Below are 46,044 nucleotides of genomic sequence, written 5' to 3' on the forward strand. Positions count from 1 at the left end.
ACCTATTTCAGGACTAGACAGTGAAAATCAGTGCTTGCTGTCTTGGGCGGACATCGCCAGCAGCTGTTTTTCCTGGTTCCAGTCGAACGGTTCGTCGTTCTGTTCGGCTTCGTAGCGGCGTTCTTCCAGCGCCTGATACATGTCGATTTCTTCGTCGGACAGGTAGTGCAGGCAGTCGCCGGCGAAGAACCACAGCAGATCCCGCGGGATCAGGTGGGCAATTTGCGGGTAACGGGTAATCACTTGAGTCAGGATGTCCTGGCCCAGGTATTGGCTTTCGATCGGCTCGATCGGCAGGGATGCCAGCAGTTCGTCGAAACGCTCCAGGAACAGGGCATGGCTTTCTTCGGGAACCTGATCGGCCTCACCTACGGCGACCAGGATACTGCGCAGGTGGTCGAGCAAAACCAGATGATCGGCAACGACGTTGGACACGAGATAAGTCCTCAAGAGCAAAACGGGCGCGGGAGTATAAAGCCCCTGCGCCCGTTTTTCACTGATTGAAGGGATCAGCGGATTTTGCCGTCCGCCGGTTTCAGTTGCTCCTTGTCGAAATCATCGACATCGATCACCTTGCGCCGCGCCGCTTCGGCATCACGCAGGGTCTGGGCTTCCACGGCCTGCAGCACTCCGGCCTCCAGCGCCGCATCGATGGCGTGTTCGCCGGCGACCGGTTTGACCTGACCGCTCTTGAGCGAGGTGTGCAGTTTCTTGTGCAGCGGTTGCGCAGCGTTCAACTGATCGCAGGCGTGCTGCAGCGCACCGACCGCATCGTCGGCCGATTGCGGGCGATAGCAGCCGGCAAGCAGTTCTTCCAGCGCCGGATCGCCCTTGGCCCGGCCGATGACTGCGGCCACTTCGGCGCCGAGCCTGTCCGACGGGCCTTTATGACGGCGACCGAACGGGAACACGATCACTCGCAGCAGGCAGCCGAAGACCCGGTTCGGGAAGTTGGTCAGCAGTTCATCCAGCGCTTTTTCCGACTGGCCGAGGCTTTCTTCCATGGCCCATCGGAACAGCGGTTCCATGTACGCCGGGGAATCGAGGTCGTGATAACGCTTGAGCGCCGCCGAGGCCAGATACAGGTTGCTCAGCACATCACCCAGACGCGCCGACAGACGCTCGCGGCGTTTCAGTTCGCCGCCCAGCAGCATCATGCTCAGGTCGGCGAGCATGGCAAACGCGGCAGCCTGACGGTTGAGCGCACGGAAATAACCCTGGCTGAGTTTGTCTCCCGGCGCATGTTCGAAATGGCCGAAACCGAGGTTCAGCACCAGCGTGCTGGCGGCGTTGCTCACGGCAAATCCGATGTGCTTGAGCAGCAGGCCGTCGAATTCCTTGAGCGCCTGATCCTTGTCCTCGCGTCCGGCGAGGGCCATTTCCTTGAGCACGAACGGATGGCAGCGGATCGCGCCCTGGCCGAAGATCATCAGGTTGCGCGAAAGAATGTTTGCGCCTTCCACGGTGATGAAGATCGGCGCACCGTTCCAGCTGCGGCCCAGGTAGTTGTTCGGGCCCATGATGATCGCTTTGCCGCCGTGCACATCCATCGCGTGGCTGATGCACTCGCGACCGCGTTCGGTGAGGTGGTACTTGAGGATCGCCGACAGCACCGAAGGTTTCTCGCCCAGATCCACCGCGTTGGCGGTCAGCATCCGCGCGGCGTCCATCATCCAGGCGTTGCCGCCGATGCGCGCCATGGCTTCCTGAATGCCTTCGAATGCTGACAGCGGCACGTTGAACTGTTCACGGATCTGCGCGTATTGCCCGGTCACCAGACTGGTGAACTTGGCCGCGCCAGTGCCCACTGCCGGCAAGGAAATCGAACGCCCGACCGACAGGCAGTTCATCAGCATCATCCAGCCCTTGCCGAGCATGTCCTGGCCGCCGATGAGGAAGTCCAGCGGGATGAACACGTCCTTGCCGGAGTTGGGGCCGTTCATGAACGCAGCGCCCAGCGGCAGGTGGCGTCGACCGATTTCCACGCCGGGAGTATCGGTCGGGATCAGCGCCAGGCTGATGCCCAGGTCTTCCTTGTCGCCGAGCAGGTGATCCGGGTCATAGGCCTTGAAGGCCAGGCCGAGCAAGGTCGCGACCGGGCCGAGGGTGATGTAGCGTTTTTCCCAGTTCAGGCGCAGGCCGAGGGTTTCCTGACCTTCCCATTCGCCTTTGCAGATGATCCCGGTGTCGGGCATGGCGCCGGCGTCTGAACCAGCGAGCGGACCGGTCAGCGCAAAGCAGGGAATGTCGTCGCCCCGGGCCAGCCGTGGCAGGTAATGATTGCGTTGTTCGTCGGTGCCGTAATGCAGCAGCAGTTCGGCCGGGCCGAGGGAGTTGGGCACCATCACGGTGGAGGCGAGGTCGCCGCTGCGGGTCGCCAGTTTCATCGCCACCTGGGAGTGGGCGTAGGCGGAGAAGCCCTTGCCGCCGAATTCCTTGGGAATGATCAGGGCGAAGAAACCGTGTTCCTTGATGTGAGTCCAGGCTTCGGGCGGCAGATCCATCGACTGGCCGATCTGCCAGTCGGTGACCATCGCGCAGAGTTCTTCGGTCGGGCCGTCGATGAACGCTTGTTCCTCGTCAGTCAGTTGCACCTTGGGATAGGACAGCAGCTTGTCCCAGTCCGGACGGCCGCTGAACAGTTCGCCGTCCCACCACACCGTGCCGGCATCGATCGCGTCGCGTTCGGTCTGCGACATCGGTGGCAGGGTTTTCTGGAACCAGCTGAACAGCGGCGCGGTGAAGTGTTTGCGGCGCAGGTCAGGCAACAGCAGCGGGGCGGCCACCAGGGCCAGCACGACCCAGAAAATCAGCAGCAACCAGCCCGGTGCGTGGCTGAAAACTCCCATCGCCAACAGGTAAGCGGCAACGATGCCCAGTGCCGGCAGCGGGGCGATGCGCCGGTGGGCCAGATACGCCACGCCGACGATCAGAACCAGTATCCACAACAACAGCATATTTAATCCTCCGTGAACCAGGGCGAACCGACCCACCAGAGCTTAGACGGCATCTGCAAAACGGGGCGGTCAGAGCAAGGTGATTGAAATCGTGGGAAACCCCGGATGTCTTTTGTAGGTTCGGTGGGCAACACGCGTGGGAAATCGTTCGCCGCTTCCGCGTCTTTGCGTGCATGTTTGGCCGAAACGTCGTTATCTCTGTGCTGAACCACTCGCTAGACTCGGGGCTCAATCAGGAGAATGTCGTCATGCACGAGTATCTGAGCCCCGGCCGCTTCATCGATAGTGACCACCCCTCGGTGGTGGAGTTCGCCGAGCAGCACCGTGGTGCCAGCCGCGATCCGCTCGCGCAGGCGATCAGTCTTTATTACGCCGTGCGCGAGGCGGTGCGTTACAACATGTACACCTTCAGCCGCGACCCGCAGACCTTGCGCGGCAGCTACGCGCTGGCGGCGGGTGAGAGTTATTGCGTGCCCAAGGCCACGTTGCTCGCCGGTTGTGCGCGCCATTGCGGGATCCCCGCACGCATCGGTCTGGCGGATGTGAAAAATCATCTGTCGACGCCGCGTCTGCTTGAATTGCTGAGAAGCGAAGTGTTCGCCATGCATGGTTATACCGAGCTGTTTCTCAATGATCGCTGGGTGAAAGCCACCCCCGCGTTCAACCAGAAGCTCTGCGAAATGTTCAACGTTGCGCCGCTGGAATTCGATGGCGTGAACGACAGCGTTTTCCACCCGTACAACAGCGATGGCGCGCTGCTGATGGAGTACCTGGTCGATCACGGCCAGTTCGCCGATGTACCGGAATCTTTTTTCTTCGAACATCTGCAGAAATGTTATCCGCACCTGTTCAACGATCAGCAGACGCCACTGTCCGGTGACATGCGCGGTGATGTCGGCAGCCTCTGATCCGGCGTATGCTGCCTGCCCATTTACTGGAAAAGAGGCGGTCATGCTGAAGATCTGGGGTCGCAAGAATTCGTCGAATGTCAGAAAGCCGTTGTGGGCTGCCGAAGAGCTCGGGCTAGCCTACGAGGCCATCGATGCCGGTGGCGCGTTTGGTGTGGTCGACACGCCGGAGTACCGGGCAATGAACCCGAACGGGCGGGTGCCGGTGATTCAGGACGACGGTTTTGTGTTGTGGGAATCGAATGCCATCGTGCGTTACCTGCTGGCAAAACATGCGGCCGATACCTCGTGGTATCCGGCGGATCCGCAGACCCGCGCCACCGCTGACAAGTGGATGGACTGGACGACTTCCAGTTTTGCCGGACCGTTTCGCACGGTGTTCTGGGGCGTCCTGCGTACCCCGGCAGACAAGCAGGACTGGCCGGCAATCCACGCGGCGATCAAAGAATGTGACGGCTTGCTGGCGATGGCCGATCAGGCGCTGAAGCACCAGCCGTATCTGTCCGGCAATGAAATCGGCATGGGCGATATCCCGCTCGGCAGTTTCATTTATGCCTGGTTAGAGATGCCGATCGAGCGCGCGCCACAGCCGAATCTGGAGGCCTGGTACGCGCGGTTGAAGCAGCGTCCGGCGTATCAGAAAGCAGTCATGACCGCGTTGACTTAATACCTACTATCGACACACTTGACTGTACTTGTGCGGCGACGGCAAGCACCATTGCGCTCGAGCGCTGCGGTTGTCTTCCTCGCCGCCGGCCTTTTATCAGTCCTTTTTTCTTCACTGGGTGCGTAAATCCGATATGAGTTCCGCTCTGTCCATCCGGCAGCTAACCAAAACCTACGGCAACGGGTTCCAGGCCTTGAGTGGTATCGATCTGGACGTCGCCGAAGGTGACTTCTTCGCCTTGCTCGGCCCCAACGGCGCCGGCAAATCCACGACCATCGGCATTCTCTCGACCCTGGTCAACAAGACCAGCGGCACCGTGAATATCTTTGGCCACGACCTGGACAAGAACCCGGCGGCGCTCAAGCGCTCCATCGGCGTGGTACCCCAGGAATTCAACTTCAACCAGTTCGAAAAGACCTTCGACATCGTCGTGACCCAGGCCGGTTACTACGGCATTCCGGCGAAGATCGCCAAGGAACGCGCCGAGCAGTACCTGACCCAGCTCGGCCTATGGGACAAGCGCGATGTGCCGTCGCGTTCGCTGTCCGGTGGCATGAAGCGTCGCTTGATGATCGCGCGGGCGCTGGTGCATGAACCGCGTCTGCTGATCCTCGATGAACCGACCGCCGGCGTCGACATCGAACTGCGTCGCTCAATGTGGACGTTCCTCACCGAACTGAACCAGAAAGGCATCACCATCATCCTCACCACCCACTACCTGGAAGAGGCTGAGCAGTTGTGCCGCAACATCGGCATCATCGACCACGGCACCATTGTCGAGAACACCAGCATGCGTCAGTTGCTCGGCCAGCTGCATGTGGAAACCTTCCTGCTGGATCTGAAAAACGGCCTGAGTGCTGCGCCGCAACTGGCGGGTTATCCGGCGCGTCTGCTGGACGGCCATACCCTGGAAGTCCAGGTCGACAAGTCCATGGGCATCACCGCGCTTTTCGGCCAACTGGCCCTGCAGAACATCGAAGTGCTGAGCCTGCGCAATAAAACCAATCGCCTCGAGGAGCTGTTCGTGTCCCTGGTGGAGAAAAATCTGTCGAAGGTGGCGGTATGAGTTCCGAGCTGCGCCCCAACCTCGTTGCCCTCAACACCATCGTTTACCGCGAAGTCAGGCGCTTCACCCGGATCTGGCCGCAGACCCTGCTGCCGCCGGCGATCACCATGGTCCTGTACTTCGTGATCTTCGGTAACCTGATCGGCCGGCAGATCGGTGACATGGGTGGTTTCACCTACATGGAGTACATCGTGCCGGGGCTGATCATGATGTCGGTGATCACCAACTCCTATGGCAACGTGGTGTCGAGTTTCTTCGGCAGCAAGTTCCAGCGCTCCATCGAAGAACTGATGGTGTCGCCAGTGTCGCCGCACACGATCCTGATCGGTTACACGATCGGTGGCGTCCTGCGAGGCCTGATGGTGGGTGTGATCGTGACGATCCTGTCGCTGTTCTTCACCCATTTGCAGGTACACCATCTCGGCGTGACGGTGCTGGTGGTGGTGCTGACGGCGACGATCTTCTCGCTGCTGGGCTTCATCAACGCCGTGTTCGCACGTAACTTCGATGACATCTCGATCATCCCGACCTTCGTGCTGACCCCGCTGACTTACCTCGGTGGCGTGTTCTATTCGATCACCTTGCTGCCGCCGTTCTGGCAGACCGTGTCGCTGGCCAACCCGGTGCTGCACATGGTCAACGCCTTCCGTTACGGCATCCTCGGTGTGTCGGATATCCGTATCGGCATCGCGATCACCTTCATGCTGGTGGCGACCGTGGTGTTGTATATCGGTTGTTCGCGGTTGCTGGTGAGCGGGCGCGGCATGCGCACCTGATCCCTTCAATGCTGCAATGAAAAACGGCCTCCCACAGTGGAGGCCGTTTTGCATTCACGCCTGACGTCTTTTCTTGCGCCGCGCCCATTGCCGGGCCACCCACCAGCGCCAGTACATCATCACCAGACAATAGGCGAGGGCGCCCAGTGCCAGCCCGACCACCACCGAACCGAGCAGGAACGGTTGCCACAACGTCGAGAGCTCGCCGCTGATCCATTCCCAGGTCAATTCATCGGGGAGCGTGCGTGCGGGCACATCCATCAGCCAGGCCCCGGCCTGATACGTGCAGAAGAACACCGCCGGCATGGTGATCGGATTGGTCAGCCAGACCAGACTGACGGCAATCGGCATGTTGCCGCGCACCATGATCGCGAGGACAGCGGCCACCAGCATTTGCGCGGGAATCGGCAGGAACGCGGCGAACAGGCCAACGGCCATGGCGCGGGCTACCGAGTGTCGGTTGAGGTGCCAGAGGTTCGGGTCATGCAGCAACGTGCCGAGAAAGCGTAAGGATTTGTGTTCCCTGATGCTCGTCGGGTCGGGCATGTAACGTTTGAATAAGCGCCGGGGCATAAGGCTTCTCGGTCGGTTAAGGCGGCAAGTATGTCTGGATTCTACGAACCGCCCATTCAGACTTTGTGACAATTGATAACGACGGTTGTGCCTCGCAACCGCTATGCCTGAAGGTGGGACTCTCAAGGACGGGCTTATGCGCACAGGGATGATGGCGCTGGCGGTCGGTCTGCTGGCTCCGGTTTTTTTGCCGGCCTTGCCGCCGGTCGGGTTATTGCTGGTGTTGCCGTGGGTGGCGCTGATGCTGCTGCCGTTTCGCAGCTATCCACTGGCGTTTTTACTGCTTGGATTCGCATGGGCGGGTTTCAGCGCGCAGATGGCGCTGAATGATCGACTGCCTTCCCGGCTGGATGGCGAAACGCGCTGGGTGGAAGGGCGGGTCGTCGGCTTGCCGCAGAATGCGGAGGGCGTCGTGCGCTTCGAACTGGCCGATGCGCGCTCGCGTCACGAGAAACTGCCGTCGCTGATGCGTCTTGCCTGGTACGCCGGGCCTGAGGTCAGCAGTGGCGAACGCTGGCGACTGGCGGTCAAGCTCAAGCGCCCCGGCGGGCTGCTCAATCCGGATGCGTTCGATTACGAAGCCTGGCTGCTGGCGCAGCGCATCGGCGCTAACGGGACGGTGAAGGATGGCGAGCGCCTGGCGCCGGCTCATTGGGCTTGGCGCGACAGCATCCGTCAGCGCCTGCTGGCGGTGGATGCTCATGGACGCAACGGAGCCCTGGCCGCGTTGGTGCTCGGCGATGGCTCGGGACTCAGTCGCGAAGACTGGCAGACCTTGCAGGACACCGGCACCGTGCACCTGCTGGTGATTTCCGGCCAGCACATCGGGCTGTTGGCGGCGTTGATGTATGCGCTGGTCGCCGGACTGGCAAGGGTCGGAATCTGGCCATTGCGCTGGCCCTGGCTGCCTTGGGCGTGCGGCCTGGCATTCACGGCGGCGCTGGGTTACGGCCTGCTGGCCGGATTCGACGTGCCGGTTCGGCGGGCCTGCGTGATGGTTGCGCTGGTGTTGTTGTGGCGTTTGCGCTTTCGCCATCTCGGTGCCTGGTGGCCGTTGCTGCTGGCCTTTAATGGTGTGTTGTTGATGGATCCGCTGGCCAGTCTGCGTCCGGGGTTGTGGCTGTCCTTTATCGCGGTCGCCGTGTTGATCTTCACCTTCGGCGGCCGTCTGGGGCCGTGGCGCTGGTGGCAGACCTGGACGCGCGCGCAGTGGCTGATTGCAATCGGCTTGTGCCCGGTGCTGGTGGCGTTGAGTCTGCCGATCAGTCTCAGCGGGCCACTGGCCAATCTGCTGGCGGTGCCGTGGGTCAGTTTCGCGGTGCTGCCACCGGCATTGCTGGGCACATTGCTGCTGCCGATTCCTTATGTCGGGGAAGGGCTGCTGTGGCTGGCCGGCGGACTGATCGACGGATTGTTCCGTGCATTGGCCCTGATTGCCGGTCGTTGGCCAGCGTGGGTGCCGACGACGATGGAGTGGTGGGTCTGGGCGCTGGGAGGTCTTGGTGCCCTGTTGTTATTACTGCCCCGAGGCGTTCCCTTGCGTACTTTGGGCTGGCCGTTGCTGCTGGTGCTGGCATTTCCGCCCCGGGAACGCCTGGCCGAAGGCGTGGCCGATGTCTGGCAACTGGATGTCGGCCAAGGTCTGGCGATACTGATCCGCACCCGGAATCACACCTTGCTGTACGACAGCGGCCCGCGTTTCGGCGACTTCGACCTCGGTGAGCGAGTGGTGCTGCCGGCATTGCGCAAACTGGGCGTGGAACACCTCGACCTGATGCTGCTCAGCCATGCCGATGCCGATCATGCGGGTGGCGCACTCGCCGTAGCGAAAGGACTGCCGGTCCGCCGGGTCATCAGTGGCGATCCGCCGGGTCTGCCCAAAGCACTGAACGCCGAAGCCTGTGAAAGTGGTCGGCAATGGCAGTGGGACGGCGTTGCCTTTCATCTATGGCAATGGGCCGACGCCCACGACAGTAACCAGCGTTCCTGCGTGTTGCAGATCGAAGCCAACGGCGAACGGTTGCTGTTGACCGGCGATATCGACAGCGCCGCCGAGCGGGATCTGCTCAACAGCGCGCTGGCAGTTCAAACCCAGTGGCTGCAAGCCCCGCACCATGGCAGCCGCAGTTCCTCATCGATGGCCTTGCTCAAGGCTTTGCAGCCACAGGCCGTGCTGATTTCCCGAGGGCAGGGCAATTCGTTCGGCCATCCGCACCCGACGGTCATTGCCCGCTACCGCAAACAGGGCATACACATCCATGACAGCGCCGATCAGGGCGCCATTCATCTGCAACTGGGGCGGTTTCAGCCGGCCCGGTCGATGCGTCAACAACGCCGCTTCTGGCGTGACCCGCCGTTGCCGGGGGCGGAGTACCGTTGAGCACGGTCGTCGGGGCGACGGGTCTTTATCGCGAACCGGTATGGTAAAGTGGCGCACTTTTTCGAGGGGGCTGTCACTGTGTGGGAATTGGTCAAATCCGGCGGCTGGATGATGTTGCCGATCATTCTGAGTTCCATCGCCGCCATGGCGATCGTCGCCGAGCGCCTGTGGACCCTGCGCGCCAGTCGCGTCACCCCTGAGCATCTGCTGGGTCAGGTCTGGGTCTGGATCAAGGACAAGCAGCTCAACAAGGAAAAACTGAAGGAACTGCGCGCCAACTCGCCGCTGGGTGAAATCCTCGCCGCGGGCCTGGCCAACTCCAAACATGGTCGCGAGATCATGAAAGAGTGCATTGAAGAAGCGGCCGCCCGGGTCATCCACGAGCTGGAACGCTACGTCAACGCGCTGGGCACCATCGCTGCCATGTCGCCGCTGCTCGGTCTGCTGGGTACGGTGCTGGGCATGATCGACATTTTCAGCGCCTTCACCGGTTCCGGCATGACCACCAACGCTTCGGTGCTGGCCGGCGGTATTTCCAAGGCCCTGATCACCACCGCTGCGGGCCTGATGGTCGGTATTCCGGCGGTGTTCTTCCACCGTTTCCTGCAACGCCGCATCGATGAACTGGTGGTGGGCATGGAACAGGAAGCGATCAAACTGGTGGAAGTGGTGCAGGGCGACCGTGACGTCGATCTGGCCGGGGAAAAAGCGTGAAGTTCCGCCGCAAGCCCCGGGAAACCATCGACATCAACCTCGCGTCGCTGATCGACGTGGTGTTCATTCTATTGCTGTTTTTCGTCGTGACCACCACCTTCACCCGCGAAACCCAGCTGCGCGTCGACCTGCCGGAAGCGGTCAGCGGCTCGCCGGCCGAGGATCAGCAGGTCAAGCAACTGGACGTGGCCATCAGCGCCGAAGGCGTGTTCTCGGTGAACAACAAGATTCTGCCGAAAAACGATCTGGCGACCCTGATGGAAGCCATGCAGAAAGAAGCCAACGGCGACACCAACATGCCGTTGTCGATCAGTGCTGACGGCAAGACTCAGCACCAATCCGTGATCACCGCCATGGACGCGGCCGGCAAGCTCGGTTTCAGCCATCTGCGCATGACCACGGTCGAGGCGGCGCCCAAATCCTGATGGCCATGTCCGATCGTCTGCTCGCCGCGTGGTATCAGGGGCATCCGGCCCTGACGCTGTTGCGGCCGCTGGAGTGGCTGTACCGCCGCGTCGTGGCCGGCAAGCGTCAGCGTTTTCTCGACGGCGAGGGTGAGATCTATCAGTCGCCGGTGCCGGTGATCGTGGTTGGCAATATCACCGTTGGCGGCACCGGCAAGACGCCGATGATCCTGTGGCTGATCGAGCATTGCCGACGTCACGGGTTGCGGGTCGCCGTGGTCAGCCGTGGTTACGGCGCCAAGCCGGCGCAACTGCCGTGGCGGGTCGAAGCTGACCAGACTGCCGACATCGCCGGCGACGAACCCTTGCTGATCGTGCAGCGCACCGGCGTACCGCTGATGATCGATCCTGATCGCAGCGCCGCCGTCAGAGCCCTGCTGGACAGCGAGCCGCTGGACCTGATCCTGTCCGATGACGGCATGCAGCATTACCGCCTCGCGCGGGATCTGGAACTGGTGCTGATCGACGCCGCCCGTGGCCTTGGCAACCAGCGCTGCCTGCCCGCCGGCCCCCTGCGCGAACCGGCCGAGCGTCTGCAAAGCGTTGACGGCGTGCTGTTCAACGGCGCCCTCGAGGATCGCGACGGCGGATTCGCTTTCCGCCTCAAACCGTCGGCGCTGGTCAATCTGCGCAGCGGCGAACGCCGGTCGCTCGATCATTTCCCGCCCGGTCAGGCCGTGCACGCGGTCGCCGGAATCGGCAACCCGCAACGTTTCTTCAATACCCTCGAAGCGCTAGACTGGCGGCCAGTGCCCCACGCGTTTGCCGACCACGCCGAATACAGCGTGCAGGCCTTGAGTTTCACGCCGTCATTGCCAGTGGTGATGACTGAAAAGGACGCGGTGAAGTGCCGTGCCTTTGCCGCCGATGACTGGTGGTACCTAGCGGTCGATGCGGTGCCGTCGCCGGCCTTCGTGGCCTGGTTCGACACGCAGTTGATGCGCCTGTTGCCGGATCGTCTTTTGCCTTAATCTGTTTTTATCCAGGGAATGTTCATGGACACCAAATTGCTCGACATCCTCGCCTGCCCGATCTGCAAAGGCCCGCTCAAGCTCAGCGCCGACAAGACCGAACTGATCAGCAAGGGCGCCGGCCTGGCGTACCCGATCCGCGACGGCATCCCGGTCATGCTGGAAAGCGAAGCCCGCACCCTGACCACCGACGAGCGTCTGGATAAATGACCATTGCCTTCACCGTTGTCATCCCGTCGCGTTACGCCTCGACCCGCCTGCCGGGCAAGCCGTTGCTGGATATCGCCGGCAAGCCGATGATCCAGCACGTCTGGGAACAGGCGAGCAAAAGCAGCGCCAGCCGTGTGGTCGTGGCCACCGACGATGCGCGCATCGTCGAGGCCTGCAAGGCTTTCGGCGCCGAAGTGGTGCTGACCCGTGAAGATCACAACTCCGGCACTGACCGTCTGGCCGAAGTGGCCGCGAAGCTGGGTCTGGAGCCGGATGCCATCGTGGTCAACGTGCAGGGTGACGAACCGTTGATCCCGCCGAGCGTGATCGATCAGGTCGCCGCCAACCTCGCGGCCCACACCGAAGCGCGCATGGCCACCCTGGCCGAGCCGATCGAGGACGTCGAAACCCTGTTCAACCCGAACGTGGTCAAGGTTGTCAGCGACCTCAACGGTCTGGCGCTGACCTTCAGTCGCGCGACCCTGCCATGGGCCCGCGATGCGTTCGCCAAGAGCCGCGATGTTTTGCCGGAAGGCGTCCCTTATCGTCGCCACATTGGCATTTATGCCTACCGCGCAGGCTTCCTTCAGGATTTCGTGAGCTGGGGTCCGTGCTGGCTGGAAAACACCGAATCCCTCGAACAGCTGCGTGCCCTGTGGCACGGCGTGCGGATTCACGTGGCTGACGCGTTGATCGCGCCGCCGACCGGGGTCGACACCGCCGAAGACCTCGAGCGCGTCCGTTGCCTGCTGGAGGCCTGATGCGCGTTCTGTTCGTGTGCCTGGGCAACATCTGCCGTTCGCCCACCGCCGAAGGCGTGTTGCGCCACAAGTTGCGTGAAGCGGGGCTGGCGGATCAGGTCGAAGTGGCCTCCGCCGGCACTGGCGACTGGCACGTCGGCAATCCGCCGGACAAGCGCAGCCAGGCTGCGGCCAAACTGCGCGGTTATGACCTGTCGGCGCAACGCGCTCAACAGGTCAGCCGCGCCGATTTCGCCAGCTACGACCTGATCCTCGCCATGGACAACAGCAACCTGCGCAACCTCAAGGCCTTGCAACCGTCCACCGGCAAGGCTGAGCTGGATCTGTTCCTGCGCCGCTATGCAGGCGTGGTCGATGAGGTGCCGGATCCGTATTACGACGGCGATCAGGGTTTCGAGCAGGTGCTGGATCTGATCGAGCGTGCCTGCGATCAGCTGTTGATCGAAGTGAAGGGGCGGTTATGAGTTTGCAGGTGCAACCGCAGGTTTCCCTGAAACCCTTCAATACCTTCGGCGTCGACGTTCGCGCGCAGCTGTTTGCCGAAGCCCACAGTGACGCCGATGTGCGCGAAGCCCTGGCTTACGCGACTTCCCACGATGTGCCGTTGCTGGTGATTGGCGGCGGCAGCAACCTGTTGCTCACGGCGGACATCCCGGCGCTGGTGCTGCGCATGGCCACTCGTGGCATCCGCGTCATCAGCGACGACGGCAACCGCGTGGTGATCGAAGCCGAAGCTGGGGAGCCATGGCACCCGTTCGTGCAGCACACGTTGGCGCAGGGTTTTTCCGGGCTGGAGAATCTCAGTCTGATCCCCGGCACCGTCGGCGCTGCGCCGATGCAGAACATCGGTGCCTACGGTGTCGAGATCAAGGATGTGTTCGCCGGCCTGACGGCGCTGGATCGCCAGACCGGCGAGCTGCGCGACTTCAGCCTGGAAGAGTGCAACTTCGTCTACCGCGACAGCGTGTTCAAGCAGCAGCCGGGGCGTTGGCTGATCCTGCGGGTGCGCTTCGCACTGGATCGAGTCGCGCATCTGCACCTGGAATACGGCCCGGTGCGGCAGCGCCTGACCGAGCAGGGCATCGAGCAGCCGACGCCGACGGATGTCAGCCGCGCCATTTGCAGCATCCGCAGCGAGAAACTGCCGGATCCGGCGGTGCTCGGCAATGCCGGCAGCTTCTTCAAGAACCCGCTGGTGCCGGCGGCCGTGGTCGCACAGATCAAGGCGCAGCATCCGGATCTGGTGGCCTACGCGCAACCGGACGGGCAGATGAAACTGGCGGCCGGCTGGTTGATCGAGCGCGCCGGCTGGAAAGGTTTCCGTGAGGCCGATGCCGGCGTGCATAAATTGCAGGCGCTGGTGCTGGTCAACTACGGCGCGGCAACCGGGCTGCAATTGCTCGATCTGGCCCAGCGCATCCAGAAAGACATTTCAGAACGTTTCAATGTCGAGCTGGAAATGGAGCCCAATCGCTATTGAGGCTACGCTTTCAAGGCTGAACCCAAAGCCCTGCACTATTTAAAAAGTGCAGGGCTTTTTTGTTAATCGCGGGTTAACGTAGCCAGCTAACGATACCAGTCATTTGCTCCACCAAAGGCCCGGTGCAGACGTTCCCGTCGGTACAAGAGAGCCTGATTAGCCTGAGCCCATCTGCGCGAACCACCACCGTCCCTGCGGTGGCAGATGGCTCGACCCCATAACCTCCATGAATATGCGGGCGTGCCCATGATTACCCTGAAACTTAATGGTCAAGACCATCCACTCGATGTCACCGAGGACATGCCGCTGTTGTGGGCGATCCGTGACGTCGCCGGTTACAACGGCACCAAGTTCGGCTGCGGTATGGGCCTGTGCGGTGCGTGCACCATTCATATCGACGGCGCGCCGGCGCGCAGTTGCATCACCCCGATCGGTTCGGTGGTCGGGCAGAGCGTGACCACCATCGACAACCTGCATGCCGACCCGGTCGGTCAGATCGTCCAGCAAGCCTGGCTCGACACGGCTGTGGCCCAATGCGGTTACTGCCAGGGCGGGCAGATCATGTCCGCCACCGCGTTGCTCAAGACCAATCCGAACCCGAGCGACGAGCAGATCGAAGAAGCGATGGTCGGCAACATCTGCCGCTGCGGCACCTACAACCGGATCAAGACCGCGATCCGTCAGGCCTCCACTCACCTGAAGGAGGCCAAGGCATGAGCCGTCTACCGAACGATTTTGCCCTGAGCAACCTGAGTCGCCGGGGCTTTCTCAAAGGCGTCGGCGCCACGGGTGCGCTGGTGCTGGCGGCGAGCTGGGGCTGGCAGGATGCGCTGGCCGAAGACAAGCCGAAGCAGTTCGGCGCCGACGGCATGCCCAACGGCTGGATCGACGATCCGAAGGTCTACGTCAGCATTGCCGCCGATGGCACGGTGACCGTGGTCTGCAACCGTTCGGAAATGGGTCAGGGCGTGCGCACCAGCTTGACCATGGTGGTCGCCGATGAACTGGAAGCCGACTGGGCGCACGTCAAGGTTCAGCAGGCGCCGGGTGATGAAGTGCGCTTCGGCAACCAGGATACCGACGGCTCGCGTAGCATGCGTCACTGGTACGAACCGATGCGCCGTTGCGGCGCCGCCGCCCGGACCATGCTGGAGCAGGCCGCCGCTGCGCAGTGGAAAGTGCCGGTCGGCGAATGCCGCGCGCAACTGCATAAAGTCATTCACACGCCGTCCGGGCGCGAGCTGGGTTACGGTGAGCTGGCCGCTGCGGCCAGTGCGCTGACAGTGCCGGCCCGTGACAGCCTGCGGCTCAAGCAACCGTCGGAATTCCGCTACATCGGCAAGGAAGGCACCAAGGCCATCGACGGTGCCGACATCGTCAATGGCCGCGCGGTATATGGAGCCGACGTGCATTTCGACGGCATGCTGTTCGCGGTCATTGCGCGTCCGGCGGTGTACGGCGGCAAGGTCAAGTCGGTCGACGACAGCGCCGCGCTGAAAGTGCCGGGCGTCCTCAAAGTCATCCAGATCGAACCCCGGCCATTGCCTTCGGAATTCCAGCCTTTGGGTGGCGTGGCCGTGGTGGCCAGCAACACCTGGGCGGCATTGAAGGGGCGTGAAGCGTTAAAGATCGAGTGGGACGATGGCCCGAACGCCACTTATGACTCGGTCGCCTATCGCAAGGAGATCGAAGCCGCTTCGCTGAAACCGGGCAAAGTGGTACGCAACACCGGCGACATCGACAAAGCCATCGGCAGTGCAGCCAGCACGCTCGAAGCCTCTTATTACTTGCCGCATCTTGCTCAGGCGCCGATGGAGCCGATGGTCGCCATCGCCCGTTACAAGGATGGCACCTGCGAGGCATGGGCACCCAGCCAGGCGCCGCAGGTCACCCGCGAGCGCATCGCCGAACGCCTGGGGCTGCCGTTCGATAACGTCACCTTCAATGTCACGCTGTTGGGCGGTGGTTTCGGCCGTAAGTCGAAACCGGACTTCGTCGTTGAAGCTGCCGTGCTCGCCAAGGAGTTTCCTGGTAAAGCAGTGCGTGTGCAGTGGACCCGGGAAGACGACATCCACAACTCGTATTTCCACACCGTGTCCGCCGAATACCTCAAGGCCGGCGTGGGCAAGGACGGCTTGCCTTCCGCCTGGCTGCACCGCACGGTGGCGCCGAGCATAACCGCGTTGTTTGCGCCGGGCATGAATCACGAAGCTGCGTTCGAGCTGGGCATGGGCTTTACCAACATGGCCTACGCGATTCCCAACGTGCGCCTGGAAAACCCTGAAGCCACGGTGCATACGCGGGTCGGCTGGTATCGCTCGGTGTCGAACATTCCCCATGGTTTCGCGATCCAGAGTTTTGTCGACGAACTGGCGCACAAAGCCAAGGAAGATCCGCTCAAGTACCAAATCAAATTGCTCGGACCGGATCGGCAGATCGACCCGCGTACGCTCAGTGAAGAATGGAACTACGGCGAATCCCCCGAGCGTTATCCGATCGACACCGGGCGCATGCGCACCGTGCTGGAAACGGCAGCCAAGGCGGCAGGTTGGGGGCGTCAATTGCCCAAGGGCCGTGGCCTGGGGCTGGCCGTGCATTACAGCTTCGTCACCTACGTGGCGGCGGTGATCGAAGTCGAGGTCAAGGACGACGGCACGCTGATCGTGCACAAGGCCGATATCGCCGTGGATTGCGGCCCGCAGATCAACCCCGAGCGGATCCGTTCGCAGTTCGAAGGCGCGTGTGTGATGGGCCTGGGCAACGCCGTGTGGGGTGAAATCAGCTTCAAGGACGGCAAGGTGCAGCAGGACAACTTCCATATGTATGAAGTGGCGCGCATGTCGCTGGCGCCGAAGGAGGTCGCGGTGCATCTGGTGACGCCGCCGGGCGAGGTGCCGCTGGGCGGTGTTGGTGAGCCGGGCGTGCCGCCGATTGCGCCGGCGCTGTGCAACGCTATCTTTGCCGCCACCGGTCAGCGCATCCGCAACCTGCCGGTGCGTTACCAGTTGCAGGGCTGGCAAAAGGCGCAAGCGTGATGGACAGCGCCGATCTTAATGTCCTGCGCAGCGTGCTCGAATGGCGCCGCGCCGGGCAGCGGGTAGTGTTGTTTTCGGTGGTGCAGACCTGGGGCACCGCGCCTCGGGCGCCCGGCGCGATGCTGGCGTTGCGCGAGGATGGCGTGGTGATCGGTTCGGTGTCCGGCGGTTGCGTCGAGGACGATCTGATCGCCCGGCTGCACGATGGGCGGATTCCCGCCAACGGACCGCCGGTGCAGTTGATCACCTACGGCGTAACGCAGGAAGAAGCGGCGCGCTTCGGCCTGCCTTGCGGCGGCACCCTGCGCCTGACCGAGGAGCGGGTCGGCGATCCAGCATGGGTCGCCGAGTTGCTGGACCGTTGCGAGGCTCACGAAATCGTCGCGCGCGAGCTGAACATCGGCACTGGCGAGGTGGTGTTGCGACCAGCCGGCAAGACTGACACCTTGAGTTTCGACGGCCAGACCCTGCGTGCCATTTACGGCCCGCGCTGGCGCCTGCTGTTGATCGGCGCCGGGCAGTTGTCGCGGTACGTGGCCGAGATGGCGCGGCTGCTGGATTTCGAAGTGCTGATCTGTGATCCGCGTACCGAGTTCGTCTATGGCTGGGAAGAGCAGCATGGGCGGTTTGTGCCCGGCATGCCGGACGAGGCGGTGCTGAATATCCAGACCGATGAACGCACTGCGATTGTCGCGCTGACTCACGATCCACGGCTGGATGACATGGCGCTGCTTACGGCGCTCGACTCCAAAGCGTTCTACGTCGGTGCACTCGGCTCGCGGGTCAACAGCATCAAGCGCCGGGAAAATCTCGCTGAGCTAGGCTTGTCAGTAGCGGCCATCGCTCGTTTGCACGGGCCGATCGGTTTGCATATTGGCAGCCATTCCCCGGCGGAAATCGCCTTGTCGCTGTTGGCGGAAATCGTCGCGATCAAGAATGGTGTCGAGCTCAAGCAGAAGAAAACAGTGGAGAGTGTATGAGCCGATCCATCGGAGTGATTGTGCTGGCGGCGGGCGAGGGCAGCCGCTTTCGCGAGGTGGCGGGTGCCGATAAGGACAAGCTGCTGGCCGATTGCACCGGGCGTGATGGCGCGGTGCGTTCGGTGATCGAGCAGGTGTTGGTCAACCTGCCGGCGAGTCTCGATCAGCGAGTGCTGGTGACGACCGAGGCGCGGCCGCAGGCGATGCGCATGGCGCAGGCTTACGGGTGTGACATTGTCTCGATCGAGACCACGGGAATGGGCGACAGCATCGCGGCGGGTGTGGCGGCTTGCCCGGATGTCGATGGTTGGCTGATTGTGCTGGGCGACATGCCGTTCATCCTGCCGTCGAGTATTGAGCGGGTCGTGGCGGCGATTGCCGAGGATGCGGTCAGCGTACCGACGTTGAACGGTGACTATGGGCATCCGGTCGGATTTGGTCGCTCGTTCGCCGCAGGGCTGATGGCTTTGTCCGGTGACCGGGGCGCCAGACCGCTGTTTGCCCAAGGACGGGTGATTGAAGTCGCGGTGGATGATCCGGGTGTGTTGTGGGATATCGATGTGCCGGATGCGCTGGTTTTCCCGCCATCCTGATAAAACCTTGAGGCATAAAAAAGCCCCGCCTGGATTACCAGGCGGGGCTTTTTATTGGCTTTTGGAATCAGACGAGGGGTTTAGGCTCGTGTTCTTTTTCCTGGGCCTCTTCGTGTTGCTCGACCGCTTCCTGAACGGAGCGTGGTGCTTCGGCAATCACGGCTTCAACGGCAGCTTCTTCAGCGACCGGGGCAGGAGCTGCCTCGACCACTTCGGCAACCATTGGCTCAGCAGAGACTGGAGCAGCAGCGGCAGCCAGTTCGGCTTCCTTCTGCAGACGCTCTTCTTCACGCTTGCGACGACGCACTTCACGTGGGTCGTTCGGCGCTCGACCGCTTGGGGTCAGGGCGCTGACCGGAGCAGCTTCAACCACTGGCGCTGGTGCTTCGGCTACTACTGGCGCTTCAACCACAGGGGCTTCAACGACCGGTGCCGGTTCAGCAACAACGACTGGCTCGGCAGCCTTGGCTTCTTCAACGACAGTCGCTTCAACCACTGGCGCTGGTGTTTCAGCGACAGCCGGCTCGGCGACCCAGTTGAATGCGGTCTGTTCTTCGCGAACTTCACGCACGGTTTCGGTCACGGTTTCAGCGACGGTTTCGACAACCGACTCTTCAACTACGGCTGGTGCTTCGAAGGTCACCGCTGGTTCGGCAGCCGCTTCAACCTGAGGCTGAGCTTCGCGAACCGGAGCCACTTCGACTTCCGGAGCGGCAGCTACTTCTACCGGAGTGGTTGCTTCAACAACCGGGGCTTCTACTGGAGCAGTTTCCAGAGTGGCAGCGGTGGCGCGTTCAGCTTGCTCGTGGGCCTGAGCTTCAGCCGGAGCGCTGATCACGGTGCTGGCAACAGCAGCGGTCACAGCCAGGCCAGCGGCCAGATCGGCAGTGCTTGGCGCTTGAGCGTTTTCGCCGGACTCGGATTCTTCCGAACCTTCGATCACGTTGCCGTTGGCATCACGCTGACGCTCGCGACGGTTGCTGCGACGACGCTGACCACGGGAGCGGCGGCGTGGACGATCGCCTTCGGCGTTCTCCGAACCGTCTTCCGGCAGTTGCTCTTCGTTGGTGGTGATTTCTTCTTCAGCGACGGCAGCAGCGGCCTGTTCGGCACGCGGTTGACGCTCTTCACGCGGAGGACGTGGCGCACGTTCTTCACGCGGCTGACGGGCCGGACGCTCTTCAGTGGTGGCAGCAACAGCGGCAGCGGCGGCTGGTGCAGCATCCAGAGGCTCGCGCAGTTCACGTACGCGTTCTTCACGCTCGCCACGCGGCTTGCGATCTTCACGCGGAGCACGTGGTGCACGTTCTTCACGAGGAGCACGCGGTGCGCGTTCTTCGCGGGCTACCGGTGCTTCGTCACGGGACTCGCGTGGCTCGCGGACTTCACGTGGTTCGCGCGGCTGACGCTCTTCACGCGGCTCACGTGGGGCGCGCTCTTCACGCGGTGCACGTTCTTCGCGCGGCTTGCGTTCTTCATCGCGGCGACCGTTACGGTTGCGGCTCTGCTGACGACCGTTGCGACGCTCTTCGTTGCGGGCCGGACGCTCGGCGGCTGGTTTTTCAACCACAACCGGAGCAACTGGCTCTTCCTTGGTGGCGAACAGGCTGACCAGCGACTTCACCAGGCCTTTGAACAGGCTTGGCTCTGGCGCGGCAACCGGAGCAGGTGCCGGGGCTGGAGCGGCGACTTCGGTCGGAACCGGAGCGTTGGCGCGGGCCGGAGCGGTCTTGACCGCGGCTTCCTGGCGAACCAGGGTGCGGGTCGCGGCGGCTGGCTGGACGTCTTCGACATCGGCGGCAGCGGCAGCGATTTCGTAGCTGGACTGGTTGGTCGCGGCTTCCGGGCTGTCGTCACGCAGACGCTGAACTTCGAAATGCGGGGTTTCGAGGTGATCGTTCGGCAGAATGACGATGCGGGCGCGGGTGCGCAGTTCGATCTTGGTGATCGAGTTGCGTTTTTCGTTGAGCAGGAACGCGGCCACCGGGATCGGCACTTGAGCGCGAACTTCGGCGGTGCGGTCTTTCAGGGCTTCTTCTTCGATCAGGCGCAGGATCGCCAGGGACAGCGATTCGACGTCACGGATGATGCCGGTGCCGCTGCAGCGCGGGCAGACGATGCCGCTGCTTTCGCCCAGCGAAGGACGCAGGCGCTGACGGGACATTTCCAGCAGGCCGAAGCGCGAGATGCGACCGATCTGCACGCGGGCGCGGTCGGCTTCCAGGCATTCGCGGACTTTCTCTTCCACGGCGCGCTGGTTCTTGGCAGGGGTCATGTCGATGAAGTCGATGACGATCAGGCCGCCGATGTCGCGCAGGCGCAACTGACGGGCGATTTCTTCAGCCGCTTCAAGGTTGGTCTGCAGGGCGGTTTCTTCGATGTCGCTGCCTTTGGTGGCGCGCGCCGAGTTGATGTCGATGGACACCAGGGCTTCGGTCGGATCGATGACGATGGAGCCGCCGGACGGCAGTTCGACGACGCGCTGGAAAGCGGTCTCGATCTGGCTTTCGATCTGGAAACGGTTGAACAGCGGAACGCTGTCTTCGTACAGCTTGATCTTGCTGGCGTACTGCGGCATCACCTGGCGGATGAAGGTCAGGGCTTCGTCCTGGGCTTCAACGCTGTCGATCAGCACTTCGCCGATGTCCTGGCGCAGGTAATCGCGGATGGCGCGGATGATCACGTTGCTTTCCTGGTAGATCAGGAATGGCGCGGAACGATCCAGCGAGGCTTCTTTGATGGCGGTCCAGAGCTGCAGCAGGTAATCGAGGTCCCACTGCATTTCTTCGCTGCTGCGGCCAAGGCCTGCAGTGCGCACGATCAGACCCATGTCGGCCGGAGCGACCAGACCGTTCAGCGCTTCACGCAGTTCGTTGCGCTCTTCGCCTTCGATGCGACGGGAGATGCCGCCGGCACGCGGGTTGTTCGGCATCAGAACGAGGTAACGACCGGCCAGGCTGATGAAGGTGGTCAGGGCTGCGCCCTTGTTGCCACGCTCTTCTTTTTCGACCTGAACGATGACTTCCTGGCCTTCGCTCAGGACGTCCTTGATGTTGACGCGGCCTTCGGGGGCTTTCTTGAAGTATTCGCGGGAGATTTCTTTGAGGGGCAGGAAGCCGTGGCGCTCGGAGCCGAAATCGACAAAGGCAGCCTCAAGGCTTGGTTCGATGCGAGTGATGCGGCCTTTATAGATGTTGGCCTTTTTCTGCTCGCGTGCACCGGATTCGATGTCCAGGTCGTAGAGGCGCTGGCCATCTACCAGTGCAACACGCAACTCTTCGGGTTGAGTTGCGTTAATCAGCATTCTTTTCATGTAGTACCGTCGGTTTCCGGGCTGCCGGAAACGGCGTTCGGCACACACGACTTCTCACGGTCGGTGTCAGGTGCGTCGGGAGTGGTTGGCCATTCCCGTGTCCAGCGATGTCCGGCCAATTGGGCCGTTATCGCGACGTACGCGTCCTGCTTGCTGTGGCTACTTAAGCACTCAGTCAGGAGGAGGAATCAACCGGTGGCTGTGGACGAGATGAAGCGTCTTGATAAAACCTGTTGCTACACAGTCCAGCGGTTGTGCATCTCCACCCTACACGTATCCCTGATAATTCGGGTGCTGCCGCGCGCAGAATCCGCAGCGGGTTGGCATTTACCGTGAGCTCCGAAAGGGGAGGTCACGCATCATGGCTAATTCAGGCGGTGTTTCCGGAGTCTTCGCTCGGGGTCATCCGCGGCTGACTGCACTTTGTGAACTGGCCGTGAATATGGCTCGCGTGGCGAGTCAAAACTCTGCTTTGCGGCGTGATTCAGGCCTCATGTCACCTGCGCTTGTTACAGCTGCAAACTCCACCGTTACGTAGCAAAAGCCCCGTAGGACGGCCTCGCGTCCTGGTGAATTGCGTTGGTCAGGGCCGGTTTTTGACCGTGGTTCCGCTGTCCAGGCCGCTTTTGGCGGCGTTCGCGACTATAGCAGCAATGATTAAGTGCTTCAATTCCATAAAAAATTGTTATCATCGGCGCCATGACGACTACTGCCCCTTCGACTCCAGGCGTTCAACTGCTTGAGGTCTCGCCGGAATATGCCGGCCAACGAATCGACAATTTCCTCCTCGCCCGGCTCAAAGGCGTGCCCAAGACCTTGATTTACCGCATTTTGCGCAAAGGCGAAGTGCGTGTGAACAAAGGTCGGATCAAGCCCGAATACAAGCTGCAGGCCGGCGACATCGTGCGCGTGCCGCCGGTGCGCGTGCCTGAGCGTGACGAGCCGGTGCCTTTGGCCCAAGGCCTGTTGCAGCGCCTGGAAGCCTCGATTGTCTACGAAGACAAGGCCCTGATCGTGATCAACAAGCCCGCCGGCATTGCGGTTCACGGTGGCAGCGGCCTGAATTACGGCGTGATCGAAGCCTTTCGTCAGTTGCGTCCCGATGCCAAGGAGCTCGAGTTGGTTCACCGTCTCGATCGTGATACCTCCGGGCTGCTGATGATCGCCAAGAAGCGCAGCATGTTGCGTCACTTGCATGCCGCGTTGCGCGGTGACGGTGTCGACAAGCGCTACATGGCCCTGGTTCGCGGCAACTGGGCGACCTCGATCAAGCAAGTCCGTGCGGCGCTCGGCAAGAGCAATCTGCGCTCCGGTGAGCGCATGGTCGAGGTCGACGAGGAGGAGGGCAAGGAGTCTGTGACCGTGTTCAAGGTCCTGCGTCGCTTTGGCGACTTTGCCACTTTGATCGAAGCCAAGCCGATCACCGGTCGCACGCACCAGATCCGCGTGCACACGTTGCACGCCGGGCACTGCATTGCCGGTGACACCAAATACGGCGATGACGGTTTCAGTAAGGAAATCCGTGATCTGGGCGGCAAGCGCCTGTTCCTGCACGCCTACATGCTGACCGTGCCGCTGCCCGATGGCGGTGAACTCAAGTTGCAGGCGCCGGTCGATGAGATGTGGGCCAAGACTGTGGAGCGATTGAGTGCGCCCATCTGATTACAAACTGTTGATTTTCGATTGGGACGGCACCCTGGCCGATTCCATTCATCGGATTGTCGAGGCAATGCACTCGGCGTCCGGGCGTTCAGGTTTCGAGCTGCGTGATGATTTTGCCGTCAAAGGCATCATCGGTCTGGGCTTGCCCGAGGCGATCCGCACCTTGTATCCGGAAATCAGCGATGCCGAGATGACCTTGTTCCGCGAGTATTACGCCGATCACTACATCGCTGCAGAGGCCGTGCCTTCGCCGTTGTTCGAAGGCGTAGTCGAGTCGATGGCGTCCTTTCGCGAGCAGGGCTATCACCTGGCTGTCGCGACCGGCAAGAATCGTCGCGGGCTGGATCGGGTGCTCAAGGCCAATGGCTGGGAAGATTATTTCGATATCACCCGCGCTGCCGATGAAACTGCAAGCAAGCCGCACCCTCTGATGCTGGAGCAGATCCTTGCGCATTGCGGTGTCCGGTCCGAACAGGCGCTGATGGTCGGTGATTCGTCCTTCGATCTGCTGATGGCGCGCAATGCAGGGATGGACTCGGTGGCGGTCAGTTATGGCGCGCAATCGATCGAATCGCTGCAGCAGTTCGAGCCGCGACTGTCGATCGACCATTTTTCCGAATTGCACGCCTGGCTGGGGCAGCAGGCTTAATACGTTTTTGCTGGGGTGGATGGCATGACCGACGAATGGAAAGCACCGGCCAAGGCAACTGCCGACGACGGTGATGCGAAAAGCTGGAAGCTGCTGGAAAAGACCCTGCTGGCCGGCGTGCAGGAACAGCGTCGATCGCGACGCTGGGGCATCTTCTTCAAACTGCTGACCTTTGTTTATCTGTTTGTTGCGCTGATCCTGTTCACGCCGTTGATGGATATGGAGAAGAGCGCTACGCGCAGCTCCAAATACACCGCGTTGATCGACGTCACCGGCATGATCGCCGACAAAGAGCCTGCCAGCGCCGACAATATCGTCGGCAGCCTGCGTGCAGCGTTTGAAGACAAGAAGGTCAAGGGCGTAATCCTGCGCATCAACAGCCCGGGCGGCAGTCCGGTGCAGTCGGGTTATGTGTATGACGAGATCAAACGTCTGCGCGGCCTGCATCCCGACACCAAGCTGTACGCGGTGATTTCCGATCTGGGTGCTTCCGGTGCTTATTACATCGCCAGTGCTGCTGATCAGATCTATGCCGACAAGGCCAGTCTGGTGGGCTCTATTGGTGTGACGGCGGCCGGTTATGGATTTGTTGGCACCATGGAGAAGCTTGGCGTCGAGCGTCGCACTTACACCTCTGGCGAGCACAAGGCATTCCTCGATCCGTTCCAGCCGCAAAAGCCGGAAGAAACGGCGTTCTGGCAAAGTGTGCTGGATACCACGCACAAACAGTTCATCAACAGCGTCAAGCAGGGGCGTGGCGATCGTCTGAAAGACAAGGATCATCCGGAGCTGTTCTCCGGGCTGGTCTGGTCTGGCGAGCAGGCGCTGCCATTGGGGCTGATCGATGGTCTGGGCAATGCCAGTTCGGTGGCGCGTGACGTGATTGGCGAAAAGGAACTGGTGGACTTCACCGTTCAGGAATCGCCGTTTGATCGCTTCTCGAAGAAGCTTGGCGCCAGCGTTGCCGAGAAACTGGCAATGTGGATGGGTTTCAACGGCCCGTCGTTGCGCTGATCGAATGCTGCAAGAAAAACCGGCCTGAGGGCCGGTTTTTTGTGGGTCAGGGAATCTGTACGCCTTCCGTCAACAGCATGTCGATCAGGCGAATCAGCGGCAGGCCGATCAGGCTGGTGGCGTCCGGGCCTTCGGTGGATTGAAACAGGCTCACGCCCAGTCCTTCGGCCTTGAAGCTGCCGGCGCAGTCGTAGGGCTGCTCGGCGTGCAGGTAGCGCTCGACGCGGGCCTGATCCAGTACGCGCATGTGCACGGTGAAGGGCACGCAGTCGACCTGGCAGTGGCCGGTCTGGCTGTTGAGCAGGGCCAGGCCGGTGAGGAAGGTCACGCTGGCGCCGCTGGCGGCCATCAGTTGTTCGCGGGCGTTTTCGAAGGTGTGCGGCTTGCCGATGATGCGCTCGCCGAGTACCGCAACCTGGTCGGAGCCGATGATCAGGTGAGCGGGGTGGCTGTCGGCCAAGGCGCGGGCTTTCTGTTCGGCGAGGCGCTTGACCAGCTCGATTGCCGACTCGTCCGGGCGATGGCTTTCATCGATATCCGGCGAGCTGCAGACGAACGGCAGGCGCAGGCGGCTGAGCAATTCCCGACGATAGGTCGAGCTTGAAGCGAGTAATAAAGGCAGCATTCGCATCTCCAGAGGCAGGCGACAGATTCTAGCGGAGGCGCGCAAGTGACGGACAGGGCACAATTTCCTTTGACATGGGTGGGTGCATCCCTATAATGCTGCGCCTATGTTGAATGACCCGATTCCACCTCACGTTGACCCGCGCAAATTGGCTGACCGTGGCACCACCCTTCAAGGTGAACTGCTGCTGGCCGATTTGAAGAGACTCTGCGACCCGCTTTCCGACGATGTCGGTACGGTGCAGGCAAAATTCGTTTTTGAACGAGATGAACGTAAATCTGTGGTGATCCACAGCTTTATCGACACCGAAGTCAAAATGGTTTGCCAGCGTTGTCTTGAGCTGGTCACCCTGCCGATCCACAGCGAATGCAGTTACGCTGTTGTGAAGGAGGGTGCGAATACCCAGTCGTTACCGAAAGGTTATGACGTGCTGGAACTGGGCGAAGATCCATTGGATCTGCAGTCACTGATCGAGGAGGAGCTTCTGCTCGCCTTGCCCATTGTGCCTGCTCATCATCCGGAAGAATGCCAGCAGCCGGCGGGAGCAGATGAGCCCGAACCGAGCGAGGACGAGGTAACGCGGTCCAACCCGTTCAGTGTATTGGCGCAGTTAAAGCGTGACCCAAACGTTTAGGAGTTAATCAATTATGGCTGTTCAGCAGAACAAAAAATCCCGCTCTGCCCGTGACATGCGCCGTTCGCACGACGCTCTCGAGGCTAGCACCCTGTCTGTAGAAAAAACCACTGGTGAAGTTCACCTGCGTCACCACGTATCGCCAGAAGGCGTATACCGTGGCCGTAAAGTGATCGACAAGGGCGCTGACGAGTAATCACTTGTCCGCTCAAGTCATCGCGATTGACGCAATGGGCGGGGACTTCGGTCCCCGCAGCATTGTTCAGGCCAGCCTTGCTTGCCTTTCTGCTACACCCTCGCTGCACCTGACCCTCGTCGGTCAACCCTCCCTTCTTGAAGAACTGATCATCGGCCAATCGGCTGCCGATCGCGCGCGCCTGACGATTGTTCCGGCGTCCGAAGTCATCACCATGGACGAAAAACCTGCCCAGGCCCTGCGTGGCAAGCCGGACTCGTCGATGCGTGTCGCCCTCGAATTGCTGCGTGACGGCAAGGTTCAGGCCTGTGTCAGTGCCGGCAATACCGGTGCCTTGATGGCCCTGTCGCGATTTGTACTCAAGACCCTGCCGGGGATTGATCGTCCGGCGATGGTCGCCGCGATCCCTACTCAGAACGGCTATTGCCAGTTGCTCGATCTGGGCGCCAACGTCGATTGCAGTGCCGAGCATCTGTTGCAGTTCGCCGTGATGGGGTCGGTGGCGGCGCAAACCCTGGGCATTGCCCGTCCGCGTGTCGCGCTGCTGAATATCGGGACCGAAGACATCAAGGGCAATCAGCAGGTCAAGCTGGCTGCAACGCTGTTGCAGGCTGCCCGGGGCATCAATTACATCGGTTTCATCGAAGGTGACGGCTTGTATCGCGGCGAGGCAGATGTGGTGGTTTGCGACGGTTTCGTCGGCAATATCCTGCTCAAGTCCAGCGAAGGTCTGGCGACCATGATCGCTGCGCGCATCGAGGCCTTGTTCAAGAAAAACCTCGCCTCCCGCGCTGTCGGCGCTCTGGCTCTGCCATTGATGAAGCGTCTGCAGGCTGATCTCGCACCGGCGCGACATAACGGCGCAAGCTTCCTCGGTTTGCAGGGCATTGTCGTGAAAAGTCACGGTTCGGCCGGGGTTCAGGGGTTTCAGAGTGCCATTCAGCGAGCGCTGATCGAGATTCAGGAAAATCTTCCCGAGCGCCTGCACGGCCGTCTGGAGGATTTGTTGTCTTAGGCGTTTTCGTCGGACAATGCTTAAATGTGACCGCCCGGTTCAAAGGGCCATCCAACTGTCAGTTTCTTGCGTCCCTCTAGCGGGATGCCATTTTTCCGACGACAAGATCATTAGGGGCTTGTTACATGTCTGCTTCCCTCGCATTCGTCTTTCCAGGACAGGGTTCGCAGTCCCTCGGCATGCTGGCCGAGCTGGGCGCGCAACATCCACTGATCCTCGAAACTTTCAAAGAAGCATCCGATGCTCTGGGCTATGACCTGTGGGCGCTGACCCAGCAGGGCCCGGAAGAGCTGCTCAATCAAACCGATAAAACCCAACCGGCCATTCTGACCGCTTCGATCGCCCTGTGGCGTCTGTGGCTGGCGGAAGGCGGTGCGCGTCCGGCCTTCGTTGCCGGTCACAGCCTGGGTGAATACAGCGCGCTGGTCGCTGCCGGCAGCCTGAGCCTGGCCGACGCGGTAAAGCTCGTTGAGCGCCGTGGCCAACTGATGCAGGAAGCCGTTCCGGCCGGGCAGGGCGGCATGGCTGCCATCCTCGGTCTGGAAGATGCTGACGTGCTGGCAGCCTGTGCCGAAGCGGCGCAAGGCGAAGTGGTCAGCGCGGTGAACTTCAACTCCCCGGGCCAGGTGGTGATCGCCGGTGCCAAGGCAGCGGTTGAGCGCGCCATCGAAGGCTGTAAGGCTCGTGGCGCCAAGCGTGCCATGCCGCTGCCGGTCAGCGTGCCGTCGCACTGCGAGCTGATGCGCCCGGCTGCCGAGCGTTTCGCCGAATCGATCGCTGCCATCGACTGGCAGGCGCCGCAGATCCCTGTGGTACAGAACGTCAGCGCCCAGGTGCCGGCGGATCTGGAAACCCTCAAGCGTGATCTGCTGGAGCAACTCTACAAGCCGGTCCGCTGGGTCGAGTCCGTACAGACTCTGGCCGCCAAAGGCGCGACCAATCTGGTCGAGTGCGGCCCTGGCAAGGTGCTGGCCGGTCTGAACAAACGTTGCGCCGAAGGCGTTTCGACTTCCAACCTCAATACCCCAGACGCTTTCGCTGCTGCTCGCGCAGCGGCTGTCTGAATCAGGAGAAGCTTGCATGAGTCTGCAAGGTAAAGTTGCACTGGTCACCGGCGCAAGCCGTGGCATTGGCCAGGCTATTGCACTGGAACTGGGTCGTCAGGGCGCCATCGTTGTTGGCACCGCGACTTCCGCTTCGGGCGCCGAGCGTATTGCTGCGACCCTGAAGGAAAACGGCATCCAGGGCGCAGGTTTCGAACTGAACGTCACCAGCGATGAGTCGGTCACCAAGGTGCTGGCGAGCATCCAGGAGCAGTTCGGTGCGCCGGTGGCGATTCTGGTCAACAATGCCGGCATCACCCGCGATAACCTGATGATGCGCATGAAAGACGACGAGTGGTACGACGTGATCGATACCAACCTGAACAGTCTGTATCGCCTGTCCAAGGGCGTTCTGCGCGGCATGACCAAGGCGCGTTGGGGCCGAATTATCAGTATTGGCTCGGTGGTGGGTGCCATGGGCAACGCTGGCCAAGTAAACTATGCAGCCGCCAAGGCCGGTCTGGAAGGTTTCAGCCGTGCCATGGCGCGTGAAGTCGGTTCGCGTTCGATTACGGTCAACTCGGTAACCCCAGGGTTCATCGACACCGATATGACTCGCGAGCTGCCTGAAGCACAGCGTGAAGCCTTGCAGACGCAGATTCCGCTGGGCCGTCTGGGACAAGCTCAAGAGATCGCGTCCGTGGTCGCTTTTCTTGCATCCGACGGTGCGGCATACGTGACCGGGGCTACAATCCCGGTTAACGGCGGGATGTACATGTAATTCAAATGTGACGGATTGCTTCAAAAAAATGTCATACGAGCTGTCTAAAATCCGTTATAAAGCTGCAATCTATTTATAGGCAGAGGGCCGCAGGGTTTGAGGAGTGAAGCTTTCAGTTGAAAAGCTGAAAAGTCTTTCTATACACTTACCCACTGGCCAGCTGCCTGAATTTGTCCATTAGGAGTGAAAACAAGGTATGAGCACCATCGAAGAGCGCGTCAAGAAAATCGTTGCCGAGCAACTGGGTGTTAAAGAAGAAGAAGTGGTCAACACCGCTTCCTTCGTAGAAGACCTGGGTGCCGACTCCCTTGACACCGTTGAGCTGGTGATGGCTCTGGAAGAGGAATTCGAGACCGAAATCCCTGACGAAGAAGCTGAGAAGATCACTACTGTACAAGCTGCAATCGACTACGTTACTAGCCACCAGGCGTAATAGTTTGTAATCGTTGCTTGCTGTCATGGAAAAACCGCACTGCCATCATGGCGTGCGGTTTTTTCTTTAGGCCTGATGCAAAGTCGTCATTTGAAAAAGGAGAGTGCTGTGTCGCGTAGACGCGTCGTAGTCACCGGTATGGGTATGTTGTCGCCACTGGGCACGGATGTGCCGAGCAGTTGGCAGGGCATTCTGGCTGGCCGCAGTGGCATTGGTCTGATCGAACACACCGACCTTTCTGCCTATTCCACCCGCTTTGGCGGCTCGGTAAAGGGCTTCAATGTCGAGGAATACCTGTCGGTCAAGGAAGCGCGCAAGCTCGACCTGTTCATTCAGTACGGTCTGGCGGCCGGCTTTCAAGCCGTACGCAACGCCGGTCTGGAAGTCACCGATGCCAACCGTGAACGCATTGGCGTGGCCATGGGTTCGGGTATCGGCGGTCTGACCAACATCGAAGAAACCAGCCGCACCCTGCACGAGACTGGCCCGCGCCGGATTTCTCCGTTCTTTGTGCCTGGCTCGATCATCAATATGATTTCCGGTTTCCTGTCCATCCACCTGGGTGCACAGGGGCCTAACTACGCCATCGCCACGGCGTGTACCACCGGTACGCACTGCATCGGCATGGCGGCGCGCAACATCATGTACGACGAAGCCGACGTGATGATTGCCGGCGGTGCCGAGATGGCCGCGTGCGGTCTGGGCATGGGCGGCTTCGGTGCTTCCCGTGCGCTGTCGACCCGCAACGACGAGCCGACCCGCGCCAGCCGTCCGTGGGACAAGGGTCGTGACGGTTTCGTACTGTCCGACGGCGCCGGTGCTCTGGTGCTCGAAGAGCTCGAACACGCCAAGGCCCGTGGCGCGACCATCTACGCCGAATTGATCGGTTTCGGCACCAGTGGCGACGCCTTCCACATGACGTCGCCACCCGCCGACGGCGCCGGTGCTGCGCGCTGCATCACCAACGCGCTGCGCGATGCGAAGATCAACGTCGATCAAGTGCAATACATCAACGCCCACGGCACTTCGACGCCGGCCGGTGACCTCGCTGAAGCCAACGCGATCAAGTCGGTGTTCGGTGATCACGCCTACAAGCTGGCGGTCAGCTCCACCAAGTCCATGACCGGTCACCTGCTGGGTGCGGCGGGCGCGGTCGAGGCGATCTTCAGCGTGCTGGCGATCAACAGCCAGGTGGCGCCGCCAACCATCAACCTCGATGAGCCGGACGAAGGCTGCGACCTCGATTTCGTGCCGCATACCGCGCGCAACATGGACATCGATGTTGTGCTGTCCAACTCGTTCGGGTTCGGCGGCACCAACGGCACGTTGGCGTTCCGTCGGTTCGCCGGCTGATGGACTGCTGGGTCGACGGTCTGCCGGCTGACGCTCTGTCGCTGAAAGATCGCGGCCTGGCTTACGGCGACGGTCTGTTCGAGACCATCGCCGTGCGTGGCGGCCAGCCGTTGCTGCTGGATCGCCATCTGACGCGTCTGGCCGACGGCTGTGCGCGTCTGGCCATCGCAGCCGATATCGAGCGGGTTCGCCATGAGCTGCAATCCTATGCCGCCGCGATGGGCGAGGGCGTGCTCAAACTCATCCTCACCCGTGGCGACGGATTGCGCGGCTATGCGCCGGATCCTTCGGCGCAGGGCCGACGCATTCTGCAAGGCAATCCTCCCGCCGCTTATCCAGCGGCCCATGCCGAGCAGGGCGTTCGCCTGTTTCCGTGCAGCACGCGTTTGTCCAAGCAACCGTTGCTCGCCGGGCTCAAACACCTCAATCGACTGGAACAGGTCATTGCCCGCGCCGAATGGCAGGACAGTGAACATGCCGAAGGTTTGATGCTCGATCAGGCCGGTCGGGTGATCGAAGGTGTGTTCAGCAATCTGTTCCTGGTGCGTGATGGTGTGCTGATCACGGCGGACCTGAAACGCTGCGGCGTGGCCGGTGTGATGCGCGCAGAAATATTGTTTCAGGCCGAGTCCCTGGGCATCCCCGTGCAAATCACCGACATCCCCCTCGAACAGCTGCAATGGGCGGATGAAGTCTTTGTCTGCAACAGCGTGTATGGCGTCTGGCCGGTACGCGCCTGTGCTGCTCTGAGCTGGCCGGTTGGCCCGCTCACCCGTAAACTGCAAACCATTGCCCGCGCGCTACTGGATGCCTGATTCGTGAGACGTAAACTTTTGCTGCTGCTGGAAACCGGACTGGTTCTGGCAGGGCTGCTGTTGGGCGCCAGCGCCTGGAAGATTCATTCGGCACTGGAACAGCCCCTGAACATCACGCAGGAAGAACTGCTGGATGTGCCCAAGGGATCCACCCCGACCCGTACTTTTCTTGGACTCGAAGCCGACGGCGTCATCAAGGACGCGTTCTGGCTGCGGGTCTATTGGCGTTTCAACCTGGCCGGCACGCCGATTCACAGCGGTGAATACCGCATGCAGCCGGGCATGACCGTCAACGGCCTGATCGACCTGTGGAGGCGCGGCGATGTGGTTCAGTACAGCCTGACCCTGGTCGAAGGCTGGAATTTCCATCAAGTGCGCGCCGCGCTGGCCAAAGATGAAAAGATCGAGCAGACCCTCAACGGCCTGAGCGACAGTGATGTGATGGCCAAAATCGGTCACAAGGGCCTGTTCCCTGAAGGCCGCTTCTTCCCCGATACCTACCGCTTCGTGCGCGGTGTGACCGATACCGAACTGCTGAAAAAGGCTTTCGACCGCCTCGACGAAGTGCTGGCCAAGGAGTGGGAAAAACGCTCCGCCGACGTGCCTTACACCGAGCCCTATCAGGCGCTGATCATGGCGTCGCTGGTGGAGAAGGAAACCGGCGTGCCTCAGGAGCGTGGCCAGATTGCCGGCGTCTTCGTGCGGCGCATGGCGCTGGGCATGCAGTTGCAGACCGATCCGACGGTGATCTACGGCCTGGGTGACCGCTACAACGGCAAACTGACTCGTGCGCATCTCAAGGAAGCCACGCCGTACAACACGTACATGATTCCCGGCCTGCCGCCGACGCCGATCGCCATGGTCGGACGCGAAGCCATTCATGCCGCACTCAATCCGGTGGATGGCACCAGCCTCTACTTTGTTGCCCGTGGCGATGGCAGCCATGTGTTCTCCGATGACCTGGACGCGCACAACAACGCGGTGCGCGAGTACCAGCTCAAGCGGCGCGCGGATTACCGCTCGAGCCCGGCGCCGGCGACCGCGCCCGAGGCCGCTCCGGCAGCCGAGGAGGCGATTCCTGCCGCCTCGCCCGATACCGCACCGGAATCGTTGCCGCAGCCGCCTGCTCAAGAGCCTGCGCCGACGCCGGAGCCGGAAGCGTCCGCTCCCCAAAACACGCAATGACTTTGATTAAGGACTGCCTGTGACTGGCTTGTTTATTACCCTGGAAGGCCCGGAAGGCGCCGGCAAAAGCACCAACCGCGAATACCTCGCCGAGCGCCTGCGCGCCGCCGGTATCGAAGTGGTGCTGACCCGCGAGCCCGGCGGTACGCCGCTGGCCGAGCGCATTCGTGAGGTGTTGCTGGCCCCGGTCGACGAAGTGATGAACCCGGACACCGAGTTGTTGCTGGTGTTCGCCGCCCGTGCCCAGCATCTGGCTGAGGTCATTCGCCCGGCGCTGGCCCGTGGTGCGGTCGTGCTGTGTGACCGTTTCACCGATTCGACTTACGCCTATCAGGGCGGTGGTCGCGGCTTGTCGCTGGAGCGCATCGCGGCGCTGGAGACATTCGTGCAGGGCGATTTGCGTCCTGACCTGACGCTGATTTTCGATCTGCCGGTGGAAATCGGCCTGGCCCGCGCCAGTGCTCGTGGACGTCTGGATCGTTTCGAGCTGGAAGGCCGTGAGTTTTTCGAAGCCGTGCGCAGCGCGTTCCTCAAGCGCGCCGAAGCTGATCCGGCGCGCTATGTGCGGATCGATGCCGGCCAGCCGTTGGCCAAGGTTCAACAATCGCTGGATACCCTGATTCCGAATTTGCTGGAGCTGAGCCGTGGCTGAGGCCTATCCGTGGCAGGACAGCCTCTGGCAGCAACTGGCCGGTCGCACTCAGCACGCCCACGCTTATCTTTTGCATGGCCCGGCTGGTATCGGCAAACGCGCGCTGGCCGAGCGGCTGATGGCCAGCCTGCTGTGCCAGCGTCCGACGCCTGAAGCCTGCGGCGAGTGCAAATCCTGCCTGCTGCTCAAGGCCGGCAGCCACCCGGACAATTACATCCTCGAGCCGGAAGAAGCGGACAAGGCGATCAAGGTCGACCAGGTGCGCGATCTGGTCAGTTTCGTGGTGCAGACCGCGCAACTGGGCGGGCGCAAGGTGGTGCTGATCGAGCCGGTGGAGTCGATGAACATCAACGCCGCCAACGCCTTGCTCAAGAGCCTTGAAGAGCCGTCCGGTGATACCGTGCTGTTGCTGGTCAGCCACCAGCCGAGCCGGTTGTTGCCGACGATCAAGAGCCGCTGCGTGCAGCAGGCCTGTCCGCTGCCGAGCGAATCTGTGAGCCTGCAATGGCTGGCTCAGGCACTGCCGGAATGTTCCGAAGACGAACGAGTCGAACTGTTGACCCTGGCCGCCGGCTCGCCGTTGGCCGCTGTCACGTTGCAGGGGCAGGGCGTGCGTGATCAGCGTGCGCAGGTGGTGGAAGGCGTGAAGAAGCTGCTCAAGCAGCAGCAATCGCCGACGCAACTGGCCGAGGAATGGAAAAACATTCCGATGCTGCGTCTGTTCGACTGGTTCTGCGACTGGTCGAGCCTGATCCTGCGCTATCAGTTGACCCAGGATGAAGCGGGCCTTGGCCTGACCGACATGCGCAAGGTCGTGCAGTATCTGGCGCAGAAAAGTGCCCAGGCTAAGGTGCTGGATATTCAGGACTGGATTCTCGCCCAGCGCCAGAAAGTCCTGAGCAAGGCCAACCTCAACGCGGCGTTGCTGCTGGAAGCGTTGCTGGTGCAATGGGCGAGCTTGCCTGGCCAAAGATAAGAATGTGTACCTAGACTCTGAACATCAGCAGTGGAGGTCAACATGAATGAACCTGTCAGCCCGGGGCCGCGCAACGGCATCTTGTCCCTGACGATCAAGGACAAGTCGGTCCTTTACGCCGCCTACATGCCGTTCATCAAGAACGGCGGCCTGTTCATCCCGACCAACAAGAGCTACAAGTTAGGCGACGAGGTGTTCATGCTGCTGAACCTGATGGACGAGGCAGAGAAGATTCCGGTGGCCGGCAAAGTGGCCTGGATCACCCCCAAGGGCGCCCAGGGCAACCGCGCGGCCGGCGTCGGCGTGCAATTCAACGATGGCGACAACACCGCGCGCAGTCGCATCGAAACTCATCTGGCCGGAGCCCTGAAATCCGACCGTCCCACTCATACGATGTAAGTTGCAGTCCTTTTATGCTCGTAGATTCCCATTGTCACCTTGATCGCCTCGACCTCGCCGTTCACGACGGTTCCCTGGATGCCGCGCTGGATGCGGCCCGTCAGCGCGGAGTCGGACACTTCCTGTGCATCGGCGTCAGCGCCGACAACGCGGCCGACGTCAAAGCCCTGGCCGAGCGCTATGAGGACGTCGATTGTTCGGTTGGCGTGCATCCGCTGGATGTGCAGCCGGGCGCGGCGCCGGCGCTGGACTGGCTGCTGCACGAGCTCAATCACCCGAAAGTGGTGGCGATCGGTGAAACCGGTCTGGACTATCACTACGAGCCGGAAGCCGCCGAACTGCAGCAGGAATCGTTCCGTCTGCACCTGCAAGCTGCGCAGCAGACCGGCAAACCGGTGATCATCCACACCCGTGGCGCCCGCGCCGATACGCTTGAGTTGTTGCGCGAAGCCGCGCTGCCTCAGGCCGGTGTGTTGCATTGCTTCACCGAAGACTGGGACATGGCCAAGGCGGCGCTGGACACGGGTTATTACATTTCCCTGTCGGGCATCGTCACCTTCCGCAATGCCGACGCGCTGCGCGATGTAGCGAGCAAGGTTCCGGCCGATCGCCTGTTGGTGGAAACCGATTCGCCGTACCTGGCGCCGATCCCGTATCGCGGCAAACCGAACCTGCCGCAATACGTGCGGGAAGTGGCAGAGTTTCTGGCGATGCTGCGCGGCGAGAACTACGAGCGTTTTGCCGAGCAGACCACCGAGAATTTCAAGCGGCTGTTTCCGCTGGCGAATGTAAAAGCCTGAATCGCAGGCAAAAAAAACCCGGGTTCTGGGGGGTGAATCCGGGTTAAGACCATTAGGAGTAAAACAAAGGCACGCGGTCCCTTGGTACCTTTACCGGCGCGACACTTGGGGGAGATGTCGCCCGACAGTTCAAGTATTGATCAGTCTGGCGCCGAGTCCAGTTGGCCGGCAGGGGTTTTTAAACAAATTTGGAATACGTTCGCTTCGGTTATGTTCTCATTCCCCCCGAAACGTTCGTGAAATGAACAAGAAACACAGATATGGTCGGATGATCCGTGCATTTTTGCGCAAGTTAGGCATAATACGCGGCTTCGAATTTTGACCCCTACAGACCTTTTCTTATGCACAAAGAACCTCGTAAGGTCCGTGAGTTTCGTCGCCGCGAGCAAGAAATTCTCGATACCGCGCTCAAGCTGTTCCTCGAACAAGGTGAAGACAGTGTCACCGTCGAGATGATTGCTGATGCCGTGGGTATCGGCAAAGGCACGATCTACAAGCACTTCAAGTCCAAGGCTGAAATCTATCTGCGCCTGATGCTCGATTACGAGCGCGACTTGAACGAGCTGTTGCACTCGGCCGATGTCGACAAGGACAAGGAAGCGCTGTCCCGTGCCTACTTTGAATTCCGCATGCGCGACCCGCAGCGCTATCGCCTGTTCGATCGCCTGGAAGAGAAGGTGGTCAAGGGCAATCAGGTGCCCGAGATGGTCGAGGAGCTGCACAAGATCCGTGCCTCGAACTTCGAACGCCTGACGCTGCTCATCAAGGGCCGCATCAGCGAAGGCAAGCTCGAAGACGTGCCGCCGTACTTCCACTACTGCGCATCCTGGGCGCTGGTGCACGGCGCGGTGGCGCTGTATCACTCGCCGTTCTGGAGCAATGTGCTGGAAGATCAGGAAGGTTTCTTCCAGTTCCTGATGGATATCGGCGTGCGCATGGGCAACAAGCGCAAGCGCGACCCCGAAACCCCAAGCAGCTGAATCATTCAGTCGCCTTATGCGCCGTGTTTTTCGCTACATGGCGCAGTACCGCAGGAATATACTCAGGCATAGGGCTTGCTAAAACTTGAATTGTGAGTCAAGTTTTAGCCGCTCGATTTTCCATCGCCGGAGTGCTTCATGATCGTTGACCGTCAAGGCAGGCGTTTTCGCAATTTGCGGATCAGTCTGACTTCAGCCTGCAATTACGCCTGTACCTACTGCGTGCCCAACGGCAAGCGGCTGGTGGCTGCACAGGATGAACTGTCGGCCGAGGCCATGGCGCGTGGCGTGGCTTATCTGATCGAAGCCGCCGGCATCGAGCGCCTGCGCATCACCGGCGGCGAGCCGCTGGTCAGCCCCAAACTCGAATCTTTCATGAGCGCCGTCGGCAAGATGGGGCTGGAAGACATCAGCCTGACCACCAACGGCCAGCTCCTGGCGAAAAAACTCCCGCTGCTGGTCGATGCCGGCCTGCGGCGCATCAACGTTTCCCTCGATACCCTGGACGCCGGCGCGTTCCGCAGCATCGCCCGTGGCGGCGATCTGGCCACCGTGCTGGATGGCATGGATCAAGCGGCAGCGGCGGGGATGAAGATCAAGGTCAACATGGTGCCGTTGCGCGGGCAGAATCTCGACCAGGTGATGCCGCTGCTCGATTACTGCCTCGAGCGTGGCTTTGAACTGCGCTTCATCGAGCTGATGCGCATGGGCCACCTGGCCACTGATTCCAACGCCTTCCTGCAACAGTTCGTCAGCCTGCAACAGCTGCTGAGCCTGATCGGCGAACATTACGAGTACGCGCAAACCGACGCGCCGGTGGACGCCACGGCGGTTCGCTATGCGATTCCCGGTCGGGGCAACTTCGGCGTGATCGCCAACGAAAGCGTGCCGTTCTGCCGAACCTGCTCGCGCCTGCGTCTGTCGTCCACCGGATGGCTGCATGGCTGCCTGTCGTCGAGCAACCGCCATTACGTCGGTGACCTGCTCGACAAGCCGCGTCACGAAGCGCTGCCGGCGTTGCAGCGACTACTGGTCAAGGCGCTGGGCGACAAGCAGGAAGTCGCGTTCTCCGGCGGCGCAACCGTCATGAAGATCATCGGCGGCTAAGTCCGGTTTAGCTACAAAGTCTTATTTCAAAGCGGATACCTGCACATTTCCAAGGACTGGCGCAAAAGCTGCATCCTACGGCCATTCGCCGGTTTTCCGTCACCGGCTTCTGGAGGATTAGGATGCGTAGCCTGGTTTTGCTGCTGGCCGTTTTGGCGCTGGGCGGCTGTATGACTGTCAGTGACATGGCCGAAGGGACTCGCTACCAGATGAGCGACGCGGGGCTGCTGGATCACAGCGACAGCCGTCGCGTGAACAACTTCCGCATTCAGCCGGATTCGTTCATCTACATCGCGCAGGGTTCGTTCGCGCCGCCGGGTGGTTCTTACCCGCGTCCCAACGTCGTCGCCGAAGAGGCCTTCAAAGGCTTCGTCGAATATTTCCCGATGGTCCGTCGCGCCCGTGCGCCGGAAGGCCTCGATCAGGCGATGGGCGAAGCGCGCGACGCCGGTGCCCACTACCTGCTGTACACCCGTTTCGCCAAGGCCGACGACCGCATCGGCAACTCCGATGAGTGGCTGGATCAGGAAGCCGTGGATCGCCTCGGTATCGACGGCGGCGTGATTCAGATCATGTTGATCGAGACCAGCACCCAGTATTTGATTGATACTGCACGGATCAAGAGTCGTGGCGGTTTACTGACGTTCCACGACAACAAGCCCGAAGACCTGATCGGCCCACCGCTTGCGCAGTACGCGCGCAGCCTGCTGGGCGTCGGGGACCAGTAATTCAAGGAGTACGCCATGAGTGGCCCGCAAAAAGCCAATGACCTGCTGGGGCAAATCCCCAAAACCAAAGGCTTGCCGCCGGTGCACTTGTGGAACCCGGATTTCTGCGGCGACATCGACATGCGCATCGCCCGTGACGGCACCTGGTACTACCTGGGCACGCCGATCGGGCGTAAGCCGATGGTCAAGCTGTTCTCCACGATCATCCGCCGCGATGGCGATGATTATTTCCTGATAACCCCGGTGGAGAAGGTCGGGATCAAGGTCGATGACGCGCCATTCGTGGCGATTGCCGTCGATGTGGAAGGCGAGGGTGAGGCGCAAGTGCTGCGCTTCACCACCAACGTCGATGAAACCACCGAGGCTGGCGCGGAACATCCGATCCGAGTCGAGATCGATCCGACCACGCAAGAGCCCGCACCTTACGTGCATGTACGCACCAACCTCGAAGCGCTGATCCACCGCAACGTGTTCTACCAATTGGTCGAACTGGCAGTCAGCCGTGAAATCGATGGTCAGCGCTGGCTCGGCGTCTGGAGTGGCGGCGAGTTCTTCCGCATCGGCCTCGAACCCTAAAAAAAACCGCAGTCTGTGAAAGCAGGCTGCGGTTTTTTGTCGTTGACTCTTAATCGTATGATGATTAGCTTGGGCATCCACAGCGAACGGCTTCGGGGTGTCCATGTCGAGCAGTTTTCACGCATCAACGGTTGACTGGCTGGGCGCCTGGATCGCCGCCGGCCAGGTAAAACCCGGGCAGGCAATCAAGGTCGAGGCCGATCTGGGCGAGCAGCTCGGTGTCAGTCGCACCGTGATCCGCGAAGCCATCAAGACCCTCGTCGCCAAAGGCATGCTAGAAGTCGGGCCGAAAGTCGGCACGCGGGTGTTGCCGATCAAACGCTGGAACCTTTTCGATCCGCAAGTCGTCGGCTGGCTGTCACGCAGCGGCCTGCCGGAAAACTTCGTCGATGACCTGCTCGACCTGCGCCGCACCATCGAACCGATGGCGGTGCGCTGGGCCTGCGAGCGGGCGACCGTGGAACAGGTGCAAGCGGTGCAGCAGGCTTACAACGCGCTCGAACGGGCGGTGGACAGCGGCATCGATTACAACCGCGCCGACCAGTTTTTCCATGAGTGCATCCTGGCCGCCAGCCACAATCAATTCATCGAGCAAATGGTGCCGGCCCTCGGCGCGCTGCTTGCCGTTTCCTTCGAAGTGTCCGCGGCTGACCCCGACGAATTGCGCCGCACCTTGCCCATTCACAAAGACATGGCCGACGCCATCGCCGCCCGGGATGCCGCGCGCGGGGTGTGGGCCTGCATGACCCTGATCGACAATGCCGACCTGGCCATCAAGCGGTTTTACCCGCAGGTGATGGCCGACAAAAAAGCCAGCTGACAAAAACAACAAGACAGGAGGTTGCATGACGTGGACTGCGGTGACAGAGCATCGGGCGCAACTGGGCGAAGGCCCGTTCTGGGATGCACCGACCCAGGCGCTTTACTGGGTCGACATTGCCGGTAAGCAGGCGCTGCGGCTGATCGCGCAGAACGTACAGATCTGGCAGATGCCGGAGCACGTTTCGGCGTTCATTCCCTGCGCCAGCGGCGACGCGCTGGTGACCCTGAGCAGCGGCGTCTACCGCCTCGATCTCGATTCCCCCGGACTTGAGCCGCGACTGACGCTGTTCTGCGTCGCCGATCCGCAACCGGGCAACCGCGCCAACGAAGCACGTTGCGATGGCCAGGGCCGCTTGTGGCTCGGCACCATGCAAAACAACATCGGCGAGCAGGGCGAGGATCTGCCGATCACGCGTCGTTCCGGCGGGCTGTTCCGGGTCGATCCGGATAAACGCGTCACGCCATTGCTGCGTGGCCTGGGCATTCCCAACACGCTGCTCTGGAGTGACGACGGCACCACGCTGCTGTTCGGCGACAGCCTCGACAGCACCTTGTATCGCTATTTCATTCACACCGACGGCAACCTCGACACCGCCCAGCCTTGGTACCGCGCCGATCAGCACGGCGGCCCGGACGGCTCGGCGATGGACGCCGAAGGCCACGTGTGGAACGCCCGCTGGGACGGCAGCTGCTTGCTGCGCCTGACACCGGATGGCCAGATCGACCGCAAGATCGATCTGCCGATCAGCCGCCCGACCAGTTGCGTATTCGGCGGCGCGGACCTGAAAACCCTGTACATCACCAGCGCCAAAAGTCCGCTGAACCACCCGTTGGACGGCGCCGTGCTGTCGATGCGGGTTGATGTCGCCGGAAAGCTCTGTACGCGATTCGCCGGTTAAATCCCAAAATATGGGATGCAAAATTATATATTGAGATTATTCGGCGGTCGGGTTTATAGTCGGCTCCAGCAGTAACACGCACTCACACTTAAAAAGAACAAAACAGGTGAAGTGATGCAGCGAATTTCCATCGCACTCCACAGCGGAGTCAGCGCTTCGGACCGTTTAGGTACTGAGGCGTGCGCTCGCCTGTTTTGTTCCACAAGCCTTCCAGACCGGACATCGTCAGATGCCCGGTTTTTTTATGCTTTCGAACAGGAGTCCTGATTCATGGCTGAACCTCTGTCCCTGCCACCGGTGCCCGAGCCACCGAAAGGTGAGCGCCTTAAAAACAAGGTCGTATTGCTGACCGGCGCCGCCCAAGGCATCGGCGAAGCAATCGTCGCGACCTTCGCCTCGCAGCAGGCCAAACTGGTGATCAGCGATATCCAGGCTGAAAAGGTCGAGAAGGTCGCCGCGCACTGGCGCGAGCAGGGCGCCGATGTGCAAGCGATCAAGGCCGATGTATCACGTCAGCAGGATCTTCACGCCATGGCCAAACTGGCGATCGAGCTGCACGGTCGTATCGACGTGCTGGTCAATTGCGCAGGGGTCAACGTGTTCCGCGATCCGCTGGAAATGACCGAAGAAGATTGGCATCGCTGCTTCGCCATCGACCTCGACGGCGCCTGGTACGGCTGCAAGGCCGTGTTGCCGCAGATGATCGAGCAAGGCATCGGCAGCATCATCAACATTGCCTCTACACACTCCACGAACATCATTCCCGGCTGCTTCCCGTACCCGGTGGCCAAGCACGGCTTGCTCGGCCTGACCCGCGCGCTGGGCATCGAGTACGCGCCCAAGGGCATTCGCGTCAACGCCATCGCCCCGGGCTATATCGAAACCCAGCTCAACGTCGATTACTGGAACGGCTTCGCCGACCCACACGCCGAACGTCAGCGCGCCTTCGATCTGCATCCACCGAAACGCATCGGCCAGCCGATTGAAGTGGCGATGACCGCCGTATTCCTGGCCAGTGATGAAGCGCCATTCATCAACGCTTCGTGCATCACCATCGATGGTGGTCGCTCGGTGATGTACCACGACTGAAAATCCGGATTTCAGGTGGCAAGGTCCGCCTGAAATCCAATCATCATACGATATGACTATTGTCGTCATGATTCGCGGGAAACGCTTCGACCGCTGTAACGCTTTTCAAATAACGCTCAAGAAAAATAACAAGGAGTCTGCTTATGAAACGTCGTTTCGGGATTCGTACCCTGTGCAGTACCGCGCTGGCGGTCACTGCGTTCAGCCTGAGCAGTTCGCTGCTGGCCGCCGATCCGGTGAAGATCGGTTTTCTGGTCAAGCAGGCCGAAGAACCGTGGTTCCAGACTGAATGGGCCTTCGCCGAGAAAGCTGCCAAGGACAAAGGCTTCGAGCTGATCAAGATCGCCGTACCGGACGGCGAGAAAACCCTCTCGGCCATCGATAGCCTCGCGGCCAACGGCGCCAAGGGCTTCGTCATCTGCCCGCCGGACGTGTCCCTCGGCCCGGCGATCATGGCCAAGGCCAAACTCAATGATTTGAAAGTCATCGCCGTCGACGACCGCTTCGTCGACGCCAATGGCAAGTTCATGGAAGACGTGCCGTACCTCGGCATGGCCGCGTTCGAAGTCGGCCAGAAGCAGGGCGCCGCCATGGCCGCCGAGGCGAAAAAGCGTAACTGGGACTGGAAAGACACCTACGCGGTGGTTAACACCTACAACGAACTCGACACCGGCAAGAAGCGCACCGACGGCTCGATGAAGGCCCTCGAAGATGCCGGCATGCCGAAGGATCACATTCTGACCGCCGCCCTGAAAACCCTCGACGTACCGGGCAGCATGGACGCCACCAACTCGGCGCTGGTCAAGCTGCCGGGCGCGGCGAAGAACCTGATCATCGGCGGCATGAACGACAACACCGTGCTCGGCGGCGTGCGCGCCACCGAAGCCGCCGGGTTTGCCGCGGCCAACGTGATCGGTATCGGCATCAACGGCACCGATGCGATCGGCGAGCTGAAAAAGCCCAACAGCGGCTTCTACGGTTCGATGCTGCCAAGCCCGCACATCGAGGGCTACAACACCGCGAGCATGATGTACGAGTGGGTCACCACCGGCAAAGAACCGCCGAAGTACACCGCGATGGACGACGTCACCCTGATCACCCGCGACAACTTCAAGCAGGAGCTGGAGAAGATCGGCCTGTGGAACTGACGGCAGCGGCGGCCCGGGCAGTCGGGCCGCTTGAACGGTGTGATGAGGTGGCTTAAATGCACGCGCAAGTACAGACACAAGAACACAGCGCCAGCGGCAGCCTGCGTTTCAACGGGATCGGCAAGACCTTCCCGGGCGTGAAGGCGCTGGACGGCATCAGTTTCGTCGCTCACCCCGGGCAGGTTCACGCCTTGATGGGCGAGAACGGCGCCGGCAAATCGACCCTGCTGAAAATCCTCGGCGGCGCCTACATTCCGAGCAGCGGCGAGCTGCAGATCGGCGAGCGGACGATGGCCTTCAAGTCCACCGCCGACAGCATCGGCAGCGGCGTGGCGGTGATTCACCAGGAGCTGCATCTGGTGCCGGAAATGACCGTGGCCGAGAACCTGTTCCTCGGTCACCTGCCGGCCAGTTTCGGCCTGATCAATCGCGGCGCGCTGCGCCAGCAAGCCTTGGCCTGCCTCAAAGGCCTGGCCGATGAAATCGACCCGCAGACCAAGGTCGGACGCCTGTCCCTCGGTCAGCGGCAACTGGTGGAAATCGCCAAGGCGCTGTCCCGTGGCGCGCATGTGATTGCCTTCGATGAACCGACCAGCAGCCTGTCGGCGCGAGAAATCGACCGCTTGATGGCGATCATCGGCCGGCTGCGCGACGAGGGCAAAGTCGTGCTCTACGTCTCCCATCGCATGGAAGAGGTGTTCCGCATCTGCGACGCGGTGACGGTGTTCAAGGACGGCCGCTACGTGCGCACCTTCGACGACATGAGCCAGTTGACCCACGATCAACTGGTGACCTGCATGGTTGGGCGCGACATTCAGGACATCTACGACTATCGCGGTCGCCCGCGCGGTGCCGTGGCGCTGAGAGTCGATGGATTGCTCGGCCCGGGCCTGCGCGAGCCGATCAGTTTCGATGCGCACAAAGGCGAGATTCTGGGCCTGTTCGGACTGGTCGGGGCTGGGCGCACCGAGCTGTTCCGGCTGCTCAGCGGTCTTGAGCGCAATACCGCCGGACGCCTGGAATTGCGCGGCCATGAACTGAAGTTGCGCTCGCCCCGCGATGCGATTGCCGCCGGGATTCTGCTGTGTCCGGAGGACCGCAAGAAGGAAGGCATCATCCCGCTCGCCAGCGTCGCCGAGAACATCAACATCAGTGCGCGTGGCGCCAACTCCGGTCTCGGTTGCCTGCTGCGCGGGATCTGGGAAAAGGGCAACGCCGACAAACAGATCAAGGCCCTGAAAGTGAAAACGCCCCACGCCGGGCAACAGATCAAGTTCCTGTCCGGCGGCAATCAGCAGAAGGCGATTCTCGGCCGCTGGCTGTCGATGCCGATGAAAGTCCTGCTGCTCGACGAGCCGACTCGGGGCATCGACATCGGCGCCAAGGCCGAGATCTACCAGATCATCCATAACCTGGCCGCCGACGGTATTTCGGTGATCGTGGTGTCCAGCGATCTGATGGAAGTAATGGGCATTTCCGACCGCATTCTGGTGCTGTGCGAGGGCGCCCTGCGTGGCGAAGTCAGCCGCGACCAGGCCAACGAATCCAACCTGCTGCAACTGGCTTTGCCGCGCCACCGCGCTGACGGCGTGGCGAACTGAGAGGTGACTATGATGACAACCCAAAACGAAACCCTGCCGACCGAGCGCAAACCTCTGGATATGCGGCGCTTCCTCGATGACTGGGTGATGCTGCTGGCGGCGGTGGGCATTTTTATCGCCTGCACCTTGCTGATCGACAACTTCCTCTCGCCGCTGAACATGCGTGGCCTGGGCCTGGCGATTTCCACCACCGGGATCGCCGCGTGCACCATGCTGTATTGCCTGGCGTCGGGGCATTTCGACCTGTCGGTGGGCTCGGTGATTGCCTGCGCCGGCGTGGTTGCGGCGGTGGTCATGCGCGATACCAATAGCGTGTTTCTCGGCGTCAGCGCGGCGCTGGTGATGGGCCTGATCGTCGGCCTGATCAACGGCATCGTGATCGCCAAGTTGCGGGTCAATGCGCTGATCACGACGCTGGCGACCATGCAGATCGTCCGTGGCCTGGCCTACATTTTTGCCAACGGCAAAGCGGTGGGCGTGTCTCAGGAATCGTTCTTCGTGTTCGGTAACGGTCAGTTGTTCGGCGTGCCGGTGCCGATCCTGATTACCATCGTCTGCTTCCTGTTTTTCGGCTGGTTGCTGAACTACACGACCTACGGGCGCAACACCATGGCCATCGGCGGCAACCAGGAAGCGGCGTTGCTGGCAGGGGTGAATGTTGACCGGACGAAGATCATCATCTTCGCAGTGCATGGGGTGATTGGTGCGCTGGCAGGGGTGATTCTGGCTTCGCGGATGACGTCCGGGCAGCCGATGATCGGGCAGGGGTTTGAGCTGACGGTGATTTCGGCTTGCGTGTTGGGCGGGGTGTCGCTGAGTGGCGGGATCGGGATGATTCGGCATGTGATTGCCGGGGTTCTGATTCTGGCGATTATCGAGAATGCGATGAATCTGAAGAATATCGACACGTTTTATCAGTATGTGATTCGGGGTTCGATTCTATTGCTGGCTGTAGTGATCGACCGCTTGAAACAACGTTAGGATCAAAAGCTCCCTCACTGTAGAGACCGGTAC

47 protein-coding genes are annotated in these 46,044 nt (G+C 61.3%); 42 read left to right on the forward strand and 5 right to left on the reverse strand.

Annotated features, from left to right (window positions below; translation table 11 throughout):
* Nucleotides 1-27 precede the first annotated feature (27 nt).
* Both PMI24_RS01425 and PMI24_RS01430 read right to left on the reverse strand, forming a co-directional pair.
* A complete protein-coding gene (locus PMI24_RS01425; RefSeq protein ID WP_007950758.1) occupies nucleotides 28-435 on the reverse strand; it encodes a PA2817 family protein in 408 nt (135 codons plus the stop codon).
* A 74-nt stretch (nucleotides 436-509) separates the two neighbouring features.
* Nucleotides 510-2,957, reverse strand: coding sequence for an acyl-CoA dehydrogenase (locus PMI24_RS01430; RefSeq protein ID WP_007950759.1), 2,448 nt, complete (start codon nucleotides 2,955-2,957; stop codon nucleotides 510-512).
* A 248-nt stretch (nucleotides 2,958-3,205) separates the two neighbouring features.
* Between PMI24_RS01430 and PMI24_RS01435 the strand changes: the two genes are divergently transcribed.
* The 4 genes from PMI24_RS01435 to PMI24_RS01450 all read left to right on the forward strand — a co-directional run bounded on the left by PMI24_RS01435 (nucleotide 3,206) and on the right by PMI24_RS01450 (nucleotide 6,374).
* The gene (locus PMI24_RS01435; RefSeq protein WP_007950760.1) at nucleotides 3,206-3,865 is read left to right on the forward strand and encodes a transglutaminase-like domain-containing protein; all 660 of its coding nucleotides are present in this window, start codon (nucleotides 3,206-3,208) and stop codon (nucleotides 3,863-3,865) included.
* Between the two features lie 43 nt (nucleotides 3,866-3,908).
* Nucleotides 3,909-4,532: a glutathione S-transferase family protein gene (locus PMI24_RS01440; RefSeq protein ID WP_007950761.1), complete on the forward strand. Its 624-nt coding sequence runs from the start codon at nucleotides 3,909-3,911 to the stop codon at nucleotides 4,530-4,532.
* Nucleotides 4,533-4,665: 133 nt separating this feature from the next.
* Entirely contained in the window at nucleotides 4,666-5,598 is a 933-nt protein-coding gene (locus PMI24_RS01445) for an ABC transporter ATP-binding protein (RefSeq protein ID WP_007950762.1), read from the forward strand.
* Nucleotides 5,595-6,374, forward strand: coding sequence for an ABC transporter permease (locus tag PMI24_RS01450; RefSeq protein WP_007950763.1), 780 nt, complete (start codon nucleotides 5,595-5,597; stop codon nucleotides 6,372-6,374). The genes PMI24_RS01445 and PMI24_RS01450 overlap by 4 nt, the downstream gene beginning before the upstream one ends.
* Nucleotides 6,375-6,428: 54 nt before the next feature.
* On the opposite strand, the gene PMI24_RS01455 is transcribed toward PMI24_RS01450, so the two are convergent.
* A complete protein-coding gene (locus tag PMI24_RS01455; RefSeq protein ID WP_007950764.1) occupies nucleotides 6,429-6,947 on the reverse strand; it encodes a DUF2062 domain-containing protein in 519 nt (172 codons plus the stop codon).
* Nucleotides 6,948-7,083: 136 nt separating this feature from the next.
* Here PMI24_RS01455 and PMI24_RS01460 point away from each other — a divergent pair, with 136 nt between their 5' ends.
* From PMI24_RS01460 to PMI24_RS01515, 12 genes are all read left to right on the forward strand, one after another.
* Nucleotides 7,084-9,327, forward strand: coding sequence for a DNA internalization-related competence protein ComEC/Rec2 (locus PMI24_RS01460; RefSeq protein ID WP_007950765.1), 2,244 nt, complete (start codon nucleotides 7,084-7,086; stop codon nucleotides 9,325-9,327).
* A 78-nt stretch (nucleotides 9,328-9,405) separates the two neighbouring features.
* A complete protein-coding gene (locus PMI24_RS01465) occupies nucleotides 9,406-10,041 on the forward strand; it encodes a MotA/TolQ/ExbB proton channel family protein (RefSeq protein ID WP_007950766.1) in 636 nt (211 codons plus the stop codon).
* Entirely contained in the window at nucleotides 10,038-10,466 is a 429-nt protein-coding gene (locus tag PMI24_RS01470; RefSeq protein ID WP_007950767.1) for an ExbD/TolR family protein, read from the forward strand. Before PMI24_RS01465 ends, PMI24_RS01470 begins: the two co-directional genes overlap by 4 nt.
* Nucleotides 10,466-11,476, forward strand: coding sequence for a tetraacyldisaccharide 4'-kinase (lpxK, locus tag PMI24_RS01475; protein ID WP_007950768.1), 1,011 nt, complete (start codon nucleotides 10,466-10,468; stop codon nucleotides 11,474-11,476). Before PMI24_RS01470 ends, lpxK begins: the two co-directional genes overlap by 1 nt.
* Before the next feature lie 24 nt (nucleotides 11,477-11,500).
* A complete protein-coding gene (locus tag PMI24_RS01480; protein WP_003174668.1) occupies nucleotides 11,501-11,686 on the forward strand; it encodes a Trm112 family protein in 186 nt (61 codons plus the stop codon).
* Complete coding sequence (gene kdsB / locus PMI24_RS01485; RefSeq protein WP_007950771.1) at nucleotides 11,683-12,447, forward strand: 3-deoxy-manno-octulosonate cytidylyltransferase; 765 nt, start codon at nucleotides 11,683-11,685, stop codon at nucleotides 12,445-12,447. The genes PMI24_RS01480 and kdsB overlap by 4 nt, the downstream gene beginning before the upstream one ends.
* Nucleotides 12,447-12,911 (forward strand): low molecular weight protein-tyrosine-phosphatase, encoded by a 465-nt coding sequence (locus PMI24_RS01490; protein ID WP_007950772.1) that lies wholly within the window; start codon nucleotides 12,447-12,449, stop codon nucleotides 12,909-12,911. Before kdsB ends, PMI24_RS01490 begins: the two co-directional genes overlap by 1 nt.
* Entirely contained in the window at nucleotides 12,908-13,927 is a 1,020-nt protein-coding gene (murB, locus tag PMI24_RS01495) for a UDP-N-acetylmuramate dehydrogenase (protein WP_007950773.1), read from the forward strand. Before PMI24_RS01490 ends, murB begins: the two co-directional genes overlap by 4 nt.
* Before the next feature lie 246 nt (nucleotides 13,928-14,173).
* Nucleotides 14,174-14,644, forward strand: a complete 471-nt coding sequence (locus tag PMI24_RS01500; RefSeq protein WP_007950774.1) for a (2Fe-2S)-binding protein — start codon at nucleotides 14,174-14,176, stop codon at nucleotides 14,642-14,644.
* On the forward strand, nucleotides 14,641-16,962 hold the full coding sequence (locus PMI24_RS01505; protein WP_007950775.1) for a xanthine dehydrogenase family protein molybdopterin-binding subunit: 2,322 nt from the start codon (nucleotides 14,641-14,643) through the stop codon (nucleotides 16,960-16,962). The genes PMI24_RS01500 and PMI24_RS01505 overlap by 4 nt, the downstream gene beginning before the upstream one ends.
* Nucleotides 16,962-17,942, forward strand: coding sequence for an XdhC family protein (locus tag PMI24_RS01510; protein ID WP_007950776.1), 981 nt, complete (start codon nucleotides 16,962-16,964; stop codon nucleotides 17,940-17,942). Before PMI24_RS01505 ends, PMI24_RS01510 begins: the two co-directional genes overlap by 1 nt.
* Nucleotides 17,939-18,535 (forward strand): nucleotidyltransferase family protein, encoded by a 597-nt coding sequence (locus tag PMI24_RS01515; RefSeq protein ID WP_007950777.1) that lies wholly within the window; start codon nucleotides 17,939-17,941, stop codon nucleotides 18,533-18,535. The genes PMI24_RS01510 and PMI24_RS01515 overlap by 4 nt, the downstream gene beginning before the upstream one ends.
* Nucleotides 18,536-18,602: 67 nt before the next feature.
* On the opposite strand, the gene rne is transcribed toward PMI24_RS01515, so the two are convergent.
* Nucleotides 18,603-21,848 carry a ribonuclease E gene (gene rne / locus PMI24_RS01520; protein WP_007950778.1) on the reverse strand — a complete coding sequence of 1,082 codons (3,246 nt, stop codon included), beginning with the start codon at nucleotides 21,846-21,848 and terminating at the stop codon, nucleotides 18,603-18,605.
* 699 nt (nucleotides 21,849-22,547) lie between these two features.
* Between rne and rluC the strand changes: the two genes are divergently transcribed.
* Genes rluC through sppA form a run of 3 tightly spaced genes read left to right on the forward strand, consistent with a single transcriptional unit; the run spans nucleotide 22,548 to nucleotide 25,173 of the window.
* Nucleotides 22,548-23,510, forward strand: coding sequence for a 23S rRNA pseudouridine(955/2504/2580) synthase RluC (gene rluC / locus PMI24_RS01525; protein ID WP_007950779.1), 963 nt, complete (start codon nucleotides 22,548-22,550; stop codon nucleotides 23,508-23,510).
* Nucleotides 23,497-24,159, forward strand: coding sequence for an HAD-IA family hydrolase (locus PMI24_RS01530; protein ID WP_007950780.1), 663 nt, complete (start codon nucleotides 23,497-23,499; stop codon nucleotides 24,157-24,159). Before rluC ends, PMI24_RS01530 begins: the two co-directional genes overlap by 14 nt.
* A gap of 24 nt (nucleotides 24,160-24,183) precedes the next feature.
* Entirely contained in the window at nucleotides 24,184-25,173 is a 990-nt protein-coding gene (gene sppA, locus PMI24_RS01535; protein ID WP_007950781.1) for a signal peptide peptidase SppA, read from the forward strand.
* Nucleotides 25,174-25,219: 46 nt separating this feature from the next.
* Here the strand turns inward: sppA and PMI24_RS01540 are convergent, their stop codons facing one another.
* Nucleotides 25,220-25,798: a Maf family protein gene (locus PMI24_RS01540; RefSeq protein WP_007950783.1), complete on the reverse strand. Its 579-nt coding sequence runs from the start codon at nucleotides 25,796-25,798 to the stop codon at nucleotides 25,220-25,222.
* Between the two features lie 106 nt (nucleotides 25,799-25,904).
* Between PMI24_RS01540 and PMI24_RS01545 the strand changes: the two genes are divergently transcribed.
* From PMI24_RS01545 to araH, 23 genes are all read left to right on the forward strand, one after another.
* Complete coding sequence (locus PMI24_RS01545) at nucleotides 25,905-26,432, forward strand: YceD family protein (RefSeq protein ID WP_003204262.1); 528 nt, start codon at nucleotides 25,905-25,907, stop codon at nucleotides 26,430-26,432.
* 13 nt (nucleotides 26,433-26,445) lie between these two features.
* The gene (gene rpmF, locus PMI24_RS01550) at nucleotides 26,446-26,628 is read left to right on the forward strand and encodes a 50S ribosomal protein L32 (protein WP_003179396.1); all 183 of its coding nucleotides are present in this window, start codon (nucleotides 26,446-26,448) and stop codon (nucleotides 26,626-26,628) included.
* A 4-nt stretch (nucleotides 26,629-26,632) separates the two neighbouring features.
* Nucleotides 26,633-27,643, forward strand: a complete 1,011-nt coding sequence (gene plsX / locus PMI24_RS01555) for a phosphate acyltransferase PlsX (protein WP_081493548.1) — start codon at nucleotides 26,633-26,635, stop codon at nucleotides 27,641-27,643.
* A gap of 125 nt (nucleotides 27,644-27,768) precedes the next feature.
* A complete protein-coding gene (fabD, locus tag PMI24_RS01560; protein WP_007950787.1) occupies nucleotides 27,769-28,707 on the forward strand; it encodes an ACP S-malonyltransferase in 939 nt (312 codons plus the stop codon).
* A gap of 16 nt (nucleotides 28,708-28,723) precedes the next feature.
* Nucleotides 28,724-29,467, forward strand: a complete 744-nt coding sequence (gene fabG, locus PMI24_RS01565; protein WP_007950790.1) for a 3-oxoacyl-ACP reductase FabG — start codon at nucleotides 28,724-28,726, stop codon at nucleotides 29,465-29,467.
* A 196-nt stretch (nucleotides 29,468-29,663) separates the two neighbouring features.
* Nucleotides 29,664-29,900 carry an acyl carrier protein gene (acpP, locus tag PMI24_RS01570; protein WP_003175607.1) on the forward strand — a complete coding sequence of 79 codons (237 nt, stop codon included), beginning with the start codon at nucleotides 29,664-29,666 and terminating at the stop codon, nucleotides 29,898-29,900.
* A gap of 108 nt (nucleotides 29,901-30,008) precedes the next feature.
* Nucleotides 30,009-31,253 carry a beta-ketoacyl-ACP synthase II gene (gene fabF, locus PMI24_RS01575; RefSeq protein WP_007908259.1) on the forward strand — a complete coding sequence of 415 codons (1,245 nt, stop codon included), beginning with the start codon at nucleotides 30,009-30,011 and terminating at the stop codon, nucleotides 31,251-31,253.
* Nucleotides 31,253-32,068 (forward strand): aminodeoxychorismate lyase, encoded by an 816-nt coding sequence (gene pabC, locus PMI24_RS01580; RefSeq protein WP_007950793.1) that lies wholly within the window; start codon nucleotides 31,253-31,255, stop codon nucleotides 32,066-32,068. Before fabF ends, pabC begins: the two co-directional genes overlap by 1 nt.
* A 3-nt stretch (nucleotides 32,069-32,071) precedes the next feature.
* Nucleotides 32,072-33,253 (forward strand): endolytic transglycosylase MltG, encoded by a 1,182-nt coding sequence (gene mltG / locus PMI24_RS01585; RefSeq protein WP_007950795.1) that lies wholly within the window; start codon nucleotides 32,072-32,074, stop codon nucleotides 33,251-33,253.
* 19 nt (nucleotides 33,254-33,272) lie between these two features.
* Nucleotides 33,273-33,905, forward strand: coding sequence for a dTMP kinase (gene tmk, locus PMI24_RS01590; protein WP_007950797.1), 633 nt, complete (start codon nucleotides 33,273-33,275; stop codon nucleotides 33,903-33,905).
* Complete coding sequence (locus PMI24_RS01595) at nucleotides 33,898-34,881, forward strand: DNA polymerase III subunit delta' (RefSeq protein WP_007950798.1); 984 nt, start codon at nucleotides 33,898-33,900, stop codon at nucleotides 34,879-34,881. The genes tmk and PMI24_RS01595 overlap by 8 nt, the downstream gene beginning before the upstream one ends.
* A 42-nt stretch (nucleotides 34,882-34,923) precedes the next feature.
* Entirely contained in the window at nucleotides 34,924-35,280 is a 357-nt protein-coding gene (locus PMI24_RS01600; protein WP_007950801.1) for a PilZ domain-containing protein, read from the forward strand.
* Between the two features lie 14 nt (nucleotides 35,281-35,294).
* A complete protein-coding gene (locus PMI24_RS01605; protein WP_007950803.1) occupies nucleotides 35,295-36,080 on the forward strand; it encodes a TatD family hydrolase in 786 nt (261 codons plus the stop codon).
* 341 nt (nucleotides 36,081-36,421) lie between these two features.
* A complete protein-coding gene (locus tag PMI24_RS01610; RefSeq protein WP_007950805.1) occupies nucleotides 36,422-37,060 on the forward strand; it encodes a TetR/AcrR family transcriptional regulator in 639 nt (212 codons plus the stop codon).
* 138 nt (nucleotides 37,061-37,198) lie between these two features.
* Nucleotides 37,199-38,167: a GTP 3',8-cyclase MoaA gene (locus PMI24_RS01615; protein ID WP_007950807.1), complete on the forward strand. Its 969-nt coding sequence runs from the start codon at nucleotides 37,199-37,201 to the stop codon at nucleotides 38,165-38,167.
* 122 nt (nucleotides 38,168-38,289) lie between these two features.
* A complete protein-coding gene (locus PMI24_RS01620; RefSeq protein WP_007950810.1) occupies nucleotides 38,290-38,895 on the forward strand; it encodes a DUF4823 domain-containing protein in 606 nt (201 codons plus the stop codon).
* A 15-nt stretch (nucleotides 38,896-38,910) separates the two neighbouring features.
* The gene (locus PMI24_RS01625; RefSeq protein ID WP_007950811.1) at nucleotides 38,911-39,471 is read left to right on the forward strand and encodes a DUF1285 domain-containing protein; all 561 of its coding nucleotides are present in this window, start codon (nucleotides 38,911-38,913) and stop codon (nucleotides 39,469-39,471) included.
* A gap of 103 nt (nucleotides 39,472-39,574) precedes the next feature.
* Nucleotides 39,575-40,291 carry a FadR/GntR family transcriptional regulator gene (locus tag PMI24_RS01630; RefSeq protein WP_007950814.1) on the forward strand — a complete coding sequence of 239 codons (717 nt, stop codon included), beginning with the start codon at nucleotides 39,575-39,577 and terminating at the stop codon, nucleotides 40,289-40,291.
* Nucleotides 40,292-40,316: 25 nt separating this feature from the next.
* Complete coding sequence (locus tag PMI24_RS01635; protein WP_007950815.1) at nucleotides 40,317-41,192, forward strand: SMP-30/gluconolactonase/LRE family protein; 876 nt, start codon at nucleotides 40,317-40,319, stop codon at nucleotides 41,190-41,192.
* Between the two features lie 270 nt (nucleotides 41,193-41,462).
* Nucleotides 41,463-42,281 (forward strand): SDR family oxidoreductase, encoded by an 819-nt coding sequence (locus PMI24_RS01640; protein ID WP_007950819.1) that lies wholly within the window; start codon nucleotides 41,463-41,465, stop codon nucleotides 42,279-42,281.
* Between the two features lie 143 nt (nucleotides 42,282-42,424).
* Nucleotides 42,425-43,429 (forward strand): substrate-binding domain-containing protein, encoded by a 1,005-nt coding sequence (locus PMI24_RS01645; RefSeq protein ID WP_007950821.1) that lies wholly within the window; start codon nucleotides 42,425-42,427, stop codon nucleotides 43,427-43,429.
* Between the two features lie 56 nt (nucleotides 43,430-43,485).
* Nucleotides 43,486-45,030, forward strand: a complete 1,545-nt coding sequence (araG, locus tag PMI24_RS01650) for an L-arabinose ABC transporter ATP-binding protein AraG (RefSeq protein WP_007950823.1) — start codon at nucleotides 43,486-43,488, stop codon at nucleotides 45,028-45,030.
* A gap of 12 nt (nucleotides 45,031-45,042) precedes the next feature.
* Entirely contained in the window at nucleotides 45,043-46,011 is a 969-nt protein-coding gene (araH, locus tag PMI24_RS01655; RefSeq protein WP_045121626.1) for an L-arabinose ABC transporter permease AraH, read from the forward strand.
* The last annotated feature ends 33 nt before the right edge of the window (nucleotides 46,012-46,044 follow it).

Origin of the sequence: Pseudomonas sp. GM25 (assembly GCF_000282255.1) — a bacterium.
GTDB classification, from domain to species: domain Bacteria; phylum Pseudomonadota; class Gammaproteobacteria; order Pseudomonadales; family Pseudomonadaceae; genus Aquipseudomonas; species Aquipseudomonas aphyarum.

Bases quoted from the DNA above. Each gene is read 5' to 3' on its own strand.
- PMI24_RS01430 (WP_007950759.1), bottom strand. From the start codon at position 2,957: ATGCTGTTGTTGTGGATACTGGTTCTGATCGTCGGCGTGGCGTATCTG.
- PMI24_RS01435 (WP_007950760.1), top strand. From the start codon at position 3,206: ATGCACGAGTATCTGAGCCCCGGCCGCTTCATCGATAGTGACCACCCC.
- PMI24_RS01440 (WP_007950761.1), top strand. From the start codon at position 3,909: ATGCTGAAGATCTGGGGTCGCAAGAATTCGTCGAATGTCAGAAAGCCG.
- PMI24_RS01445 (WP_007950762.1), top strand. From the start codon at position 4,666: ATGAGTTCCGCTCTGTCCATCCGGCAGCTAACCAAAACCTACGGCAAC.
- PMI24_RS01450 (WP_007950763.1), top strand. From the start codon at position 5,595: ATGAGTTCCGAGCTGCGCCCCAACCTCGTTGCCCTCAACACCATCGTT.
- PMI24_RS01455 (WP_007950764.1), bottom strand. From the start codon at position 6,947: ATGCCCCGGCGCTTATTCAAACGTTACATGCCCGACCCGACGAGCATC.
- PMI24_RS01460 (WP_007950765.1), top strand. From the start codon at position 7,084: ATGCGCACAGGGATGATGGCGCTGGCGGTCGGTCTGCTGGCTCCGGTT.
- lpxK (WP_007950768.1), top strand. From the start codon at position 10,466: ATGGCCATGTCCGATCGTCTGCTCGCCGCGTGGTATCAGGGGCATCCG.
- PMI24_RS01480 (WP_003174668.1), top strand. From the start codon at position 11,501: ATGGACACCAAATTGCTCGACATCCTCGCCTGCCCGATCTGCAAAGGC.
- kdsB (WP_007950771.1), top strand. From the start codon at position 11,683: ATGACCATTGCCTTCACCGTTGTCATCCCGTCGCGTTACGCCTCGACC.
- PMI24_RS01490 (WP_007950772.1), top strand. From the start codon at position 12,447: ATGCGCGTTCTGTTCGTGTGCCTGGGCAACATCTGCCGTTCGCCCACC.
- murB (WP_007950773.1), top strand. From the start codon at position 12,908: ATGAGTTTGCAGGTGCAACCGCAGGTTTCCCTGAAACCCTTCAATACC.
- PMI24_RS01500 (WP_007950774.1), top strand. From the start codon at position 14,174: ATGATTACCCTGAAACTTAATGGTCAAGACCATCCACTCGATGTCACC.
- PMI24_RS01505 (WP_007950775.1), top strand. From the start codon at position 14,641: ATGAGCCGTCTACCGAACGATTTTGCCCTGAGCAACCTGAGTCGCCGG.
- PMI24_RS01510 (WP_007950776.1), top strand. From the start codon at position 16,962: ATGGACAGCGCCGATCTTAATGTCCTGCGCAGCGTGCTCGAATGGCGC.
- PMI24_RS01515 (WP_007950777.1), top strand. From the start codon at position 17,939: ATGAGCCGATCCATCGGAGTGATTGTGCTGGCGGCGGGCGAGGGCAGC.
- rne (WP_007950778.1), bottom strand. From the start codon at position 21,848: ATGAAAAGAATGCTGATTAACGCAACTCAACCCGAAGAGTTGCGTGTT.
- rluC (WP_007950779.1), top strand. From the start codon at position 22,548: ATGACGACTACTGCCCCTTCGACTCCAGGCGTTCAACTGCTTGAGGTC.
- sppA (WP_007950781.1), top strand. From the start codon at position 24,184: ATGACCGACGAATGGAAAGCACCGGCCAAGGCAACTGCCGACGACGGT.
- PMI24_RS01540 (WP_007950783.1), bottom strand. From the start codon at position 25,798: ATGCTGCCTTTATTACTCGCTTCAAGCTCGACCTATCGTCGGGAATTG.
- PMI24_RS01545 (WP_003204262.1), top strand. From the start codon at position 25,905: ATGTTGAATGACCCGATTCCACCTCACGTTGACCCGCGCAAATTGGCT.
- rpmF (WP_003179396.1), top strand. From the start codon at position 26,446: ATGGCTGTTCAGCAGAACAAAAAATCCCGCTCTGCCCGTGACATGCGC.
- fabD (WP_007950787.1), top strand. From the start codon at position 27,769: ATGTCTGCTTCCCTCGCATTCGTCTTTCCAGGACAGGGTTCGCAGTCC.
- fabG (WP_007950790.1), top strand. From the start codon at position 28,724: ATGAGTCTGCAAGGTAAAGTTGCACTGGTCACCGGCGCAAGCCGTGGC.
- acpP (WP_003175607.1), top strand. From the start codon at position 29,664: ATGAGCACCATCGAAGAGCGCGTCAAGAAAATCGTTGCCGAGCAACTG.
- pabC (WP_007950793.1), top strand. From the start codon at position 31,253: ATGGACTGCTGGGTCGACGGTCTGCCGGCTGACGCTCTGTCGCTGAAA.
- PMI24_RS01600 (WP_007950801.1), top strand. From the start codon at position 34,924: ATGAATGAACCTGTCAGCCCGGGGCCGCGCAACGGCATCTTGTCCCTG.
- PMI24_RS01605 (WP_007950803.1), top strand. From the start codon at position 35,295: ATGCTCGTAGATTCCCATTGTCACCTTGATCGCCTCGACCTCGCCGTT.
- PMI24_RS01610 (WP_007950805.1), top strand. From the start codon at position 36,422: ATGCACAAAGAACCTCGTAAGGTCCGTGAGTTTCGTCGCCGCGAGCAA.
- PMI24_RS01615 (WP_007950807.1), top strand. From the start codon at position 37,199: ATGATCGTTGACCGTCAAGGCAGGCGTTTTCGCAATTTGCGGATCAGT.
- PMI24_RS01620 (WP_007950810.1), top strand. From the start codon at position 38,290: ATGCGTAGCCTGGTTTTGCTGCTGGCCGTTTTGGCGCTGGGCGGCTGT.
- PMI24_RS01625 (WP_007950811.1), top strand. From the start codon at position 38,911: ATGAGTGGCCCGCAAAAAGCCAATGACCTGCTGGGGCAAATCCCCAAA.
- PMI24_RS01630 (WP_007950814.1), top strand. From the start codon at position 39,575: ATGTCGAGCAGTTTTCACGCATCAACGGTTGACTGGCTGGGCGCCTGG.
- PMI24_RS01635 (WP_007950815.1), top strand. From the start codon at position 40,317: ATGACGTGGACTGCGGTGACAGAGCATCGGGCGCAACTGGGCGAAGGC.
- PMI24_RS01640 (WP_007950819.1), top strand. From the start codon at position 41,463: ATGGCTGAACCTCTGTCCCTGCCACCGGTGCCCGAGCCACCGAAAGGT.
- PMI24_RS01645 (WP_007950821.1), top strand. From the start codon at position 42,425: ATGAAACGTCGTTTCGGGATTCGTACCCTGTGCAGTACCGCGCTGGCG.
- araG (WP_007950823.1), top strand. From the start codon at position 43,486: ATGCACGCGCAAGTACAGACACAAGAACACAGCGCCAGCGGCAGCCTG.
- araH (WP_045121626.1), top strand. From the start codon at position 45,043: ATGACAACCCAAAACGAAACCCTGCCGACCGAGCGCAAACCTCTGGAT.